Annotated in this window: 61 protein-coding genes (2 of these 61 only partly in view); 43 read left to right on the top strand and 18 right to left on the bottom strand. The window is 62.6% G+C overall.

Annotation, left to right across the window (positions count from 1 at the left end; all coding sequences use genetic code 11):
- Both XB14_RS10240 and XB14_RS10235 read left to right on the top strand, forming a co-directional pair.
- Nucleotides 1-328: the final stretch of a rhomboid family intramembrane serine protease gene (locus XB14_RS10240; RefSeq protein ID WP_077961468.1), read on the top strand. The gene continues 404 nt to the left of window position 1, outside the view; only the last 328 of its 732 coding nucleotides appear in the window; the start codon falls outside the window, past its left edge; it ends in the stop codon at nt 326-328.
- Nucleotides 329-589: 261 nt separating this feature from the next.
- The gene (locus XB14_RS10235) at nt 590-1,018 is read left to right on the top strand and encodes a CBS domain-containing protein (protein ID WP_077961467.1); all 429 of its coding nucleotides are present in this window, start codon (nt 590-592) and stop codon (nt 1,016-1,018) included.
- A gap of 218 nt (nt 1,019-1,236) precedes the next feature.
- On the opposite strand, the gene XB14_RS10230 is transcribed toward XB14_RS10235, so the two are convergent.
- From XB14_RS10230 to folE, 3 genes are all read right to left on the bottom strand, one after another.
- Nucleotides 1,237-2,196, bottom strand: a complete 960-nt coding sequence (locus XB14_RS10230) for a patatin-like phospholipase family protein (protein WP_077961466.1) — start codon at nt 2,194-2,196, stop codon at nt 1,237-1,239.
- Between the two features lie 398 nt (nt 2,197-2,594).
- Nucleotides 2,595-3,047, bottom strand: a complete 453-nt coding sequence (hisI, locus tag XB14_RS10225) for a phosphoribosyl-AMP cyclohydrolase (protein WP_077961465.1) — start codon at nt 3,045-3,047, stop codon at nt 2,595-2,597.
- Nucleotides 3,048-3,071: 24 nt separating this feature from the next.
- Nucleotides 3,072-3,689 carry a GTP cyclohydrolase I FolE gene (folE, locus tag XB14_RS10220; RefSeq protein WP_077961957.1) on the bottom strand — a complete coding sequence of 206 codons (618 nt, stop codon included), beginning with the start codon at nt 3,687-3,689 and terminating at the stop codon, nt 3,072-3,074.
- Between the two features lie 339 nt (nt 3,690-4,028).
- Here folE and XB14_RS10215 point away from each other — a divergent pair, with 339 nt between their 5' ends.
- The 6 genes from XB14_RS10215 (at nt 4,029) to XB14_RS10190 (ending at nt 8,950) form a co-directional block, all read left to right on the top strand.
- Nucleotides 4,029-4,475, top strand: coding sequence for an iron-sulfur cluster assembly scaffold protein (locus XB14_RS10215; protein ID WP_143348319.1), 447 nt, complete (start codon nt 4,029-4,031; stop codon nt 4,473-4,475).
- 1 nt (nt 4,476) lies between these two features.
- The gene (gene yidD, locus XB14_RS10210; protein WP_077961464.1) at nt 4,477-4,851 is read left to right on the top strand and encodes a membrane protein insertion efficiency factor YidD; all 375 of its coding nucleotides are present in this window, start codon (nt 4,477-4,479) and stop codon (nt 4,849-4,851) included.
- Complete coding sequence (locus XB14_RS10205) at nt 4,848-5,276, top strand: DUF2267 domain-containing protein (protein WP_077961463.1); 429 nt, start codon at nt 4,848-4,850, stop codon at nt 5,274-5,276. Before yidD ends, XB14_RS10205 begins: the two co-directional genes overlap by 4 nt.
- Before the next feature lie 12 nt (nt 5,277-5,288).
- Nucleotides 5,289-5,828, top strand: a complete 540-nt coding sequence (locus XB14_RS10200; RefSeq protein WP_077961462.1) for a DUF1697 domain-containing protein — start codon at nt 5,289-5,291, stop codon at nt 5,826-5,828.
- 220 nt (nt 5,829-6,048) lie between these two features.
- Nucleotides 6,049-8,031 carry a threonine--tRNA ligase gene (thrS, locus tag XB14_RS10195; protein ID WP_077961461.1) on the top strand — a complete coding sequence of 661 codons (1,983 nt, stop codon included), beginning with the start codon at nt 6,049-6,051 and terminating at the stop codon, nt 8,029-8,031.
- A gap of 79 nt (nt 8,032-8,110) precedes the next feature.
- Nucleotides 8,111-8,950, top strand: a complete 840-nt coding sequence (locus XB14_RS10190) for a lysophospholipid acyltransferase family protein (protein ID WP_077961460.1) — start codon at nt 8,111-8,113, stop codon at nt 8,948-8,950.
- Between the two features lie 30 nt (nt 8,951-8,980).
- On the opposite strand, the gene XB14_RS10185 is transcribed toward XB14_RS10190, so the two are convergent.
- Nucleotides 8,981-9,994, bottom strand: coding sequence for a hypothetical protein (locus XB14_RS10185; RefSeq protein WP_077961459.1), 1,014 nt, complete (start codon nt 9,992-9,994; stop codon nt 8,981-8,983).
- 100 nt (nt 9,995-10,094) lie between these two features.
- On the opposite strand from XB14_RS10185, the gene XB14_RS10180 reads away from it, so the two are divergent.
- Complete coding sequence (locus XB14_RS10180) at nt 10,095-10,679, top strand: nitroreductase family protein (protein WP_077961458.1); 585 nt, start codon at nt 10,095-10,097, stop codon at nt 10,677-10,679.
- Nucleotides 10,679-11,281 (top strand): flavin reductase family protein, encoded by a 603-nt coding sequence (locus tag XB14_RS10175; RefSeq protein WP_077961457.1) that lies wholly within the window; start codon nt 10,679-10,681, stop codon nt 11,279-11,281. The genes XB14_RS10180 and XB14_RS10175 overlap by 1 nt, the downstream gene beginning before the upstream one ends.
- Before the next feature lie 21 nt (nt 11,282-11,302).
- Here XB14_RS10175 and XB14_RS10170 read toward each other — a convergent pair whose 3' ends face one another.
- The gene (locus XB14_RS10170; protein WP_077961456.1) at nt 11,303-12,001 is read right to left on the bottom strand and encodes a hypothetical protein; all 699 of its coding nucleotides are present in this window, start codon (nt 11,999-12,001) and stop codon (nt 11,303-11,305) included.
- A 74-nt stretch (nt 12,002-12,075) separates the two neighbouring features.
- Here XB14_RS10170 and XB14_RS10165 point away from each other — a divergent pair, with 74 nt between their 5' ends.
- Entirely contained in the window at nt 12,076-13,212 is a 1,137-nt protein-coding gene (locus tag XB14_RS10165) for a DUF2336 domain-containing protein (protein ID WP_077961455.1), read from the top strand.
- Nucleotides 13,213-13,484: 272 nt separating this feature from the next.
- On the opposite strand, the gene XB14_RS10160 is transcribed toward XB14_RS10165, so the two are convergent.
- Nucleotides 13,485-13,898 carry a hypothetical protein gene (locus XB14_RS10160; RefSeq protein WP_077961454.1) on the bottom strand — a complete coding sequence of 138 codons (414 nt, stop codon included), beginning with the start codon at nt 13,896-13,898 and terminating at the stop codon, nt 13,485-13,487.
- A gap of 222 nt (nt 13,899-14,120) precedes the next feature.
- Between XB14_RS10160 and XB14_RS10155 the strand changes: the two genes are divergently transcribed.
- On the top strand, nt 14,121-14,591 hold the full coding sequence (locus XB14_RS10155) for a GNAT family N-acetyltransferase (RefSeq protein ID WP_077961453.1): 471 nt from the start codon (nt 14,121-14,123) through the stop codon (nt 14,589-14,591).
- 116 nt (nt 14,592-14,707) lie between these two features.
- Here XB14_RS10155 and parE read toward each other — a convergent pair whose 3' ends face one another.
- Nucleotides 14,708-16,768: a DNA topoisomerase IV subunit B gene (parE, locus tag XB14_RS10150; RefSeq protein WP_077961452.1), complete on the bottom strand. Its 2,061-nt coding sequence runs from the start codon at nt 16,766-16,768 to the stop codon at nt 14,708-14,710.
- A 248-nt stretch (nt 16,769-17,016) separates the two neighbouring features.
- Here parE and XB14_RS10145 point away from each other — a divergent pair, with 248 nt between their 5' ends.
- From XB14_RS10145 to XB14_RS10120, 6 genes are all read left to right on the top strand, one after another.
- Nucleotides 17,017-17,901: an alpha/beta hydrolase gene (locus XB14_RS10145; RefSeq protein ID WP_077961451.1), complete on the top strand. Its 885-nt coding sequence runs from the start codon at nt 17,017-17,019 to the stop codon at nt 17,899-17,901.
- A gap of 231 nt (nt 17,902-18,132) precedes the next feature.
- A complete protein-coding gene (locus tag XB14_RS10140; RefSeq protein WP_077961955.1) occupies nt 18,133-19,575 on the top strand; it encodes a UbiA family prenyltransferase in 1,443 nt (480 codons plus the stop codon).
- A complete protein-coding gene (locus XB14_RS10135; protein ID WP_077961450.1) occupies nt 19,572-20,894 on the top strand; it encodes an FAD-binding oxidoreductase in 1,323 nt (440 codons plus the stop codon). The genes XB14_RS10140 and XB14_RS10135 overlap by 4 nt, the downstream gene beginning before the upstream one ends.
- A gap of 93 nt (nt 20,895-20,987) precedes the next feature.
- Nucleotides 20,988-21,428, top strand: coding sequence for an EamA family transporter (locus XB14_RS10130; RefSeq protein WP_065776746.1), 441 nt, complete (start codon nt 20,988-20,990; stop codon nt 21,426-21,428).
- Complete coding sequence (locus XB14_RS10125) at nt 21,425-22,435, top strand: NAD-dependent epimerase/dehydratase family protein (protein WP_077961449.1); 1,011 nt, start codon at nt 21,425-21,427, stop codon at nt 22,433-22,435. The genes XB14_RS10130 and XB14_RS10125 overlap by 4 nt, the downstream gene beginning before the upstream one ends.
- A gap of 11 nt (nt 22,436-22,446) precedes the next feature.
- Entirely contained in the window at nt 22,447-23,898 is a 1,452-nt protein-coding gene (locus XB14_RS10120; protein ID WP_179119566.1) for an aspartate aminotransferase family protein, read from the top strand.
- A gap of 36 nt (nt 23,899-23,934) precedes the next feature.
- On the opposite strand, the gene XB14_RS10115 is transcribed toward XB14_RS10120, so the two are convergent.
- On the bottom strand, nt 23,935-24,534 hold the full coding sequence (locus tag XB14_RS10115) for a YceI family protein (protein ID WP_077961447.1): 600 nt from the start codon (nt 24,532-24,534) through the stop codon (nt 23,935-23,937).
- The gene (locus tag XB14_RS10110; protein ID WP_077961446.1) at nt 24,531-25,151 is read right to left on the bottom strand and encodes a cytochrome b; all 621 of its coding nucleotides are present in this window, start codon (nt 25,149-25,151) and stop codon (nt 24,531-24,533) included. Before XB14_RS10110 ends, XB14_RS10115 begins: the two co-directional genes overlap by 4 nt.
- A 194-nt stretch (nt 25,152-25,345) precedes the next feature.
- Here XB14_RS10110 and XB14_RS10105 point away from each other — a divergent pair, with 194 nt between their 5' ends.
- The 6 genes from XB14_RS10105 (at nt 25,346) to XB14_RS10080 (ending at nt 30,768) form a co-directional block, all read left to right on the top strand.
- On the top strand, nt 25,346-25,825 hold the full coding sequence (locus XB14_RS10105) for a hypothetical protein (RefSeq protein ID WP_143348318.1): 480 nt from the start codon (nt 25,346-25,348) through the stop codon (nt 25,823-25,825).
- Between the two features lie 183 nt (nt 25,826-26,008).
- Nucleotides 26,009-26,494 (top strand): GNAT family N-acetyltransferase, encoded by a 486-nt coding sequence (locus XB14_RS10100; RefSeq protein ID WP_077961444.1) that lies wholly within the window; start codon nt 26,009-26,011, stop codon nt 26,492-26,494.
- 65 nt (nt 26,495-26,559) lie between these two features.
- Nucleotides 26,560-27,453: a class I SAM-dependent methyltransferase gene (locus XB14_RS10095; RefSeq protein WP_077961443.1), complete on the top strand. Its 894-nt coding sequence runs from the start codon at nt 26,560-26,562 to the stop codon at nt 27,451-27,453.
- 145 nt (nt 27,454-27,598) lie between these two features.
- Entirely contained in the window at nt 27,599-28,369 is a 771-nt protein-coding gene (gene tpiA, locus XB14_RS10090; protein WP_077961442.1) for a triose-phosphate isomerase, read from the top strand.
- A 131-nt stretch (nt 28,370-28,500) separates the two neighbouring features.
- Complete coding sequence (gene secG / locus XB14_RS10085; RefSeq protein WP_077961441.1) at nt 28,501-28,992, top strand: preprotein translocase subunit SecG; 492 nt, start codon at nt 28,501-28,503, stop codon at nt 28,990-28,992.
- Nucleotides 28,993-29,130: 138 nt separating this feature from the next.
- Nucleotides 29,131-30,768: a CTP synthase gene (locus XB14_RS10080; RefSeq protein ID WP_077961440.1), complete on the top strand. Its 1,638-nt coding sequence runs from the start codon at nt 29,131-29,133 to the stop codon at nt 30,766-30,768.
- 99 nt (nt 30,769-30,867) lie between these two features.
- On the opposite strand, the gene XB14_RS10075 is transcribed toward XB14_RS10080, so the two are convergent.
- The 7 genes from XB14_RS10075 to XB14_RS10045 all read right to left on the bottom strand — a co-directional run bounded on the left by XB14_RS10075 (nt 30,868) and on the right by XB14_RS10045 (nt 35,976).
- Nucleotides 30,868-31,515 carry an SdpI family protein gene (locus XB14_RS10075; RefSeq protein WP_077961439.1) on the bottom strand — a complete coding sequence of 216 codons (648 nt, stop codon included), beginning with the start codon at nt 31,513-31,515 and terminating at the stop codon, nt 30,868-30,870.
- The gene (locus XB14_RS10070; protein WP_210190009.1) at nt 31,512-31,781 is read right to left on the bottom strand and encodes an autorepressor SdpR family transcription factor; all 270 of its coding nucleotides are present in this window, start codon (nt 31,779-31,781) and stop codon (nt 31,512-31,514) included. Before XB14_RS10070 ends, XB14_RS10075 begins: the two co-directional genes overlap by 4 nt.
- Nucleotides 31,782-31,925: 144 nt before the next feature.
- Nucleotides 31,926-33,113, bottom strand: a complete 1,188-nt coding sequence (locus tag XB14_RS10065) for a DUF418 domain-containing protein (protein WP_077961438.1) — start codon at nt 33,111-33,113, stop codon at nt 31,926-31,928.
- Between the two features lie 236 nt (nt 33,114-33,349).
- Entirely contained in the window at nt 33,350-34,006 is a 657-nt protein-coding gene (locus tag XB14_RS10060) for a CDP-alcohol phosphatidyltransferase family protein (protein ID WP_077961436.1), read from the bottom strand.
- On the bottom strand, nt 33,990-34,388 hold the full coding sequence (locus tag XB14_RS10055) for a hypothetical protein (RefSeq protein WP_077961434.1): 399 nt from the start codon (nt 34,386-34,388) through the stop codon (nt 33,990-33,992). The genes XB14_RS10060 and XB14_RS10055 overlap by 17 nt, the downstream gene beginning before the upstream one ends.
- Complete coding sequence (locus XB14_RS10050; RefSeq protein WP_077961433.1) at nt 34,385-35,335, bottom strand: phosphatidate cytidylyltransferase; 951 nt, start codon at nt 35,333-35,335, stop codon at nt 34,385-34,387. Before XB14_RS10050 ends, XB14_RS10055 begins: the two co-directional genes overlap by 4 nt.
- Nucleotides 35,332-35,976 carry a lysophospholipid acyltransferase family protein gene (locus tag XB14_RS10045; protein ID WP_077961953.1) on the bottom strand — a complete coding sequence of 215 codons (645 nt, stop codon included), beginning with the start codon at nt 35,974-35,976 and terminating at the stop codon, nt 35,332-35,334. The genes XB14_RS10050 and XB14_RS10045 overlap by 4 nt, the downstream gene beginning before the upstream one ends.
- A gap of 529 nt (nt 35,977-36,505) precedes the next feature.
- Here XB14_RS10045 and XB14_RS10040 point away from each other — a divergent pair.
- The 17 genes from XB14_RS10040 to XB14_RS09965 all read left to right on the top strand — a co-directional run bounded on the left by XB14_RS10040 (nt 36,506) and on the right by XB14_RS09965 (nt 51,330).
- Complete coding sequence (locus tag XB14_RS10040) at nt 36,506-37,318, top strand: class I SAM-dependent methyltransferase (RefSeq protein ID WP_077961432.1); 813 nt, start codon at nt 36,506-36,508, stop codon at nt 37,316-37,318.
- 207 nt (nt 37,319-37,525) lie between these two features.
- Entirely contained in the window at nt 37,526-37,696 is a 171-nt protein-coding gene (locus tag XB14_RS33170) for a hypothetical protein (RefSeq protein ID WP_156134117.1), read from the top strand.
- Between the two features lie 181 nt (nt 37,697-37,877).
- The gene (locus tag XB14_RS10035; RefSeq protein ID WP_077961431.1) at nt 37,878-38,768 is read left to right on the top strand and encodes a VOC family protein; all 891 of its coding nucleotides are present in this window, start codon (nt 37,878-37,880) and stop codon (nt 38,766-38,768) included.
- A complete protein-coding gene (gene kdsA, locus XB14_RS10030; RefSeq protein WP_179119565.1) occupies nt 38,768-39,610 on the top strand; it encodes a 3-deoxy-8-phosphooctulonate synthase in 843 nt (280 codons plus the stop codon). The genes XB14_RS10035 and kdsA overlap by 1 nt, the downstream gene beginning before the upstream one ends.
- Before the next feature lie 137 nt (nt 39,611-39,747).
- On the top strand, nt 39,748-41,022 hold the full coding sequence (gene eno / locus XB14_RS10025; protein WP_077961428.1) for a phosphopyruvate hydratase: 1,275 nt from the start codon (nt 39,748-39,750) through the stop codon (nt 41,020-41,022).
- Between the two features lie 179 nt (nt 41,023-41,201).
- Complete coding sequence (locus XB14_RS10020; RefSeq protein ID WP_034795840.1) at nt 41,202-41,522, top strand: FtsB family cell division protein; 321 nt, start codon at nt 41,202-41,204, stop codon at nt 41,520-41,522.
- A 136-nt stretch (nt 41,523-41,658) separates the two neighbouring features.
- Nucleotides 41,659-42,705 carry a pyruvate dehydrogenase (acetyl-transferring) E1 component subunit alpha gene (gene pdhA / locus XB14_RS10015; RefSeq protein ID WP_077961427.1) on the top strand — a complete coding sequence of 349 codons (1,047 nt, stop codon included), beginning with the start codon at nt 41,659-41,661 and terminating at the stop codon, nt 42,703-42,705.
- A 17-nt stretch (nt 42,706-42,722) separates the two neighbouring features.
- Nucleotides 42,723-44,093 (top strand): pyruvate dehydrogenase complex E1 component subunit beta, encoded by a 1,371-nt coding sequence (locus XB14_RS10010; RefSeq protein ID WP_060516909.1) that lies wholly within the window; start codon nt 42,723-42,725, stop codon nt 44,091-44,093.
- A gap of 15 nt (nt 44,094-44,108) precedes the next feature.
- A complete protein-coding gene (locus tag XB14_RS10005; protein ID WP_077961426.1) occupies nt 44,109-45,446 on the top strand; it encodes a pyruvate dehydrogenase complex dihydrolipoamide acetyltransferase in 1,338 nt (445 codons plus the stop codon).
- A gap of 66 nt (nt 45,447-45,512) precedes the next feature.
- Nucleotides 45,513-46,154 (top strand): SGNH/GDSL hydrolase family protein, encoded by a 642-nt coding sequence (locus XB14_RS10000; protein ID WP_077961425.1) that lies wholly within the window; start codon nt 45,513-45,515, stop codon nt 46,152-46,154.
- Between the two features lie 2 nt (nt 46,155-46,156).
- Nucleotides 46,157-46,738, top strand: a complete 582-nt coding sequence (locus XB14_RS09995) for a GNAT family N-acetyltransferase (RefSeq protein ID WP_077961424.1) — start codon at nt 46,157-46,159, stop codon at nt 46,736-46,738.
- An 18-nt stretch (nt 46,739-46,756) separates the two neighbouring features.
- Nucleotides 46,757-48,202 carry a dihydrolipoyl dehydrogenase gene (lpdA, locus tag XB14_RS09990; protein WP_077961423.1) on the top strand — a complete coding sequence of 482 codons (1,446 nt, stop codon included), beginning with the start codon at nt 46,757-46,759 and terminating at the stop codon, nt 48,200-48,202.
- A 74-nt stretch (nt 48,203-48,276) separates the two neighbouring features.
- Nucleotides 48,277-48,528, top strand: a complete 252-nt coding sequence (locus tag XB14_RS09985) for a GlsB/YeaQ/YmgE family stress response membrane protein (protein ID WP_077961422.1) — start codon at nt 48,277-48,279, stop codon at nt 48,526-48,528.
- A 131-nt stretch (nt 48,529-48,659) separates the two neighbouring features.
- Nucleotides 48,660-49,628: a lipoyl synthase gene (lipA, locus tag XB14_RS09980; protein ID WP_077961421.1), complete on the top strand. Its 969-nt coding sequence runs from the start codon at nt 48,660-48,662 to the stop codon at nt 49,626-49,628.
- A 152-nt stretch (nt 49,629-49,780) separates the two neighbouring features.
- Nucleotides 49,781-50,371 carry an AAA family ATPase gene (locus XB14_RS09975; protein ID WP_077961420.1) on the top strand — a complete coding sequence of 197 codons (591 nt, stop codon included), beginning with the start codon at nt 49,781-49,783 and terminating at the stop codon, nt 50,369-50,371.
- A gap of 9 nt (nt 50,372-50,380) precedes the next feature.
- On the top strand, nt 50,381-50,755 hold the full coding sequence (locus XB14_RS09970; RefSeq protein ID WP_143348315.1) for a SecDF P1 head subdomain-containing protein: 375 nt from the start codon (nt 50,381-50,383) through the stop codon (nt 50,753-50,755).
- A 125-nt stretch (nt 50,756-50,880) separates the two neighbouring features.
- Nucleotides 50,881-51,330, top strand: coding sequence for a type II toxin-antitoxin system RatA family toxin (locus XB14_RS09965; RefSeq protein ID WP_077961418.1), 450 nt, complete (start codon nt 50,881-50,883; stop codon nt 51,328-51,330).
- Here the strand turns inward: XB14_RS09965 and XB14_RS09960 are convergent.
- Nucleotides 51,318-51,815, bottom strand: a complete 498-nt coding sequence (locus tag XB14_RS09960; RefSeq protein WP_077961417.1) for a CinA family protein — start codon at nt 51,813-51,815, stop codon at nt 51,318-51,320. The genes XB14_RS09965 and XB14_RS09960 overlap by 13 nt on opposite strands.
- A complete protein-coding gene (locus XB14_RS09955; RefSeq protein WP_234804016.1) occupies nt 51,815-53,020 on the bottom strand; it encodes a bifunctional 2-C-methyl-D-erythritol 4-phosphate cytidylyltransferase/2-C-methyl-D-erythritol 2,4-cyclodiphosphate synthase in 1,206 nt (401 codons plus the stop codon). Before XB14_RS09955 ends, XB14_RS09960 begins: the two co-directional genes overlap by 1 nt.
- A gap of 148 nt (nt 53,021-53,168) precedes the next feature.
- Here XB14_RS09955 and dusB point away from each other — a divergent pair, with 148 nt between their 5' ends.
- Nucleotides 53,169-54,212 (top strand): tRNA dihydrouridine synthase DusB, encoded by a 1,044-nt coding sequence (dusB, locus tag XB14_RS09950; RefSeq protein ID WP_077961415.1) that lies wholly within the window; start codon nt 53,169-53,171, stop codon nt 54,210-54,212.
- Nucleotides 54,209-55,168: the 5' portion of a two-component system sensor histidine kinase NtrB gene (locus XB14_RS09945; protein ID WP_077961414.1), read on the top strand. Its footprint extends 192 nt past the window's final position; only the first 960 of its 1,152 coding nucleotides appear in the window; its start codon is at nt 54,209-54,211; the stop codon falls past the right edge of the window. Before dusB ends, XB14_RS09945 begins: the two co-directional genes overlap by 4 nt.

Below are 55,168 nucleotides of genomic sequence, written 5' to 3'. Positions count from 1 at the left end.
TACGGCGTTTCACTGGGGGGAGATGATCGTCGTCGTCGGCGCGTCCGGCGTTGTTTCCGGCTTCATGGGGGCTGCGGCGCGTTTCGTCTTTTCGCCAAGCGGGCGCATCAGCCGTCAGTTTGCCCACCTCAATCGCCGTCTTGACGTCGGTGAGGCGCTGGCCAACCGGTCCGTCGTCGTTTTCGCCGGCATCTGGTTCCTGACCAATTTCCTGATCGGCCTCGGCATGTTCACTCCGGGCGGGGCAGGCAGCGTCGCCTGGGAAGCGCATATCGGCGGGTTCCTCTTCGGCTTTCTGCTCTTCAGCCTCTTCGATCCGCGCGACTGACGGTGCGAAAGATCGGCGGACGGCGCTTGTGAGCGCTTGATTTCCCCAAGGCGCTGGCGCACCATTTGTTACGGTCGCCCGTGATCGAAAGACTGGGCGGCCCGTGTAGGCCGGGTATCGAATGCCATCAGCGTTTGAGGAGCACGCGGGAGGGCTTTCGCAAGCGGCCAGGGTACAGGTTCCATCGCTCGACCGTACCGCACGTGAGATGGCTGGACCTTTCCCTGCCGACCCGGTGTTGTCGCAACGGGAGACATGCGCATGTCAGTAAAAGCCATACTCGATGAAAAGGGCCGCAACGTGGTATCTGTCGGCCCTCAGATGACAGTCCAACAGGCTGCCATCCTCTTGCGTGACAATCATATCGGTGCGGTCGTCATCCTTGATGCGGACGATCAGATCGCAGGCATCCTCACCGAGCGCGACATCGTCGCAGCGATTGCCAAGCAGGGTGCGACCTGTCTCGAGCGTCCTGTCGCGGCCGTCATGTGGCAGAATGTCTACTGTTGCACCGAGGATATGTCGGTCCAGACCCTGATGGAGATGATGAGCAAGCTCAGGGCTCGTCACCTGCCGGTCGAAAGGGACGGCCAGCTTGCCGGCATCGTCTCGATCGGCGACGTGATCAAGCATCACATCCGCGCCATCGAGCACGAGACCGAGCAGATCAAGGCCTATATCGCCGGCTGACGGGAACGGGCGGCTTGATGCCGCCCTCTTGTTCTTGTGTCCGTGGCCGCGCGGCCGAAGGCGTCGCGGGCCAGTCTGGCTGAATGGTCGGGCCGCGAACATGCGTGCCGCCCAACCGCGATCCGGCGTCGCGACGTTTCACTGAATTGTTGGCAAAACACTGAGTTGGTTGGGAAGACAGGGTAAACCTTGTCCTCGGCAGAGGCACCGGCGCCGTGTCAGCGCACAAGCGCCTCCTGCATGCGTTGGATTTCCCCCAGCCTGGCCTTGGCTTCGAGATAACCGCGGTCGATGGCCTCGCCGGCGCGGTGAAACTCCGAAAGGCCGATGTCGTTGAGCTTCGGGTGCAGCGCCAGATCCGGCGGGTCGCCGGCAAGCCGCGCGCGCGAGATACGGTCCTGGATGATGTTGAACGCCTGGACCATGACACCAGTCATGCCGAGGCGAGAGTGGTGCGGCGGTTCTTTCGCCGGGGCGTCCATCGATTCTGCGCCGGCGCTGTGCTTGACGACGGCGGAGCGGCCGTAGAGATCGTAGTTGAGATTGACGGCGACAACGAGTTGCTGCTCATGGGCGCGGCAGACCGAGACCGGAACCGGATTGACGAGCGCGCCATCGATCAGCGTGCGTCCGTTCGCCTTGATCGGCTCGAAGATGCCGGGCAGGGCATAGGAGGCGCGGATGGCAGTGATCAGCGATCCCTTCTCGAGCCAGACTTCGTGGCCGCTGTGGACTTCGGTCGCCACGGCAATGAACGGCCTGTCGAGACCTTCGATGCTGAGACCCTCCAGGTGTTCCTGCATGCGCTTGGTCAGGCGCAGGCCGCCGAAAAGACCGCCGCCGCCGATGGCGAAATCGAGCAGGCCTGCGATCCGGCGCACAGTGAGAGAGCGGGCAAAGGCTTCGAGTTCGTCGAGCTTGCCGGCAAGATAGCAGCCACCGACCAGCGCGCCGATCGAGGTGCCGGCGATCATGCCCACTTCGATGCCTTCTTCGTCGAGAGCACGCAGCACGCCGATATGAGCCCAGCCACGAGCGGCACCGCCGCCAAGCGCGATTGCGATCTTCGGTTTTTGCGGGGTGTGTGCCGGTTCTGGCGGCGTTGTCGAAATCGATGTCCCGTCCGGTCCGGACAGATCCGTAATCTGGTTGCTACGCGTAAACGACCAATTCAACATCCGGCACCTCCAACACCGCCGAACACTCCGCAGCGCGACACGTCGATGACAATGCGCGAAGATCGCTGTGGCATTTCATCACTGACTAAACTTCCAGGTGTCGGGATTGATCCTGGAGAGACGCAATTCCTGCGCGCGTCCTGGGGAGGCTCCGCCAAGCCGGCGCCGGTGCCGGCCTTGTCCTGTTTCATCGTGAAAGACTGGCACCATTCTCTAAGGTATATCACCGATCCCGCCGACGATTGCGGCATGACCGATAAACATTGGATACAGTTTGCAATACGGTTGGGAACCACATCGTTCCGATTGCGCCGCATCCTTGTTTCAAGGATTAGGCGCCCGGTTGGTTTCCAAAGTATAAATATAGCATGTACCCGCGCCAAAAAGATGCGCGATGCTTAATTTTTATCGTAGATCTCGGCGGGGTCGAAATGCCTGTGGTCGTCGGTGATTTTGACGCCGGCCTTGCCGTCTTCGATGCCGACGGTGCGATAGAAACAGGAGCGGCGGCCGGTGTGACAGGTGGCGTCATGACCCGCGACCGAGACCTTCAGCCAGATCGCATCCTGATCGCAATCGGTTCGGATTTCCTTGACCGTCTGCAGGTTGCCCGAGCTTTCGCCCTTCTTCCACAGGCTCTTGCGCGAGCGGCTGTAGTAGTGGGCCACGCCGGTCTCGATCGTCAGCGCGAGAGCCTCCGCATTCATGTGGGCGACCATCAGCAGTTCGCCATCCCGCGCGTCGGTGACGACGGCGGTGATCAGCCCCTTTTCATCGAAACGTGGCGTGAAGGCCGGACCGGTTTCCAGTTCGGCCTTGTCTGAGGAGGGAGCGTCGAAGGTGAGCGTCATGGAAAGGCTCCGTCTGTCGGAGCCTTACTTGAAGCCCCTGATCATCGTCATGAACCGAGCCTGCTCGGCCGGTTCCGTCTGGAACGTACCCGTAAATGTGGTCGTCAGCGTTGTCGAGCCTTGCTTCTGCACGCCGCGCATCGCCATGCACATATGCTCGGCTTCGATCATCACGGCAACGCCGCGCGGGGCGAGAGACTCGTCTATCGCCTTGGCGATCTGCGCCGTCATCGATTCCTGGGTCTGCAGCCGGCGGCCGTAGATATCGACCACGCGGGCGATCTTCGACAGGCCAAGCACGCGCCCGTTCGGCAGATAGGCTACATGCGCCTTGCCGATGATCGGCACCATGTGGTGCTCGCAATGCGAATAGAACGGGATGTCCTTGACAAGCACCATGTCGTCGTAGCCGGCAACTTCCTCGAAGGTGCGGCCGAGCACGTCTTCCGGGGCAAGATCATAACCGCTGAAAAGCTCGCGATAGGATTTGGCCACGCGGGCAGGCGTGTCCTTCAGGCCTTCGCGTTCCGGATCTTCGCCGGCCCAGCGCAAAAGAACGCGCACGGCTTCCTCGGCTTCCTTCTGGGTCGGGCGGCCGCTCGCATCGTCGAGCACGGGAAAATTCTTCACTATGGCGTCCATAATGGCCTCTTTGAGCAATACGGGATTGCTTGACGTTTTATCTTTCGGACAACTCGCCACTGGCCATTCGCCTAACCCTGCAGGCTTGGGTTCCGTCGGCGGGCTCCGGGGCTTTCGGGTCCTGGCTTAACAGTGCACTGGACCTTCCGGCACGGTTTCCCAAACAACAGGCGACATTCGTCCCTTGCGGAACTGTCACCCCAACACGACATAGCATATAGTATGGTGCCACAGAGATGAAAGAGGCGGAGCGTGTTGCGTCGTGCTTTTTTCCCGTCTACCGGAGAAAATCATGCGTCGATCACTCAAAACCGCGAAAAATCAGTCGGATCGCGTCAAATGATGGATGACATCTACAATAGCCGAATTCTCGAATTTGCCGGCAATATTCCGCGTGTCGGGACGCTCGGCGATGCCGATGCAGACGCGACGGCGCATTCGAAGCTTTGCGGTTCCAAGGTGCATATCTGGCTGAAGATGGACGGTGGCGTGGTCACCGATTTCGCCCATGACGTGAAAGCCTGCGCGCTCGGCCAGGCGTCGTCCTCGATCATGGCTCGCCATGTCGTCGGCGCCGCCGCGGAAGAGATCCGCCAGGCCCGCGCAGACATGCTGGCCATGTTGAAGGCGGACGGCGAGGGGCCTTCGGGCCGTTTCGAGGACATGCGCTTCCTGCGTCCTGTGAAGGATTACAAGGCGCGCCACGCGTCGACTATGTTGACCTTCGATGCCGTCGTCGATGCCATCGAGCAGATCGAGGCGAAGCGACCGCTCGCGGCCGTCTGAAATGTGCGGCGAACCGAATTGCCGGCATGCGGAGCACGGGAAGGCAGCGCCGGCGGTCCGTGGCCGAAACTGGTCCGGCCCCTACAGCAAGACACCGGGGCGGCTTGCGGGCATGGCGCTGATCCGCGCCTATCAGTTGACGCTTTCGAGCTTTATCGGCAATTCGTGCCGGCATCTTCCGACCTGCTCGGAATATGGCTACGAGGCCATCGCCCGCCATGGCTTCTGGGCCGGAGGCTGGATGACGCTGTTTCGCGTGGCCCGCTGCGGACCGGGCGGAACGCATGGTTTCGATCCGGTGCCGGAGCGGCTCGAACCGCGCCTCGTCTGGTATGCGCCGTGGCGTTTTTGGCGACCGCGGCCGAAGGTTGGATGATCGCCATGCCCATGCCGATGGAATACCGCCAGGCTTCTGAAGACTTCGATCGCTTCATCCTCGATGTCTGCGAGCTTGCCGGGCTGCAGACAACGAACCAAGCCTATACGATGGTGCAGGCGGTGCTGCAGACGTTTCGCCGGCGACTGGATATCGAGGACGCCATCCTGTTTGCCGACGTCCTGCCCCCTGTCGTCAGGGCGATCTTCGTTGCCGAATGGGATCTTGAAGAGCCTAGACCTCCGTTTTCGGGGCGTATCGCCATGACCCGCGAAGTGCAGGCGCTCCGGCCGGACCACAACATCTCGCCCGACAGCGCCATCGCCGACGTGGCTGGCGCCTTGCGTCGCAACATCGACGAGGCGAAGCTCGACCGGGTTCTTGCCCGGCTGCCCGCAGGTGCAGCCGATTTCTGGCGCGCGTGAATGGGAGACGAGATGAACAGCTACGTCGCCTTGCTCTATAGCATCGTTCTCGGTGCCGGGCGGCGCGTCGTGATGGCCGATCTGCGAGGGATGGCCGATGGCCTCGGCTTTCGCGCACCGCGAACCCTGGTTGCGACAGGCAATCTCGTCTTTGAGACCGGACAAACGTCCGCCCGTGCCCTCGAAACGCCGCTCGAGAAGGCTTTCGCCGCGACATTTGGCCGGCATGTCGACATTATCGTCCGGTCCGGCGCCGGCTGGCTGACGCTTGCGGCCTCCAATCCATTTCACGACGAGGGCGAGGACGATGCGACGCGCGTCCACGTGCGGGTGATGCGCGATCCGCTCGACGAAGCCGCGCTCGACGGGCTGCGGCGCTACTGTAGCGCGGGCGAACGCCTTGCCGTCGTCGATGGTGATCTCTGGGTACATTTCGCCGGCCAGGCGAGCGAATCGAAACTGCTCGGCGCCATGACCACCAAGCGTCTCGGCATCGGAACGTTCCGCAACTGGAACACGGTGAAGGGGCTTGCCGAGATGTTGCGCAGCTAGTTTCCGTCGCAGCCTTCGCCTTTACTCACTTTCGAAAACCCTTTATCAGGCTACGGCGTGTTTCCCTGGGTCGCCTCCGGCTGAGGGACATGCAGCAATCCAAAGCACTACAGCGGCCCCTGCGCGTCTGACGGATGCGACGCTGTATCGTCAATTCACCGGTCATTTCCGGTCAACCATACCACCCGCATTCGTTGGCGGGACTGGATAGGAGATCATCATGTCGAATCCTGTTTCCCTTACATTTCCTGATGGCTCGGTGCGCGAATACCCGTTCGGCACGACCGGCCGTGACGTGGCAGAATCGATTTCGAAGTCGCTCGCCAAGAAGGCGGTCGCGATTGCGCTCGACGACGAGTTGCGCGATCTGTCTGATCCCGTGACCAATGGCCGGCTCGAGATCGTCGTTCGCGACGACAAGCGTTCGCTCGAACTGATCCGCCACGATGCCGCGCACGTGATGGCGGAAGCCGTGCAGGAACTGTGGCCGGGAACACAGGTGACCATCGGTCCGGTCATCGACAACGGCTTCTACTACGACTTTGCCAAGAACGAGCCCTTCACGCCGGACGACCTGCCGGTCATCGAAAAGCGGATGAAGGAGATCATCGCGCGCAACAAGCCCTTCACCAAGGAAGTCTGGTCGCGCGACAAGGCCCGCCAGGTGTTCGCCGACAAGGGTGAGACCTACAAGGTCGAACTCGTCGACGCGATCCCCGAGGGGCAGGATCTCAAGATCTACTACCAGGGCGACTGGTTCGACCTTTGCCGCGGCCCGCACATGGCCTCGACCGGCCAGATCGGCACGGCCTTCAAGCTGATGAAGGTGGCTGGCGCCTATTGGCGCGGCGACAGCAACAATGCGATGCTGACCCGCATCTACGGCACGGCCTGGCACACCCAGGAAGAGCTCGACCAGTACCTGCACGTGCTCGCCGAAGCCGAGAAGCGTGACCACCGTCGCCTTGGCCGCGAAATGGACCTGTTCCATTTCCAGGAAGAGGGCCCGGGCGTCGTCTTCTGGCACGGCAAGGGCTGGCGCATGTTCCAGACGCTGGTCGCCTATATGCGCCGCCGGCTCGCCAACACCTACCAGGAAGTCAACGCGCCGCAGGTGCTCGACAAGTCGCTCTGGGAAACATCGGGTCACTGGGGTTGGTACCGCGACAACATGTTCAAGGTGACGGTTGCCGGTGACGAGACCGACGACGAGCGCATCTTCGCGCTGAAGCCGATGAACTGCCCGGGCCACATCCAGATCTTCAAGCATGGCCTGAAGTCCTATCGCGAACTGCCGGTGCGTCTCGCCGAATTCGGTAACGTTCATCGCTACGAGCCGTCGGGCGCCCTGCATGGCCTGATGCGCGTGCGCGGCTTTACCCAGGACGACGCGCACGTGTTCTGCACCGACGAGCAGATGGCGGAAGAATGCCTGCGCATCAACGACCTGATCCTCTCGGTCTATGAGGACTTCGGCTTCAAGGAAGTGGTGGTCAAGCTCTCCACCCGTCCGGACAAGCGCGTCGGTTCCGACGAGCTCTGGGATCGCGCCGAAAGCGTGATGATGGACGTCTTGAAGACGATCGAGGCGCAGTCGGAAGGCCGCATCAAGACCGGCATTCTGCCGGGTGAGGGCGCGTTCTACGGTCCGAAGTTCGAGTACACGCTGAAGGACGCCATCGGCCGCGAATGGCAGTGCGGCACGACCCAGGTCGACTTCAACCTGCCGGAGCGTTTCGGTGCCTTCTACATCGACAAGGAATCGGAAAAGCGCCAGCCGGTGATGATCCATCGCGCCATCTGCGGTTCGATGGAGCGCTTCCTCGGCATCCTGATCGAGAACTTCGCCGGCCACATGCCGCTCTGGGTCTCGCCGCTGCAGGTGGTCGTCGCGACGATCACGTCCGAGGCCGACGACTACGGTCGCGAGGTTGCCGAACTGCTGCGTGACGCCGGCCTGACCGTCGAGACCGACTTCCGCAACGAGAAGATCAACTACAAGGTCCGCGAACATTCGGTGACCAAGGTTCCGGTCATCGTCGTCTGCGGCAAGCGCGAGGCCGAAGAGCGTTCGGTCAACATCCGTCGTCTGGGCTCGCAGGCGCAGACCGCCATGTCGCTCGACGAAGCGATCGCCTCGCTTTCGCTCGAAGCCATGGCGCCGGACCTCAAGCGCAAGTTGGAAAAGAAAGCCCGGGGTTGAGACCCCGGGCACTTGCTTTGTCAGCAAACTGTCATATTAGCGGAATATCCGGATAAGATCGTATCCCTCGGAGATTTCCGTGCAGTTCAAAGAGCTGTCCTACGCCAATGAGAACGACCGGCGCCTGAAGCGCTGGTTCATTCGCTCCATGGAAGGCCTGTCGGGCCGCAACCGCTATGCCAGGCTCTATACGCGCTGGCGGTCCGACATCGTCGGCAAAAGCGACCGGGTCTTCGGAGAGATGCTGCAGCTCATCGACGTGAAGCTGCAGACGAAGGGCGAGTGGCCGCCGCGGAATTTGCCTGATACGCCGATCGTCATCATCGCCAACCATCCCTTTGGCATCGGCGACGGCATTGCCGTCCTGGCGCTCGCCGAGCAACTCGGCTGCCCGTTCCGCGTTCTCATCAACAACGAATTGCTGAAGGTGCCGGAAATGGCGCCTTACTCCTTGCCGGTGTCCTTCGAGGAAACCAAGGAGGCACTGGCGGTCAACATGGCGACGCGCCATGAGGCGCTGCGTCTGCTGAAGGAAGGCGTGACGATCGTCATCTTCCCGGCCGGCGGTGTGGCGACGGCGCCGAAGGGCTTTGGCCGCGCCGAGGACCTGCCGTGGAAGATCTTCCCGGCAAAGCTGATCCAGGCGGCGCGGGCGAGCGTGATCCCGATCTACTTCGAAGGGCAGAACGGGCCGTTCTTCCACCTGGCGAGCAAGATTTCACTGACGCTGAGATTGTCGCTGCTGATCCGCGAGTTCCGTCGCCTGTCCGGAACGACGATCGCGGCGCGCATCGGCCGGGTACTGACGCCCGAGGATCTCGGTGCCTGTGGCGATCGCAAGGATCTGCTGGCGCGCATCTATGAGGCGGTCTTTTCCATGGCGCCGCCGCGTCGGCGTTTCATGCGGCGGGCAAGCTGACGTCAAGTCAGTAGCCTTCCGCTACGTGAACTAGTCCTGTGCTTCCGAGACGACGCTCGCATTGGCGTTCGCATTGTTGCCGCCACTGCTGAGCAGCACTTCCACGTCCATGTTGACCCCGGCCTTCACCGTGAAGTCGCGCTCGTAGATCTTGTCCTTGTAGCGCGCCACGGCGGAATAGCTGCCCTCAAGCAGAACCTGCGTCGGGAAGGCGCCGTTGGCTTCGCTCACCGTGTCGCCGGCGGAGGTGAGGATCGTCCAGGCGGTGTTGGCGATCGCTTCGCCGCCCGGCTCCGAGACCAGCTTGAGCGTGAGCTTGGCAGCGCGATGCTGCATGGTTGCTTCGGTCAGCTTGCCGGCTTCGACCTGGATGTCTGCAGCGGTCGAGGCGTTGGTCGTGCCGCCGTAGCTGGAGGTCACGTGATAGGTTCCGGCGCCCAGCCGGACCACCGTGTTCGGCTTGACGTCCTCGATGATGAGAGCCCGTTCGCCGTCGCTCTTGGTGTCAGCGGAATAGACGTCGAAGCTGAGTTCGGCCGGTGGGATGCGGACGTCGCTGCCAGAGACGGCATTGAGCTTCATGCCTCCGGCATCAAGCACCAGCACCTGCTTGTCGAGCGCGCCTTGCTCGGGCACGCGGATCTTGCGCGTTGCCGAGGCGCGTCCGAAGGAGACGTTGACGAAATAGTCGCCCGGCACGAGGTTGAACGCGGTGGAGCCGCCTTCCGACGTCGCAAGCAGCGGCAACTTGCCGTCGCTTCCGGGGATCGGGCTGAACACCCGCCAGGTGAGGCCGGCCTCGACCGGTCCGCCTTTTTCCGTGAGCAGCGCTTCGAGCTTGATGTCCTTCAGCGTGCCGTCGGCAAGCGGATCTGATGTCATCGGGCTGAAGCCCGTCAGCTTCGGCATCTTGCGCGGGCCGGCGATCGAGGGGAAACTTTCGAAGGCCTGGGTCGGATCCTCGGCGAACGCATTTCCCGTCACGGTGCCGGCGATAAGGATCGCAAGACCGGCCTTAAGGAAAATACGAGAGAACGCACGCATGAGAACAGTTGACTTCCTGACTGAGTGACTCCACTTGGGACGCCGATATGGCATTTTCGTGGCTGCCTGTGGGGCGGCAAATTAGTGGAATTCATCTGACATGAAAACCGAAATTAAGCTCGTCGACTACCTGACGTCCCGTCGCTCGATCCCCGCCTTCCAGATGGGAGCGCCTGGACCCGGCAAGGCCGAAGTCGAGGAAATGCTGAAGCTCGCCTCGCGCGTGCCGGATCACGGCAAGCTCGCGCCCTGGCGCTTCATCGTCTATCGCGGCGAGGAACGGGTGCGCATCAGCGCCAAGCTGAAGGCGATGGCGCTGGAGCTGAAGCCCGACCTGTCTGAAGAGATGATCAAGGTGGAGGAAACCCGGCTGTCGCGCGCGCCCGTCGTCGTCGCCGTCGTCAGCACCGCCGCGCCGCATTTCAAGATCCCCGAATGGGAGCAGGTTATGTCTGCCGGTGCGGTCTGCCTCAACCTCCTGATGGCCGCGAACGCGCTCGGCTACGCCTCCAACTGGCTGACCGAATGGTATGCCTTCGACGAGCGCGCCTATCCGTTGCTGGGTGTGAAGCCGGGTGAGAAAATTGCCGGCTTCATCCATATCGGCACTGCCATGGTGCCGCCGACGGAACGGCCACGGCCGGAGCTTGGCGAAATCGTCACCTGGGTCGGTGAGGAAGCCTGATGTTCTACGAGACCGCCTTAAACAGTCATGGCCTGCCGCATGACCCCTTCAAGGCGATCGTCTCCCCGCGGCCGATCGGTTGGATCGGTACGCGGTCGGCCGAGGGCGCCCTGAACCTCGCGCCCTATTCCTTCTTCAATGCCATCAGCGACCGGCCGAAGCTCGTTATGTTTTCCTCGAGCGGCTACAAGGATTCGGTCCGCAACATCGAGGCAACCGGCGAATTCACGGCGAGCTTCGCCAGCCGTGATCTCGCCGCCGCCGTGAACAAGACGTCGATCCCGGCGCCGCACGGCGAGAGCGAATTCGAGATCGCCGGACTGACGCCGGTCGATGGCGCGCTGGTTAACGCGCCCTTCGTCGCGGAAGCCTATGCCGCGCTCGAATGCCGGATGACCGAAATGTTCCAGCCGAAGGACCTGGATGGCGCGCAGTCCGACAACTACGTCGTCATCGGCCAGGTCGTCGGCATCCATATCCGCGAGGAAGCGATCCGCGACGGCCGTTTTGACATGGCGACGGTCAAGCCGCTCGCTCGCCTCGGCTACATGGATTATTGCGACGGCGGCGACGTCTTCCAGATGACCCGTCCGACGCGCTGACTGGAGCGGGCAGGTTGAGCGTCATTCGCTGCCGGCGATGATTGCCTGTTCGAGCGACCGACAGACGACCGAGGCGAATCCATCATTCCTGCTTTGCGAAAGCGCCCAGCGCGTGGCAGCCGCGTCGGCGGTGGCCGGCAGTACTTCAAAAGCGGGTACGCCCGCCTCATGCGCCCTCAGCACCACATTTGCGCGGGCGACGAGCACGGGCGCCGCAACGCCCTGATGCGGGGCGCTCGCGGGCTCCTTGCAACCGACCGCCCTTGCCAGTGCCGAGCCGTCGAAGATCAGCCCTTCCAGCCGTTGTGACGCTTCCGTCAGCCGGTGCGGTGACAGCAAGCCCTCGGGCGCGCCGCCGTATTCGGCGTAGATCCTGATGCGATCGGCGGCAATGCTGGTTCTTGCTTCGGCAACCCGCAACATCACGTCGAGCTTCTGTATGTCCGCGCGACCGCGGCATCCGGAAAGCACGACGCCATCGATGCCCGCGGCAAGCAACCGGCACAATTCGTCCTCACCGGATAGCTCGGCCGGCTCCACGCGCGCAAGTATCGCGAAATCGCGTTCTTGCAGGCGGGTGAGGCTGAAAAGTTTTTCGTCGCTACAGCCAGCATCAAGGATGAGCCCGGCCAGGGTGTTGAGAACGGTCACGTCCAGGCTGAGCGCGGTGCCGTCGTCAAGGAGCAGCGGCCTTATGGTTTGGAGGCGGTTAACAGACATGGTGAACCAATCTTAAACCTTTGCGCGCTAGGCTCTGAACATCGGTGGCAGTGGCGTGGTCTAGTGGGGCGTAGGTGATCATACAAGCATTTCTTCGCTGGGTGGAAACGGCGAGAACAGGCGAACGCATGCGCGCCGCCAGCGCGCTCGCCCGCGCCTATGTCGACGCGCAGCTGAACGGCCTTGATCGTCGCGCCGCCGAAATGGCCATGACATTCCTGCTGGACGACCCGTCGCCGAAGGTTCGCCATGCATTGGCCGAGGCGCTTTGCAGTTGTTCGTCCGTGCCGCGGGCCATCATTCTTGGTCTCGCCGCGGACCAGCCCGAAATCGCCTATCTCGTCGTCTCGCATTCGCCTGTGCTCACCGACGGCGACCTGGTCGATCTCGCTGCGCGAGGAACACTCGAGACCCGCGCACTGATCGCCGCGCGCAGCTTCGTTTCGCGTGCGGTCGCCGCCGCGATCGCCGAAATCGGCGACGAAGACGAGATGCTGATCCTCTTGGAAAATCCCGGTGCTCATCTGTCACGCCGCTCGCTGAAGCGCATTGCCGAGCGGCTTGGCCATTCCGCGGCGGTCCGCGACCTGCTTCTTGCGCGCAACGACCTGCCGAGCGAAGCCCGCCATGCGCTTGTCGAAGAGGTCGGCGCGGCGCTTGCCGCCTTCGGCCTCGTGCAGGTGACGATTGGAGAGGCTCGCGTGCAGCGCGTCACCCGTGAAGCCTGCGATATCGCCGCCTTGGGCATGGTCGGAACAATGGCGGTCGAGGACCTGCCGGGCCTCGTCACGCATCTGCGCGAGACCGGCCGGCTGACACCCGCCTTCCTGCTGCATGCGCTCGTGACCGGCCGCGCCGAGTTTTTCTCGGCCGTGATCGTCGATCTCTCCGGCGTCAATGAAAAGCGCGTGCGCTCAATCCTGTCCGGGGGGCGCATTCACTCCATCCGGGCATTGTTCGAAAGCGCCGGGCTCGGCCGCGACGTCAGCGAGACCTTCGCGACGGCCGTGCTCTTGTGGCGCCAGGATAGGCCGGATGCAATCGACGATCACGCGACGGTCTCGGCCGAACTGCTCGCACGGCTACGACGCGGCCGGGCAACGTCGCCGACCGACGCCGCCATGATCGATCTGCTCGAGCGCCTGGCATTTGCCGAGGAGCGTCAGTCGGCCCGCGATTACGCGGAACTTGCCGCACGCCAGGCCGCCTGAACAGAGACGACCTGATCTGGCTCGCGCGCGACGGCACCACGCGCGTGCTCAAAGGCCCCCGTTCGGCCGGCGAGACCGCGTTTTCCTCACGTCTTGCTGCGCCCTTCGATGCCGGTCTGCGCCTCATCGTGCGCGAACTGGGGCATGCTCGCGCAGTTCCAACGAAAAGGCGCGCCGCGTGCTCGGTGGCAGCAGCGCTCCGCCGAGAGGCCGTCGTGGCCTCGGCGAACAGCCTGATTGCGGCTGGCCCCGCCTGCGGCATGCGGGCGGCCTCAGTCGGTAAAGCGGCGCGCGACCCAGGAATAGCCATCCTCGACGTAGCGTACCGGCTTCGTGACGATGGTCTTGAGCTTTTCCCGATCGGGGATCGCGCCTGACAGGAAAGCCAGCGTGCGCTTCGGCAATCCTTGCTCGGGTTCCGGCTCCGTCGTCTGAACGGGCGGCGTCTCGTTCTGCTGGGAGCCCGGTGGCGGCGCGGGGATTTCGGCGACGCTTGGTGCGGAGCTCTCGCAAACCGCGACGACAACCGGATAGTTCGCATTCGAGAACTTCGGCAATTGTGCGTTCGATGCCGTGTCGCATTGCGCGATCGATGGCCAGGTGCCGTTGACCGTCGAGATGTACTGGCATTGGCTGACGTCGTGGTCGCAGCCGAGAATGGTCATGACTATCAGCGCCGCTTGCATCGCGTTCCCATCGTCTTTGTAGGTTGTGGTGGATCAACCTATGCCTGCATGATTCTCCCCGAAATAGGGCGATGTTGCCGGCGACGCGGAACAAATTATTTCAGCCTGTTAGGCGGATTGATGGGGAGGCATGAGAGCCTGCGTCATTTGACGTATTGGTCCAGCCGTGATCCGACGGTAGTTTTGAGGCAAAGCCATGCCTGAATGAAAAGGACGAACCGATTGCCTGCCGTAACCATCGCCCTGGAGACGCCGCGCCAAGCTGAAGTTCTGCGCCTGCTGGAACTCTCCGACGCCTACGCCGCCTCGCTCTATCCCCCCGAGAGCAACCACATGGTCGACCTGTCGAGCCTGGAAAAGCCGGAGGTGTCGTTCTTCGTCGCAAGGCGTGACGGCGATATCGTCGGCTGCTGCGCGCTGGTGGATGCGGGTGACGGGACGGCGGAAATCAAGCGCATGTTCGTCGATCCCGAAGCGCGAGGACTGCGGGTCGGAAAGCTGCTGTTGCAGGCGCTGGAGGCGCGCGCGGCGCAACTCGGATTGGCGGCAATCCGCCTCGAAACCGGTATCTACCAGCCCGAAGCGATCGGCCTTTACAAGGCGGCGGGATATGCCGAACGCCCGCCGTTCGCCGACTATCAGCCGGATCCGCTCAGCCTCTTCATGGAGAAGTCCGTTCGCGCGGCGGCATGAGCTCGGCTTGCCAGTAAGCTTTTTAAACGGAAACGGCGGCCTTTGGGCCGCCGCTTTCGTTCGAAAGATCGTAAGCGTGATGGCGGGCGGAAAGCCGCCCAGCACGTCGCTCAGGCTCAGATGTCCAGATTTTCCGCAAAGACGGCGCGTTCCTGGATGAAGCGGAAGCGGGCATCCGCCTTCGTGCCCATCAGGTTGTCCACCGCCTCGCGCGTGCCCTCGAAATCGACATCGTCGATCTCGACCTTCAGCAGTGTGCGGAACTTCGGATCCATCGTCGTTTCCTTGAGCTGCGCCGGCAGCATCTCGCCGAGGCCCTTGAACCGGCCGATCTCGACCTTGCCGCGACCCGCAAATTCGGTCCGCATCAGTTCCTCGCGGTGCGCGTCGTCGCGGGCATAGAGCGTTTTCGAGCCCTGGCTGATGCGATAGAGCGGCGGCACGGCGAGATAGAGGTGACCGCCACGGATCAGTTCGGGCATCTCCTGATAGAAGAAGGTGATCAGCAGCGAGGCGATATGCGCGCCATCGACGTCGGCGTCGGTCATGACGACGATGCGCTCATAGCGCAGGTCCTCTTCGCGGTACTTGCTGCGGGTGCCGCAACCAAGCGCCTGGATGAGGTCGGCGATCTGCTGGTTCGCGCCGAGCTTTTCTCGGCCCGCACTCGCGACGTTGAGGATCTTGCCGCGCAGGGGAAGGATCGCCTGGTTGGCGCGGTTGCGCGCCTGTTTTGCCGAGCCGCCTGCGGAGTCGCCTTCGACGATGAAGAGTTCGGCGCCCTCTGCTGTGTTCTGCGAGCAGTCGGCAAGCTTGCCGGGCAGCCGCAGCTTGCGCACGGCCGTCTTGCGGTTGACTTCCTTTTCCTTGCGCCGGCGCACGCGCTCTTCGGCGCGCTCGACCACCCAATCCAAGAGCTTGTCGGCCTCTACCGGGTTATCGGTGAGGTAGTGGTCGAAGGGGTCGCGCAGCGCGTTTTCGACGATGCGCTGAGCCTCGACCGTCGCGAGCTTGTCCTTGGTCTGACCAACGAATTCGGGCTCGCGGATGAAGACCGAGAGCATGCCGGCTGCCGAGATCATCACGTCGTCGGTGGTGATGATCGCCGCGCGCTTGTTCTGCTTCAGTTCGGCATAGTTCTTCAAGCCCTTGGTCAGCGCAATGCGGAAGCCCGCCTCGTGCGTGCCGCCCTCGGGCGTCGGAATGGTGTTGCAGTAGGAATGAACCTGCTGGTCGCCGCCGTACCAGGTGACCGCCCATTCGAGCGAGCCGTGACCGTTGGCCTTCTCCGACTTGCCGGCGAAGATCTCGCGGGTGACGGTGAATTCCTTGCCGAGGGTGGCCGCCAGATAGTCCTTCAGGCCGCCCGGAAAATGGAAGACGGCCTTGTCCGGGATTTCCGAGCCTTCCTGCAAAAGCGACGGATCGCAGGACCAGCGGATTTCGACGCCGCCGAAGAGATAGGCCTTCGAGCGCGCCATGCGGAACAGCCGGCCGGGCTCGAAATGCGCGTGCGGTCCAAAAATGTCCGGATCGGGATGGAAGCGAACGCGCGTGCCGCGGCGGTTGTGCACGTCGCCGAGCTCTTCGAGCCCGCCCTGCGGAATGCCGCGGGAGAAGCGCTGGCGGTAGAGCTTGCGATTGCGGGCGACCTCGACTTCGAGCGCATCGGAAAGGGCGTTGACGACGGAGACGCCGACGCCGTGCAGGCCTCCCGAGGTCTCATAGGCCTTGCCGTCGAACTTGCCGCCGGCGTGGAGCACGGTCATGACGACTTCGAGCGTCGACTTGCCGGGGAATTTCGGATGGTTCTCGACCGGGATGCCGCGGCCGTTGTCGGTGACGGTCAGGAAGCCCTCGGCATCGAGATTGACCTCGATAAAGTTCGCATGGCCGGCGACGGCTTCGTCCATCGAGTTGTCGATGACTTCGGCAAAGAGATGGTGCAGCGCCTTTTCGTCGGTGCCGCCGATATACATGCCCGGGCGACGACGAACCGGCTCAAGGCCTTCGAGCACCTCGATCGCCGAGGCGTCGTAGTCGCTACCGTCGCTACCTTTCGGGGCAGGGCGCGGTTCTTCGCGCGCGACGGGCGCCACAGGCACGGCCGGCTTGGCGCTCGGCTGTACGGGCTTCGGTTGCTCGGGCATTGAGAAGAGGTCGCTGTTGTCGTCCATGGGGCCGTTCGGATCGTTCCTGTCGTTCGGGAATGCCAGAGGCCATAGCAAGCCCCAGGCTTTGCCGCCATCCCTCGGCGGTCGAATCACCTGAATTCTGCCAGACTCTCACAGGATACGCGAACAAAAGGAGAATTTCTGGTACGGACCGCCGGCTTTCCTTCGCCTTGGCGACCGTGTTGCGGGCCGAGTGTTGCTTTGAGGAACGGCCAATGGCAAGGCTTGCAGGATAAGAGGGAGCCCGTCATTTGGCCGTGTCCACAGTTGTTTTTCCGTTTCGCGCCGGCCTGTTCGCCCTGGCCTTGGCAATCGCCGCTTCGCCGGCGCAGGCTCAGGTGCTGAAGCCCTACAAGGACGAGCTTTTCTCCTACGCGAAGGTGCTGCGCGAGCAGGATGGTGGAGACGACCTGACGGTCGATTATCAGGAGCTGCGCGATATCAACGAGCGCGACGAAATCCCCGAACGCCGCGTGAAGCGCGCTTATGTTTCGCTCGGCGTGAAGAGCGAACAGGTCAATGAAACGCTCGATATCGGCGGTCGCGCGCTTGACGTGACGCGCGTCGGCCCTGATCGCGGCGCCGGCTTTTCGGTCATCTTTATCCATGGTCGCGGCGGCGACCGCCGGCTCGGCGTCAACGATTTTTCCTTCGGCGGAAACTTCAACCGGCTGAAGAACCTCGCCGTCGCCAATGGCGGCACCTATTATGCGCCGAGCGTCCGGTCCTTCGATACGGCAGGCGCGGCCGATATCGCCGGACTGGTCAGATACGCCTCCGAACGCTCCGGCGGCCGTCCGGTCGTGCTCGCCTGCGCCTCGATGGGAAGCTTCATCTGCTGGGGCGTTTCCCGCGACGCGTCCGCGGTTGCAGCGCTCAGCGGCATGATGGTGATGGGGGGCGCGAGCGACCCGGATTTCACGAAAAGCGCCGCCTACAAGGCAAAGCTCCCCATGTTCTTTAGCCATGGCAGCCGCGACACCGTCTATCCCGCCGAAGGTCAAAAGGCGCTCTACCGTGCGCTGAAGGCCAAGGGCTACCCCACGCGTTTCATACTCTTCGAAACCGGCTCGCATGGAACGCCGGTGCGCATGACCGACTGGCGCGATGCGCTGAACTGGATCGGCAGCCGCTAACGCATGTCGCGCAAAAAGTGTGCAGCGGTTTTGCGGCAGCGACATGCATCAAAACAAGAGCTTAAGGCCTGGCGTGTGAATCTTCGTTCACGCGACAGGCGATAGGCGTCGCCTTGTTGCTGCGGATTTGTTAACCAGCCCGCCAATTTGCCAGCGAAACAGCGGGCCGCGTTTCCACTCTGGAAAGTTGAAGTCGTGATGATACCGGCAACTATGGCTGGGATGGACTTCATGGACGCGCGCACCGAGACACGGCACATTCCGCTGTGTGTGGATCTGGACGGCACTTTGCTGGCTGCCGACACCCTGTGGGAAGGGGCGGCGATCATCCTGCTGCGCAATCCGCTGATGCTGTTTCCCATGCTGTTCTGGCTGACAAAAGGCAAGGCACGGCTGAAGCATGAAGTGGCGCTGCGGTCCGGCCGCCGGGCGGAAGACTGGCCCTACCGGCAGGCCGTCATCGACCGGCTCGCGCAGGAGAAGAAGACGGGGCGCGAGCTGGTGCTGGTCACCGGTGCCGCGCCATCCGTCGCAAAAGACATTGCCGAGCATGTGGGCGTCTTTTCGTCGGTGATGCATTCGACGGACGAGCTCAACCTGACGAGCAGCCGCAAGCGCCAGGCGCTGGTCGAACGGTTCGGCGACGGCGCCTTCGACTATATGGGCAACAGCCGCGACGATATCGCCGTCTTCGAGGTGGCGCGCCGCGCGATCGTGGTCTCGCCCGATGCGGCCGCGGAAAAATGGCGCCGCAACCATGACGCCGAGCGGCTCGACACGGGCAAGGTGAGCGCGCTTGCGCCGCTGAAGTCGATCCGGGTACATCAATGGGCGAAGAACGTGCTCATCGGCGTGCCGATGATCCTCAATCACGAAGTGCTGCACTTCGATGCGATCGTCAGCGTCATCATCGCCTTCTTCGCCTTCAGTTTCCTCGCTTCCGCCGTCTACGTCATCAACGATCTTTCGGATCTCGCCAACGATCGCCGCCACGCGAAGAAACGCTACAGGCCGCTCGCCAGCGGCCAGATGTCCGTGCCGACGGCGCTGGTGCTGGCCGGGTGCCTCATCCTCGCCTCCATGGCGCTGACCCTTCTCTTGCCCTGGAAGTTTGCCGGGGTGCTCGCCTTCTACGCCTGCGCCACGACGGCCTATACCTTCGTGCTGAAACGCAAGCTGCTCGTCGACGTGTTCACGCTCGCCGGCCTCTACACCATGCGCATCGTCGCCGGCGCGGCGGCGACGGGCACCGAACTCTCCTTCTGGCTGGTGTCCTTTGCGATCTTCTTCTTCCTCAGTTTGGCTCTGGTGAAGCGTTACGTCGAGTTGCACGAATTCGAGGACAAGGACGGCGGCAATGTACCCGGGCGCGGCTATCTTGCCGTCGACTTCGAAATGGTCGGGCAGGCGGGCGTGGCGTCAGCCTTTACCTCGGCCCTGGTTCTGGCGCTCTACGTGCACAGCAAGGAGCTGCAGGAGATGTACACCACGCCCTGGGCGTTGTGGCCTCTCTGCCCGCTGGTGCTCTATATGTTGCTGCGCATCTGGATGCTCGCACGCCGCGGCATGCTGCATGAAGATCCTGTTGTCTTCATCATGCGCGACTGGCGCAGCCAATTGACCATGCTGGTTGGCGCGCTGCTCATCCTCTTTGGAGCCATCGGGCCGCAATGACATTTGAAGACCATGAAAGCTGGGGCCGCCTCGACAATCGGGCGCGGCCGGCCATTTTGCCTGACGACTATGAAGACCGCCTCGGGAACCTGGAGGCCGGAGGATTCTTGCCCTTCGGCAACGGCCGCAGTTATGGCGACAGCTGCCATAATGATCAGGGCCTGCTGATCGAGAGCCGCAGACACGCGCGCATCCTCGCGTTTGATCCCGGTACCGGCATGATGACCTGCGAAGCGGGCGTGACGCTGCGTGAGGTACTGGAGCGCGCGATCGAGCATCGCTTCTTCCTGCCGGTGACGCCCGGTACGGCCTTCGTGACCGTCGGCGGCGCGGTCGCCAATGACGTGCATGGCAAGAACCACCACGCGCGCGGCACCTTCGGCAATCACGTGACGGCGTTCACGCTGCTGCGCTCGACCGGCGAACGGCTGACCTGCTCGCCGGTCGAAAACCCGGAACTCTTCGCCGCGACCATCGGCGGCATGGGTCTGACCGGACTGATTCTCACCGTGGATATCCGGTTGATGAAGGTGCCTTCGCCGCATGTTCAGCAGCACGCGATCCGCTTCGAAAACCTGGACCGATACTTTGCGCTCGTCGACGGCGTCGATGCCGAGCACGAATATTCCGTCGCCTGGATCGATCAGCTTGCCACGGGATCCCGCATGGGGCGGGGCGTGCTTCTTGCCGGCGACCATGCCGATGGTTCATGCGAGTTGCCCGACGTTCCCAAGGGCCTGAAACTCTCGGTGCCGTTTTCCCCTCCGTTCAATCTGCTGAACCGGGCAACTTTGAAGGGCTTCAACGAGTATTATTTCCGCAAGGTGAAGCCGGGCGAAACCGTAACGACGGTTCCCTGGACGTCCTATTTCTACCCTTTGGACGCGATCGGCGCGTGGAACCGGCTCTATGGTCCGCGCGGGCTCTACCAGCATCAGAGCGTCTATCCCGCGGAGAACGCTCCGGAGATCACGGCCAAACTCATGGAAACCGCCCGTCAGGCCGGCCATGCCTCGTTCCTGACGATCTTGAAGCGGTTCGGCGACATCGGCTCCCGAGGCATCCTCTCCTTCCCGCGTCCCGGTTTTACTTTGACGCTGGACTTCGCCAATCAAGGTGAACGGACAGTAAAGCTGCTCGACGCGCTCGATCGCATCGTGATCGAGGCCGGCGGCGCGGTCAATCCTTACAAGGATGCCCGTATGAACCCGCAAGTATTTGAAAAATCATTCCCTTTATGGAGAAAGGTCGAAGCGCTGCGCGATCCGGCGCTCGTTTCGAACTTCTGGAAACGCACGGCTCTGGCTTTGCCAGAATGAGAATGCAAACAATTTTATTCAATTAAATGCGCAAACTTCACGGAATATCCGTCTCTTGCCCGTAAGTAGATTTTCGGGACTGGGAGTAAAACTATGAAATATATTCCATTCATTCTCTTTACGGTGCTCACCAACGCCGCTGCCCAGCTGATGCTGAAGCAGGGCATGATGACGCTCGGACCGATTTCGATGACCGCTGAGACGGCAATTGTCCGGCTGTTTCAGATCGTCTTCAACCCTTGGGTCTTCGCCGGTCTTGCGACCTTCGTCATCTCGATGGCGTCGCATCTCTACGTGCTGTCGAAGGTCGAGCTTTCCTTTGCCTATCCGTTCCTGAGCCTCGCTTACGTCGCCGTCGCGGTCTTTGCTTATTTCGTCTTTCGCGAAGACCTCAACGCCTGGCGCATCGCCGGCATCGCGCTGATCTGCGCCGGAACCGTTCTTATCGCCCAATCGGGCATTTCATCCCATGCCGACGACAAGCCGGCCGATGCCGCCGGGGTGAGCACCGCAGAATTCGGGAGCAAGTCATGAAACACATCATCTTTGGTGGCGACGGCTTCGTGGGCCGTCACCTGGCGGAACGTCTCGTCAAGGAAGGCGAGGACGTCGTTGTCGCCGATATCGTCAAGTCCGACCTGCCGCACTACGGCCGCGTGCGCTTCGTTCATTGCGACGTCACCGATCTGGAAGCCGTCCAGAAGGTCGGCATCGGTCCTGACGACATGATCTACAACATGGCGGCCAAGATGCTGTCGCCGCTGCAGGTCCGCGCGAAGCGCTGGGAGTTTTTCTGGCCGGTCAACTATTACGGTGCCGAGAACATCATGAAGGCCATGGACGCCGCCGGCGCATCGCGCCTCGTGCAGTTCACCACCGACATGATCTACGGCCATACGGTGCAATCGCCGCAAACCGAAGACCATCCGGCAAAGCCGCTCGGCGAATACGGCAAGTCGAAATGGGCGACCGAGCAACTGGCCATGCAATGGCGCAAGCAGGGCATGAACATTTCGATCTTCCGCCCGCGCCTGATCATCGGTCCCGGCCGTCTTGGCATTCTCGAAAAACTGTTCAAGCTGATCGACCTGAACCTGCCGGTGCCGATGATCGGCTCGGGCAAGGTGCCCTACCAGTTCATCTCCGTGTTCGATTGCGCCGAAGCCGCTCGCCTTGCCTGGAAGGGTGGCGTGCCGAACGAAGCTTACAATCTCGGCTCCGACAATCCGCCTTCGGTGCGCGAACTGCTCGGCAAGCTGATCAAACATGCGGGATCGAAGTCCTTCCTGCTGCCGACGCCCGCCTTCGCGGTCAAGCAGACGCTCGCCTTCTTTGACCTGGTCAACAAGCCGATCATGGATCCGGAACAGTATCTGATTGCCGACGAGATGTGCGTGCGTGAGACCGGCAAGCTGAAGCGCGAGCTCGGCTGGCGTGCGGAATTCAACGATGGCGACATGCTGATCGCCGCCTATGACGAATATCGGGCCAAGAAGATGGGCGCCGCAGCTCCTGAAGCTGTCGCCGTACCGGCCGAATGAGGGGAGACACCATGCTGGACAGACCGAACCGTATCGCCGTTGCCGCCCCTTCGCTCGACGGCGGCGTTGCCAGGCCCGATCTCATCACGGTCGAACAGGCCAAGGCCATGTCGATCGGCGACATCACCACCGCGTTCAAGGAACACCTGAACCCGGGCCAGCTCCACTTCATGAAGCTTCTCGGCTTTCACAAGGTGAAGATCGAGAGCGCTGAAGGCATGTTCTATACCGACCAGAACGACCGCAAGATCCTCGATTTCTTCGGTGGTTTCGGCTCGCTCGCCTTCGGCCACAACCATCCGCGCATTCTCGACGCCCGCCAGAAGTTCCAGGACGAAAAGCGCCACGAGATCGCCATCGCCTTCATGTCGCAATATGCGGCGGCTCTGGCGAAGAACATCGCCGCCTGCTCGCCCGGCGATCTCGATATGGTCTTCCTCGGTTCCTCCGGCTCGGAAGCGATGGAGGCCGCGGTCAAGCTCGCCGAGCGCGCCGCCGGCCCGAAGCGGCCGAAGGTCGTCTATGCCGAGAATTCCTTCCACGGCAAGACCAAGGGCGTGCTCGCCATCACCGACGGCCAGCTCTACCGTGCCGACTTTAAGATCACAGACAACACCGTGCGCGTGCCCTTCGCCGATATCGACGCGGTGGAGAATGCCTTCAAGTCCGATCCGGAAATCGGCGTCATCGTGCTCGAAACCATCCAGGGCGGCGGCGGCATCATCCAGGCGCCGGCGGAATACTGGCAGAAGCTGCGCGCGCTCTGCGACAAGTACGGCGTGCTCTGGGTCGCCGACGAAGTGCAGTGCGGCTATGGCCGCTCCGGCCGCTTCTATGCCTTCGAGCATTACGGCGTCGTGCCTGACGTGACGGCGCTCGCCAAGTCGCTTGGCGCCGGCAAGGCCGCCGTCGGCGCGATGATTGCCCGCCGCGAAGTCTACATGAAGGCCTATGGCACGCCGAAAACGGCGATGATCCACGCGATGGCGACCTTCGGCGGCATGGGCGAGGCCTGCGTGACGGCGATCGAAGGCATCAACGTGCTCTATGACGAGCACCTGATCGACCGCGCCGCCGACAGCGGCAGCTATCTGCTCGACCGCCTGCAGGCACTCAAGGAGAAGTATCCGAAGATCATCAAGGACGTCCGCGGTCAGGGGCTGATGGTCGGTCTGGAATTCCAGGACTTCAGCCAGACGCTGCCGATGGTGCTGCGCCCCGTCGTCTCGATGCTCGACGACAAGCTCAAGGGTTCGCTCTCCGGTTTCATCGGCGCGCTGCTCCTGCGTGACTACGATGTGCTCGTGGCTTTCACCGAGTACAATCGCAACGTCATCCGCCTCGAGCCGCCGCTGATCTGCGAGCGCGCCCATGTCGACCAGTTCATCGCAGCCCTCGACGACCTGCTCGGTCGCGGCATCGTGCGCATCGTCAAGGATTTCGTCGGAAGCCAGATCGGCTGACCGACGGACCTATCGCTTTCCAAGGGGCAGGGGCATTCAGCGCCTCTGCCCTTTGATGTTCATGTCGAACTGGACAACGTTGGAATAGATCGGCGTGCCAACATCCATGCCATAGGGCGAGCGATGAATGTTGCCGCGGATGTTGAAGGCGATCGAACCACGGCTCCAGTCAAGCAGCGTCACCAAAAAGCGTTCCTTCCGCGAGGTTCCGCGCGCCGTAAGCGTACCTTCGACCGCCGCCGTATCGGGGCCGGTCTGCTTCACATTCGTCGAGCGGAAAGTGACGGTGTTGTAGTTCGCGGTGTCGAAGACGGCGCTCGACTTCAGGAAATCCTCAATCCGCTTTTCTCCCGTCTTCACGCTTTCCGGATAAAGCGTGAACTCGACCGTCGAGTGGCCGACATCATTTCGGTCGATGCGGAAATTGCCGGAAAACTTGGCGAAATCGCCGACAATGCCGCCGCCACCCGCCTGGGCAACCGTAAAGTGGATGCGGGAAGCCGACGTGATGCCGTAGTTGCCGGCGGCATCGGCGAGGTCCGGTGCGGCGGCAGTGGCGGACGATGGAACGCTCCCCAGAGCCAGCAGCAGCGTGAAAGCAATGGTCTTCGTTGGTGATTGCGAGCGCAGTGTCATGGTTTCTTCCTTCCGGCGATAACCGGATCCGATCCTGCCGCCTGGGAGGACGCGCGTTGGCGAGAGCCGGTCTGAAGCATGCGGACGAGGACGTCGTCGCGGCGTGCGAAGTGGTGGTAGAGGGCGGCGAGAGCGTGAAGCGCGACGAAGCTGAGCAGGAGATAGGCGAGCGTCATATGGACGAGCGTCCAGAAGTTTTCGGCAGCTTCCGACTTCGCCATCGGCAGATGGGGAATGACGATCCAGTTGAAGTAGAAGCTCGGAATGTTCAGCGTCGATGTCGATGCTACCGCCCAACCGGCAAGCGGAACGGCAAGCGCGAGCACGATGAGCACGACATGGGTAGTGCTGGCCGCGTGGCGCTCGAGCATGTTGAGGCCTGCGGGCGGACGCGGGCGAACCTCGACCAGGTGCCACAGGGCACGGATCGTTGCCAGCCCGAGTGCGGTGAAGCCGAGCGACTTGTGCCATTGATAAAGCGAAAACTGCAGCGCCGGATCGACGGGTGTTCGCCGCATGACGAAGCCGAGGCCGAGCAGGGCTAGGATCAGCGCCGCAATCGCCCAGTGGAGGACGATGGTGATCCATCCAAATCCGGCTTTGTCGTTGCGCAGCATGCCCGACCTCGTGGCCGTTCGCCCGGCCGCTATTGGCTCGGCGACTGCGGTATGACTCATGAGTTCGTGCTTTTATTCGCCTGTAATACCATAAAATTGCACTGAGATCCTTGTTGATTTCGGCAAGCTATGGTCCATTTGCCAATGGAGGGGACACGGAGGGGTTGTTCCCGGGAGCATGTGGACTGGCGTACATGACAAAGAAGAAAACGACACCAATGAACCCGCATGAACGGGAAGCCTACGAGCACGCTCGTGCGGGCATTCGGCTTGGAACCGAAGGCGAATATGGCAAGGCGGTCGATGCCTGGCGTCTGGCATCCGACATAGCCGATGCCCACCTCGCTTTCACGGACATGTACTACTGGGTCAAGAGCGGCTACGGCGCCGCACTTTGCGATGCGGGGCACCATCGGGAGAGTATTGCCGTCTCTCTGCTTGCCCGTGAGTGGACACTCGCACGGCGCCAGCCGCTTTCGTCGCTTTCGATCGCGCGCGCTCATCTGGCGCTTGGCGAAGGCGAGGCGGCAGCACCCTATCTTCGCGAGGTTCACGCCCTGATCGGAGATGCGATCTTCGAGCAGTTCGACGAGGATCTCGAAGGCGACGTTCACGCGGCGATCGCCGGTTTGGAGAACGGCGACGACCGGCCGACGGCCGGTCGCTCCAAGTGAAGGCGGGCGCATAGCCATGACATAGCGGTGCCGGAATCTGGCGGGATACCGGCAATTCAGAGGTGGCGTTTTCTCGCCATGATTTCATTCTATCCGCCGATTGCCCCTTTAGCGGGTGATTCGAGGCTGGCCGTTCTGGTTCCGGCCCTTTTTTAACATTTTGATTTTTCTAAGGAGTTTCCCATGAGTGAAACCGTATTGCCGGCTGATGCCGAAATTACCCTTCGGCGCATATCAGCCCTGACCGTCTGCGACGTCTGCGAACTCAGCGAAACGCTGAGCGACGAACAGCGCAACATGGTGGCGGACAACGGCACCTCGATCGCCGAGGCGCATTTTTCCGAGAATGCCTGGTTCCGTGCGGTCTATGCCGACGAAACGCTCATCGGCTTCATCATGCTGCACGAAGGATCCGACTGGGACGACGGCATCGATTGCCCGGGTGTCTATCTCTGGCGCTTCATGATTGCCCGGCCTTTCCAGGGCAAAGGTTACGGCAAGCAGGCCATCGCCCTTGTCGTGCGCGATCTGAAGGCGCGCGGCCTTCACGAGCTCTACACGAGCTACGGACAGGGCCCCGGCAGTCCCGAGGGGTTTTACCACGGCCTCGGCTTCAAGCCGACGGGCGAGTACTATGACGACGAGCTTGAGGCCGTTCTGAAGTTCTAAAAACGTGGCGCGGGCACTGAGCAGCATGTTCCGTGCCCGGCGCCGGGATTTTCGTGAGTAGAAAAATGAGTATAGATCTGCACGAGGCCAACCGCCTCTCCTGGAACGCCGCGACCGTCGCGCACAATAGCCACAAGGGCGACCAGGCCGCCTTCTTCCGCGCCGGCGGCTCCACGCTCTATCCGGAGGAGATCGAATTGCTCGGTGATCTCGCCGGGCTCGACCTCCTCCATCTGCAGTGCAATTCCGGTCAGGACAGCCTGAGCCTTGCGCGGCGCGGCGCGAATGTGACGGGCGTCGATATCTCGGACGAGGCGATCGCCTTTGCCACACGCCTTTCGACGGAAAGTGGCGTCGCCGCTGCCTTCGAACGGTCGGACTTGTTCCAGTGGTTCGACGACGCCCGCAAGGCCGGCCGCCGGTTCGATCGCGTATTTGCTTCCTATGGTACCATTTGCTGGCTATCGGACCTCGGTGTCTGGGCGCGTGGCATCGCCGATGTGCTGAAGCCTGGCGGGCGTTTCGCGTTCATCGAGTTCCATCCCTTTGCGATGGTCTTCGATCAGAGCTGGAAGCCCCACTACGACTACGCCCCCAGGGAGCCGGTGGCAGAAGCGGGCGTCGGCGACTATGTCGCCGACTCGGGCGCAGGCCTTGCGCACGGCGGCTACCGGGAGGGCGTCGTGGGCTTCACCAATCCACACCCCTCCTTCGAGTTCAATTGGGGTATCGCCGATGTCGTGCAGGCCCTGATCGACGCCGGGCTCGGGATCGAATGCCTGAAGGAGTATCCCTATGCCAATGGCTGGGTGGGCTTCGAAGGCATGCGCGACCTTGGCGGCGGGCGCATGGCGCCGCCTTCGACGATGCCGAGCCTGCCGCTGATGTATGCGATTGCGGCCGCAAAGGCCGGGTCGACGCGGGAAGTTGGCCAGCAGATCGGGCGCCCTTCGCCGTGATCTGCCTGACGCGTCGCGCCTGAAAATGCTTGCGGCGGGGCAGGGCAGCCGGTCCCGCCGCCCATGAATAATCGCCGGCGGTGCTTTTATTTGCCGGCTGCATTTGCTAGGCCGCTTCCGGAGAAAAGCATCCGGAGGAAACTGCATGACGCCCGATATCCGCCCGCTCGTCGCCGGCAACTGGAAGATGAACGGAACCCGCGCCTCGCTCGATCAGATCAAGGCGATGGCCGAAGGGGTCAAGGGCGAACTCTCCGCCAAGGTCGAAACGCTGATCTGCCCGCCGGCAACGCTGCTTTACGTGGCGACGGCGCTTTGCGACGACAGCCCGCTTTTGATCGGCGCGCAGGACTGCCACCAGAAGCAGTCGGGCGCGCACACCGGCGACCTCTCGGCCGAAATGATTGCTGATTGCTTCGGCACCCACGTCATCGTTGGCCACTCCGAGCGCCGTACCGATCACGCCGAAAGCGATGCCCTGGTGCGTGCCAAGACGGAAGCGGCGCATGCCGCGGAACTCGTGGCGATCGTCTGCATCGGCGAGACCGGCGACGAGCGCAAGTCCGGCAAGACGCTCGACGTCCTGAAGCGCCAGCTCGCCGAAAGCCTGCCGGATGCCACGACGGCCGAAAACACCGTGATTGCCTACGAGCCCGTCTGGGCGATCGGCACCGGGCTGACGCCGACGGCGGCCGATGTCGAGGAGGCCCATGCCTTCATGCGCAAGGAACTGGTCGCACGCTTTGCCGACGCCGGCGCCAAGATGCGCATCCTCTATGGTGGGTCGGTCAAGCCGTCGAACGCTAGGGAATTGATGGGTGTTGCCAATGTCGATGGCGCCCTCATCGGTGGCGCGAGCTTGAAAGCCGAAGACTTCCTCGCCATCTACCGGGCTTATGAAGAATTGACGGCCTGATCGCCCGGAGCGCCGGGCAGGGGCTTTTAATGGCGCACGGCATGGTATAAAGAGGCGCGAAAATTGCGCCCGGCCATGCCGAGTTTGCGCATGGTTTGATTCGTGTGCCCCAAGGGCAGGACTGGAAGCTGATGCAGACCGTACTACTCGTCATCTATCTCATGGTCGTCGTCGCCCTGATCGGCGTCGTTCTCATTCAGCGTTCCGAAGGCGGGGGCCTTGGCATCGGAGGCGGCTCGGGCTTCATGTCCGCGCGCGGTACGGCCAATGCGCTGACCCGCACGACCGCGATCCTTGCCGCACTCTTCTTCGTCCTGGCGCTCGGCATGGGCATCCTTGCGCGTTACCAGCCGCAGGCGACCGACATCCTCGACCGTATCCCGGGCACCAGCTCGAACGGTGGTGGCGTCCTCAATTCGCTCGGTGGCGGCGCTCCGGCTCCGGCTGGCGGCGCGACTGAACAGCAGCCGGCGACCGGCAATGCTGCTCCGGCTGGCAATGGCGTCCCCTCGACGACCGCACCGGCAACGACGGGCGAAGCCCCGGCCGGCGGTGCAACGACCCCGGCACCGGCTGGTGGTGCCAACAACAACTCGGGATCGCAAGTTCCCAGCGGCCAATAAGGTCGCAATTCTGAAGAACCCGCCGGCGGATGTTTCATCCGCCGGTTTTGTTTTGTGTGAAATCTGCCTCCATCCCAAGACGAAAAGTTCTGGAATATGAATTTTTCGGTGGCGGAATCATTTGTGAAAAGGTATCCGGTGACTCCCATGGCGCGATATGTATTCATCACTGGCGGCGTGGTTTCCTCCCTCGGAAAAGGCATCGCTGCGGCAGCTCTCGGAGCACTGCTGCAGGCGCGTGGCTACCGGGTGAGACTGCGCAAGCTCGACCCCTATCTCAACGTTGACCCGGGCACCATGAGCCCGACCCAGCACGGTGAGGTTTTCGTAACCGACGATGGCGCGGAGACCGATCTCGATCTCGGCCACTATGAACGCTTCACGGGGCGTTCGGCGACGAAGACCGACAACATCACCACTGGCCGGATCTACAAGAACATCATCGACAAGGAACGGCGCGGCGACTATCTCGGCGCAACCGTTCAGGTGATCCCGCACGTTACCAACGAAATCAAGAACTTCGTCACCGAAGGGAACGACGACTACGACTTCGTTCTCTGTGAAATCGGCGGCACCGTCGGCGACATCGAGGCGATGCCGTTCATGGAGGCGATCCGCCAGCTCGGCAACGACCTGCCGCGCGGCACCGCTGTCTACGTCCACCTGACGCTGATGCCCTATATCCCGGCTGCCGGCGAACTGAAGACCAAGCCGACGCAGCATTCCGTCAAGGAACTGCAGGCGCTCGGCATCCACCCTGATATCCTGCTCGTTCGCGCCGACCGCGAAATTCCGGAAGCCGAGCGCCGCAAGCTCTCGCTGTTCTGCAACGTTCGCCAGTCGGCCGTGATCCAGGCGCTTGACGTTGCCTCGATCTACGACGTTCCGATCGCCTACCACAAGGAAGGCCTCGACAACGAAGTGCTCGCCGCATTCGGCATCGAGCCGGCACCGAAGCCGCGCATGGACGCCTGGGAACGGGTTGCCGATCGCATCCGCACGCCGGAAGGCGAAGTCACGATCGCGATCGTCGGCAAGTACACCGGCCTCAAGGACGCCTACAAGTCACTGATCGAAGCGCTTTACCACGGCGGCATCGCCAACCGGGTGAAGGTGAAGCTCGAGTGGATTGAGTCGGAAGTCTTCGAGAAGGAAGACGCCGCACCCTACCTCGAAAAGGTGCATGGCATCCTCGTTCCCGGCGGCTTCGGCGAGCGCGGTTCCGAGGGCAAGATCAACGCGGCGCGCTTCGCCCGCGAGCGCAAGGTGCCCTATTTCGGCATCTGCTTCGGCATGCAGATGGCGGTCGTCGAGGCGGCCCGCAATCTCGCCGGCATCGAGAAGGCGTCGTCCACCGAGTTCGGCCCGACCAAGGAGCCGGTCGTTGGCCTCATGACCGAGTGGGTGAAGGGCAACGAGCTCGAGAAGCGTTCCGCTTCCGGCGATCTCGGCGGCACGATGCGCCTCGGCGCCTATCGCGCGGCACTCAAGGGCAACACCAAGATTGCCGAAATCTACGGTTCGACCGAGATTTCCGAGCGTCACCGTCACCGCTACGAGGTCAACGTCGACTACAAGGATCGCCTTGAGTCCTGCGGCCTGGTCTTCTCCGGCATGTCGCCTGATGGCATCCTGCCGGAAACTGTCGAATATCCTGATCATCCGTGGTTCATCGGCGTTCAGTACCATCCGGAACTGAAGTCGCGCCCGCTCGATCCGCACCCGCTGTTTGCAAGCTTCATCGAAGCTGCACTTGAGCAGTCCCGCCTCGTCTGAGGCGACATCGGGTAAAACATAAAAGGCCGGTCGCAAGACCGGCCTTTTGCATTTGTGCTGGCGCGTTACGCCGCGGCTGAACTGCGACGCCCGGAGCCACTAATTCCGGCGGGTGAGGCGGTAGCTGTAGAGCGTGGCGATTGCGACCGGCAGCAGCATCGCGGCGATTGTGGCTGCGGCAAGCGCGGGACCGGTGCTCATGGCGAGGGCCAGCAGCGCCAAGGTGATCCCTGCGCAGACCATCAGCAGCCCCGCAAGCCGGTGCGTCGCTCGCCAGTTGGCGGCGTCGGAGAGCGTCCATGGCAGTCGGATGCCGGCAAGGCCGTTCGGCTGCGATTTCGGCAGGACGTTGCCGACGACGATCGACAGAAGCCCGAGGCTGAACGCGATCACGCGCGTCATCGGGAGATCGATGCCGAGCCCGATCAGCACGATCACCGCCTGAATGGCGGCAAAGAGCGCGAGGATGCCGGGGAGGGTGACTTGGGCGATATGCCGGCCTGCCTGAAGCTCGGCCTGTGGTGCAAATCGAGCGACGGCAAGTGAGAGTGCGGCAAGCACGGCAACCGCCACGGGCGCCAGCGCCAGCGCCCGGTCACGCGGCCAGAAGGCGTCGGCGGTGCCATCGACGCCCCAATGGATCGGAAGCGAAGCCTCGGCGGGGATTGCGAGGTAGCCGACGAGCGTGGCGGAAAGCAGAATGCCGCCTGATACCAGCGCGATCGGGGAGCGCAAAAGCGAGGTCATGGTGTTTGATCCCTTGTGCCGAGGAGACCGCCGAGCGCCTCTTCGAGGATGGACATGTTGAGGTGGTAGATGAGGCTGGTGCCGCGCCGCTCGATGGCGACGAGTTCCGCCTCCCGCAGCTTGTTGAAATGCACTGACAGCGTCGGCTTGGTCAGGTCGAAATGCTCGGCGAGTTCGCCCGCGCTCATCGGTCCGGCCTTCAGCAGTGTCAAAATCTGCCGTCGTACCGGATGAGAAAGTGCCTCGAAAACCCTGTTGATCCGCATCGCCTCGTTCGCCTTGTCGAGTTCATATTTAGAAAAATATCTAATTAGAGTAAATACGAAATATGATGCCCTTGAGGGGGGGCGGAAATGAAAATGCCCGGCGTCCAAAGTGCCGGGCATTGGTGATTGCAAACCTGATTTCTTTTAGCGTGCCGGCGCCGCTTTTCGCCATTGCGGCGCGCGCCAGATAGTGATGAAGCGCAGTACCCATTCGAGCGGCCCATAGGCGAAACGGGTCATCCACCAGCGGCTAGTGAAAAGCTGGACCATGAAGATGGCAAGAGCGATCAGGACTGTCGTCAGTGGCGACACCTGGCCGATGAGGCCAAGGCCGTAGCCGTGGAAGACCAGCGCCAGAAGCAGCGACTGCATCAGATAGTTGGAAAGCGCCATGCGCCCGGCCGGCGCCAGCAGATCGCGCAGGCGTTGGCCGGCCTTGGACCCGAAAAACAGCATCATGACGCCAACATAAGCGCCGGTGAGAAACGGGCCGCTGATAAGCCCGATCGAAAGCCCGATGATCGCGATTGGCGAATCAAGCTTTATGATGCTGGCATAGGCGTAGATGGCGGCGCCGGGCAGGCCGATCCAGAGACCAGAACGAACGAGGCGCTGGAACAATGCCTTGTTCTCCTCCGGCCGCGCTAAGGTCTTGCGACGCCCGGCGATCAGGCCGAGCAGGAACATCGCCAGCGCGCATGGCGCTTGCAGCAGCGCGAGGATGATCCAGACCGAGTTGAGCTCCGTCAGGTGCTGGCCGATGACGGCTTGCCAGTCGCCGCGGAAGGCAAGCTCGGCCGCCTCCGCGGCGGAAAGAATGGCAGACCGATCGAGCGGCATCGGATCCAGAGCGATGAGGATGCCGAGCGTGCCCCAGATGATGGCGAGGATAAGGACCAGCCATTTCGCCAGGCGGAAGAGGGCCGCATCGCTGCGGTTTCTGAGCGTCAGGAGGACGATGCCAAGCACCGCGTAGGTGGTGAGAATATCGCCATGGAAAAGCAGGATCGCATGGGCAAGCCCGATCAGCCAGAGGCCCATCTGGCGGCGCAAGAGCCTGGGCACGAAGGCCTCGCCGGATTTTTCCGCCGAACGCATCTGCAGGGTGAAGCTGTAGCCGAACAGGAACGAGAAGAGCAGGTAGAATTTCATCTCGAAGAACAAGGCGATCACGAAATGCACGCTGCGATCGAGGATGCCGCCGAAGGCGGGGTCCGAGAGTTCCAGGCCGTAGAAGGCCGAGGCAAAGGCCATGCTGTTGACGAGAAGAATGCCGAGCAGTGCAAAACCGCGCAAGGCGTCGACATCGTCGATGCGATCGGGGGTGGACATCGGTGGTCTCCGTTGCGGCAGGCGCAGGAGGATCGCGCCATAACCTATTGAAAAATTTACTCTCGACGCGATGACGCTACTTCGGCGGCCGCCGAGGCGGGAGGCCTATGGCGCCGGGGCAGGTTCATGACACCAGAGTCATTTAATAAATAGACTAGTCAATCTAATAAGGAACAAACGTCAAGGGGCGGCGGAACATATTCCGTCGGCCGTGTCGGACGTTTGTGAAGATGCGGTTAGCGCTTGTCGGTCTCGCCGTGCCGAAGCCAGGAAATCTGCCGGCGGGCTCGCAGCAGCGCCGTCAACGCCGCGCCGGCTGCGACCAGCAACAGGGCAATCCAGAGGACTTCGCCATCGCCGAGCCAGAGACCTTCAAAGGCGGACAGCACGGCAGCGGCCGTCATCGTCGCCATGCGGTGCTGTTTGGCCATCGGGCCGGAGAAGTCGCTTGGCGCGCCATTGGCCCGGCCGAGCTCGCGCACATAGGCCGTCAGCACGGCGAAGGCGGCTGCCGCGTAACCGAGGGCCGGGACGCCGATCCCGTATCCGGCGCCGATGAAGATGAGGATGTCGGCGACCCGGTCGGGGAATTCGTTCCAGAACGGGCCGTCGGCCTCGCCCTTGCCGCCCTCGACGGCCACCATGCCGTCGAAGAGATTGCAGAGCAGGCGCATTTGGCAAAAGAGAGCGGCAGCAATGTACAGCGCCGCTCGCGAACCATCTTCCGTTTCGCCGGCAAGCCAGAAGGAAAGGCCGCCCAGTGCCGCTGCCAGCATGCTCGCCTGCGAGATCCGGTTCGGCGTGATGCTCATCGATGCCAAGCGGCGTGCGATGGCCTGCGCCCAGCGGGTGTTGCGGCTTGCGAGCGGCCTGCGGTCACCGGTTTCGGTCATGTGCGCCTCGGCTGATGGAGTAGTTGTAGAGGGCGGCATAAGTAGTCGATACCGTGAGCGGCAGCGCAATCGTCTTGAGGATCTCTGGCGTGCCGCTGGCGGCGTGGATCACCACGAGCGCTGCAGATGAACCAAGGCAAGCGACGAGCGGAGGCAGGATCAAGCGGCCCGCACCGCTGAACCGCCTCGAAAGCGCATCGACCGCTGTCTTGAGGTAGAGCGTCAAAAGCGCCGAAAGCGTACCTTGGACGACGCCGGCAACGAGCGGCTTGGGCACCGGGTGATGGCGGTTGGCAAAAAGCGCCCAGCCGCCCATGGCGACAAAGGCAAATGCCACGTGCACGACGCCGCTCGATGCCAATCCCTTCAGTTTGGCGATCATGTCAGCGACCACCAGTAACGCGTCAGATGGAAGAAGATCGGCGCCGAGAACACGACGGAATCCAGCCTGTCGATCAGGCCGCCATGGCCCTCGATCAGGTGTCCCCAGTCCTTCACGCCGCGGTCCCGCTTGATTGCCGACATCACAAGCCCGCCGAAGAAGCCCATCAGAGTGATGATGAGCGACATCAGCGCCGCCTGCACGGGCGTGAACGGGGTGATCCACCAGAGCGACGCGCCGATCAGGGTTGCGCTCGCAACCCCGCCTACAAAGCCCTCGACCGTCTTCGAGGGCGAAAGGGTGGGCGCGATCTTGGTTTTGCCGAAGAGCTTGCCCCAGACATACTGCAGCACGTCGCTCGACTGCACGACGATGACGAGGAAGGCGATGAGAAGCACGTTGCGCCCCTCGTATCCCGGGATCTGCAGGGTCAGCAGCGCCGGGACGTGCGAGGCGCAGAAGACGCAGATCATCAGCGCCCACTGTACCTCGGAGATCCTGAGCAGGAAGTCGCGCGTGTCGCCGCGCATCACCGCGATGATCGGCATCAACAGGAAGGCATAGACCGGCACGAAGATCGAATAGATGCCATACTCTTCCGCCCAGAGCAGGAAGTAGTTGATCGGCAGCACGACGAAGAAGGCGGCGGCGATCGCCCAGTGATCGGCGCGCCGCGTGTTGATGAGCGTGATGAATTCGCGCAGCGCCGCAAACGAGCAGAAGGCAAAGAGCAGGAGCACGCCGACCCTGCCGGCGACGAAGGCGATCGCGATCAGAATGACCATCGCCCACCAGGCCTTGATGCGGGCGTTGAGGTTTTCTATCGCGCCGTTCGTACCGTCGGGTGACAGCCTCTGCTTGAGCACGTAACCGATGCTCGACGCCAGAACGAGAATACCGCCGACGCCTGAGAGCAGTTTGAGCATGTCCAGACTTGCCGTGCTCATGCATTGTCTTCCGTCGAAGTGGGGGAAAGCGCGAGCAGGGCGGCCTCGGCGCGTGCGATGAATTCTTCCTTCGTCTCCTGCGCCTTGAGGCGCATCGGTTCGCCGAAGGTTACGGTACAGATCAGCGGGATCGGCACGAACTCTCCCTTGGGCATGACGCGGTTGAGATTGTTGATCCAGACGGGAACCAGCGCCACGTCCGGCCGCTTGCAGGCAAGGTGGTAGAGCCCACTCTTGAAGGGCAGCAAACGCGCCTCGGTCTGGTTGCGGGTCCCCTCGGGAAAGAGGATGAGCGATGAGCCGTCGTTGAGCACGGTCGTCATCTGCTCGACCGGATCCTGGGTGCGCGCCTCCGGGTCTCGCTCGATCAGCACGGCGTCGAAGACGTCGCGGCCGATGAAGGCGGAGAGTTTCGATTTCAGCCAGTACTCCGCGCCTGCGACCGGCCGTGCGCGTTCCCTGAGCCAAGGCGGCAAGACCGCCCAGACCAGCACGAAATCGCCGTGGCTGGAGTGGTTGGCGAAATAGACGCTCTGCTTCGGCGGCAGGCCGGTCTCATGCCAGATGGCGCGGGCCGCCGTCAGTGCGCGCGCAAACATCATGATGGCGATGGAAGCCAGCTTGGCCGTCAGATCGCGGATCATGCGGTTTCAAATCCGGTCGGAACCGACGGGTCGACGCGCCTTGCAGAGCGTATCGACCTAGCCCGGATGCGTTTCAACAATAGGATCAAGCGCTGCCCCTCAGCCTGCGCCTGGCGTAACCCCAGGCTGCAATCGACCAACTTTACGCGATTGCGCCCGCTTCTCAAGCGGTTGAAATCACACGCAGTGGGATAACGTGCCGGACACTCCGGATATTCGCTCGTGCTTGAGAAGGGTTCGAACGCGATGCGACGCCGCGCCACAGTCGGCGCGCCCAAAGCCATCGTCACCGGCATTGACCGTCAGCCGCCCGCCCGATAGCTTGCGGTCGCAAACAGAGGAGCGTCGTCCAATGCGCCAGTAATGCCCGGTGAAAACCGAATCGCCTCAACTTCGCTTGCGAAGAGGATGGACGATGGCATTGCTGCGATCCGCATCGACGGACGAACGCCGAGGCATTTCTGCCTGCGATCTCCATTCGCCTTCGTGAGCGGTCACATCAGGACAAAGTTTCCAGGGACCGAACATGCAAGATATTTCCTCCTTCAATCTCGATATCATCGATCACAATCGCCAGGCGTGGGACAGGCAGGTAAGCCAGGGCTGCGAATGGTCGCGTCCGGTACCACCGGAGATGATCGCCGACGCCCGCAAAGGGCAGTGGCAGGCGCGGCTGACGCCCGGCGATCTGCCGAAGGGCTGGCTGCCTGACGTCAGGGGCAAGAAAATCCTGTGCCTGGCGTCCGCCGGCGGCCAGCAGGCTCCGATCCTGGCTGCGGCTGGCGCCGAGGTCACGGTCTTCGACATCTCCGAGGGGCAACTCGATCAGGACCGGCGCGTCGCCGAACGCGAGGGGCTGTCGCTTTCGGCCGTGCAGGGCGACATGCGAGATCTCTCAGTGTTTGCGGATGAGACCTTCGATATCGTCTTTCATCCGATCTCGAATCTCTATGTTCCGGATATCCAGCCGGTCTGGCAGGAATGCCACCGGGTTCTGAAGACCGGCGGCCGACTGCTTTCGAGCTTCTACAATCCGATCGTTTTCGTCGGCGACCGGGATTCGGGTCATGCGGAAAAGGGCCTCATCCGGCCGGCTTACCGGCTCCCCTTTGCCGAGGCGGAGCATTTCGCTCCCGATGTCGTACAGGCCAAGATCGATCGGGGCGAAGCCCTGGTGTTCGGGCATAGCCTGTCCGCGCAGATCGAGGGGCAATTGCAGGCCGGTTTCCTGTTGGCCGGCTTCCACGAGGATTGGCAGCCGTCGGCTCGTTTCCTGATCGACAGGTTCGTGCCGACCTTCATCGCCACCTTTGCCATCAAGAGCGATCTCGGCCTTTGAAGTAATCGTTTGAGGAACGCGCGCCTTCTGGTGCGCGCCACCCACAGAGCAATCGCGGGCGCCTGCGATAACCCGCGGTTGCTTTTCAGGGCAATGCTGCTCGTCGATCATCGTGTCGTGTTACGCAGCGTTACTGTTACGTACTCGCCAAGGCACCGGTTTCGTACTTTTCTGTTCGGCAGCGAAACTGGAAAGGGGTCCATCCGTATGCGCTTCATCGCTTTGTTGTTCGTGCCTTTGGCGGTCGCCGTGCTGGGGCTTTCGGGTTGTGCCTCGACGTCCTCGACCAATACGTCCTACACGCAGCCTCAGACGTTCGCCCCCGGTCTCGGTGCGGGGAACACGGCCAACGCCACGACGGCGCCGGGCTACTACTGACCTTCCGGCGGTTCGTCTCCCGCTGACAAGCATGATCCGCGGCGGCCGCGGCCGGCCGCGGGCCGTTCGTGTTTGCGGCAACGCCTCGAACCCGGACCGCTGATCCGTTCCCTGGTCGCGACCCGGCTTGCATTCGCCGGCCAAAAGTTGCAAACAGCGGCGAACCATCAGGGAACACGCCATGAGCCTCTCCAAGCGCACCACCCGCCCGCTCGATCACCTCGTGCTGCCGGTGGATACGCTTACCCAGGCGCGGCGTCGGCTTTCCAATCTCGGCTTCACCGTCGCCGACGATGCCCGCCATCCCTTCGGCACCGAAAATGCCTGCGTCTTCTTTGCCGACGGCACCTATCTCGAACCGCTAGCCATAGCGTCCCGCGAGGAGTGCGAAGCCGCTGCACTCGACGGCAATGCCTTTGTGGCGCGTGATCAGGCGTTTCGTTTCCGCCAGGGACCGGAAGGCCTCTCGGCGCTGGTCTTCGGCACCGAGGATGCGGCGAGCGACCACATCCGCTTTCGCGCCCGCGGCATCTCCGGCGGCGATATGCTGGAGTTTTCCCGGCCGATGAAGCTGCCGGATGGCCGCGAAGGTCTGGGATCGTTCCGCCTTGCCTTTGCCGCCGACCTGCGCGCGCCGGATCTCTTCCTCTTCAACTGTCAGCGCATCCGGGCGCTCCCCACCGATCGGGCGGCGCTGGAGCAGCACGGCAACGGCGTGATCGGGATAAGCGAAGTGGTTCTGTCGGAAACCAATCCGACCGATTTCCAGTACCTGCTGCAGGAAGCGGTCGACGAGCGCGAGGTCACGGCGCATTCCTTCGGCATGGATGTCGCGACCACCAATGCCAAGGTCTCGGTGCTGAACGCCGCCGGCATGGAAGCCTTCTTCGGCCGCTCGGTGCGCGACGCCGAGCGGGGCCTGCGCGGGCGGGCGGTTGTTTTCCGCGTCGCCGATCTCGAGGCAACGCGGGCGCTCTTTGCCGAGAACGATATCGAATTTGCAGAAATGGGCGGGCGCCTCATTGTCCCCGAAATGCCGGGGCAAGGGGTGATCTTCGCGTTTGGAGTTTGATGATGAAAACCAATGTCAGAGTCGTTGTCGGTGAGGGCGCCCGTCAGGTCGTCTTCGCACAGACCGAGAAGTTGTCGCTGATCGCCGGCCCCTGCCAGATGGAGAGCCGTGAACACGCCTTCATGATGGCGGGCGCGCTCTCCGAACTCTGCAACAAGCTCGGCCTCGGCCTCGTCTACAAGTCCTCCTTCGACAAGGCCAACCGCACGTCGCTTTCGGGCAAGCGTGGCATCGGTCTCGACAAGGCGATGGAAATCTTCGCCGACCTGAAGAAGGAATTCGGCTTTCCGGTTCTGACCGACATCCACACCGAAGAGCAATGCGCTTTGGTCGCCCCGACGGTCGACATCCTGCAGATCCCGGCCTTCCTGTCGCGCCAAACCGACCTTCTCGTCGCCGCCGCCAAGACCGGCCGCGCGATCAACGTCAAGAAGGGCCAGTTCCTGGCGCCCTGGGACATGAAGAACGTGCTGGCGAAGTTCACCGAGAGCGGCAACCCCAATGTCATGCTCTGCGAGCGCGGCGCCTCCTTCGGCTACAACACGCTGGTCTCCGATATGCGCTCGCTGCCGATCATGGCCTCGCTCGGCGCGCCCGTCGTCTTCGACGCCACCCACTCGGTGCAGCAGCCGGGCGGGCAGGGCGGCTCCTCCGGCGGCCAGCGTGAATTCGTCGAGACCCTCGCGCGCGCCGCTGTCGCCGTCGGGGTCGCAGGTGTGTTCGTCGAGACGCACGAAGACCCGGACAATGCACCGTCGGACGGCCCGAATATGGTGCATCTGAAGGACATGCCGCGGCTGCTCGAAAAGCTGCTCGCCTTCGACGCGATCGCCAAGAGCTGAGCCATCAGCGGCGTTCCGTGAAATTTTCATGAACCGCAATGGCGCGGTTGTTTTTGCATCTTGCGCGCCATTGTAATTTCGAGGCCTTGGCGTATGACAGGCCCCGACCACCCACCGTCCTCAACAGGGAAGAGATCATGACTGCAATCATCGACATCATCGGCCGAGAAATTCTGGACAGCCGCGGCAACCCGACCGTCGAGGTCGACGTGTACCTGGAAGACGGAAGCTTCGGCCGTGCGGCGGTTCCCTCGGGCGCCTCGACGGGTGCGCATGAGGCTGTCGAACTGCGCGATGGTGGTACGCGTTACCTCGGCAAGGGCGTCGAGCGCGCCGTCGAAGCCGTCAACGGCGAGATCTTCGAAGCGATCGGCGGTCTCGATGCCGAGAACCAGATCCAGATCGACAAGACCATGATCGAGCTCGATGGCACGTCGAACAAGTCGCGCCTCGGCGCCAACGCCATCCTCGGCGTTTCGCTCGCCGTTTCGAAGGCTGCCGCTGAAGCTGCCGGCCTGCCGCTCTACCGTTACGTCGGTGGCCCGAACGCCCACGTGCTCCCGGTGCCGATGATGAACATCATCAACGGCGGCGCCCACGCCGACAACCCGATCGATTTCCAGGAGTTCATGATCGTTCCGGTAGGCGCCGACACGATGCGCGATGCCGTTCGCATGGGCTCGGAAGTGTTCCACACCCTGAAGAAGCAGCTCGCAGCCGATGGCCACAACACCAATGTCGGCGACGAAGGCGGTTTCGCGCCGGGTCTCGCCTCTGCCCCGGCAGCGCTCGACTTCATCATGAAGTCGATCGAGAAGGCTGGCTACAAGCCGGGCGAAGACATGTTCATCGCGCTCGATTGCGCCGCGACCGAATTCTTCAAGGACGGCAAGTACGTGCTCGAAGGCGAAGGCCGCACGCTCGAGCCGGGCGCCATGGCTGAATATCTGGCAGAACTCGCCGCCAAGTACCCGATCTTCTCGATCGAAGACGGCATGGCTGAAGACGACTGGGACGGCTGGAAGGCCGTGACCGATCTCATCGGCAACAAGTGCCAGCTCGTCGGCGACGACCTGTTCGTCACCAATTCGGCGCGCCTGCGCGACGGTATCAAGATGGGCGTCGCCAACTCGATCCTCGTCAAGGTGAACCAGATCGGCTCGCTGTCGGAGACGCTCGACGCCGTCGAGACCGCGCATAAGGCGCGCTACACCGCCGTCATGTCGCACCGTTCGGGCGAGACCGAGGACGCGACGATCGCCGATCTCGCGGTTGCCACCAACTGCGGCCAGATCAAGACCGGCTCGCTTGCCCGTTCGGACCGGCTCGCAAAGTACAACCAGCTGATCCGCATCGAAGAGCAGCTCGGCGTGCAGGCGAAGTACGCCGGCCGCTCGATCCTGCGCGGCTGATCCTCTAGCACCCGCGCGCCTTGTCCGGTGCGCGAAGGTCGCTCTGCAGCGCTAACGAAAAGAAGCCCGTCCACATCGCAATGTGGGCGGGTTTCTATTTTCCTGCCGTTCATGGTCAACGGTCGGTTAATCAATCGCCGCTAATCTGATGTCCGTACTGCGTATCAGGGCGTGAATGCATGTGGACACGGCATCATAAGAAACGGAAACTGGGTCGGCTGGTGATGCCGCTGATCGCGGTCGCCTTTCTCTCCTACTTCGGCTATCATTCCATTCACGGCGGCTACGGCCTCAAGGCGACCGAGCAATTCGATCGCCAGATCGTCGAGCGGCAGGCGCGGCTGGATAAGCTCACGAAGCAGCGAATGATCCTCGAAAAGGAGGTTCAGCTGATGAGTGATGGGTCGCTGGAACGGGACATGCTGGATGAAAAGGCTCGCCTCGCGCTCAACATGTCGCGAAGTGACGAGATCGTCATTTTTCACCGCGCTGCGAATTAACCTGAATTCAGTTAATCGAAATTTGTAGAGAAAAATCAACTATTTGCATGGAATGTGAGCCATGCAAATATGGCATTGCTGTGTCCGCTTTCTTTCCCTATGGTAACCGCAAAAGGCTAACCATTGGGAGGAACGAATGGCTCCGCGAAAATCCGCGTCCGTTTCCAGCCGCAAGAGTGCCGCAAAGCCGGCGAAGAAAGACTTCAACGGCGGCACGTTCGCCGAATTCTCCAAGGAAGAAGACCTGAGCGCCTACCGCGAAATGCTGTTGATCCGGCGTTTCGAGGAGAAGGCCGGCCAGCTCTATGGCATGGGCTTCATCGGTGGCTTCTGTCACCTCTACATCGGCCAGGAAGCTGTCGTCGTCGGCATGCAGATGGCGCTTAAAGAGGGCGATCAGGTTATCACCGCCTACCGTGATCATGGCCACATGCTGGCCTGCGGCATGAGCGCCCGCGGCGTCATGGCCGAACTCACCGGTCGTCGCAGCGGTCTTTCCAAGGGGAAGGGCGGCTCGATGCACATGTTCTCCAAGGAAAAGCATTTCTACGGTGGTCACGGCATCGTCGGCGCCCAGGTGTCGCTCGGCACCGGTCTTGCCTTCGCCAACCGCTATCGCGGCAACGACAATGTTTCCGTTGCCTATTTCGGTGACGGTGCGGCCAACCAGGGCCAGGTCTACGAAAGCTTCAACATGGCGCAGCTCTGGAAGCTGCCGGTGATCTACGTGATCGAGAACAACCGCTACGCCATGGGTACCTCCGTTTCGCGGGCTTCGGCACAGACCGACTTCTCGCAGCGCGGCGTCTCCTTCAACATCCCGGGCTTCCAGGTCGACGGCATGGACGTACGTGCGGTCAAGGCCGCCGGCGACGAGGCCGTTGAGCACTGCCGCTCGGGCAAGGGTCCGATCATCCTTGAGATGCAGACCTATCGCTATCGCGGCCACTCGATGTCCGACCCGGCGAAGTATCGCTCGAAGGACGAAGTGCAGAAGATGCGGTCGGAACACGACCCGATCGAGCAGGTGAAAGCACGTCTGACCGAAAAGGGCTGGGCGAACGAGGACGAACTGAAGCAGATCGACAAGGACGTCCGCGACATCGTTGCCGACAGCGCCGATTTTGCCCAGGCCGATCCGGAGCCGGATGCATCCGAGCTCTACACCGACATCCTGCTTTGATCCGGGGAGGGACAAACATGCCAGTAGAAATTCTTATGCCCGCCCTTTCCCCGACGATGGAGGAAGGCACGCTCTCGAAATGGCTGAAGAACGAGGGCGACAAGGTGTCCTCGGGCGACGTGATTGCCGAGATCGAGACCGACAAGGCCACGATGGAAGTCGAAGCCGTCGATGAAGGCACGATCGGCAAGCTGCTGATCGCCGCCGGCACCGAAGGCGTCAAGGTCAACACCCCGATCGCCGTGCTCTTGCAGGATGGCGAAGGCGCCGGCGATATCGCAGCACCTAAGGCCGAGGCTCCGAAGGCAGCCGCTGCCGAAGCGCCGGCTGCATCCGCGCCGGCACCGGTCGCTGCCCAGCCGAAGGTCGAAGTTGCCGCCGATCCTGCAATCCCGGCCGGCACCGAGATGGTGACGATGACCGTTCGCGAAGCGCTTCGCGACGCCATGGCCGAAGAAATGCGCGCCAGCGACGACGTCTTCGTCATGGGCGAAGAAGTCGCCGAATACCAGGGCGCCTACAAGATCACGCAAGGCCTGCTGCAGGAGTTCGGCGCCCGTCGTGTCATCGACACCCCGATCACCGAGCACGGCTTTGCCGGCGTCGGCGTCGGCGCTGCCATGACCGGTCTTCGCCCGATCGTCGAGTTCATGACCTTCAATTTCGCCATGCAGGCGATCGACCAGATCATCAACTCCGCCGCCAAGACGCTCTACATGTCCGGTGGCCAGATGGGCGCGCCGATCGTCTTCCGTGGCCCGAGCGGCGCTGCTGCCCGCGTGGCCGCCCAGCACTCGCAGTGCTACGCCGCCTGGTACAGCCACATCCCCGGCCTCAAGGTCGTCATGCCCTACACGGCAGCCGACGCCAAGGGTCTGCTCAAGGCCGCGATCCGCGACCCGAACCCGGTCATCTTCCTCGAAAACGAAATCCTCTACGGTCACTCCTTCGAAGTGCCGAAGCTTGACGATTTCGTGCTTCCGATCGGCAAGGCCCGCATCCACAAGGTCGGCAAGGACGCGACCATCGTCTCCTTCGGTATCGGCATGACCTACGCCGTGAAGGCAGTTGCCGAACTCGAAGCGCAAGGCATCGACGTGGAACTGATCGACCTTCGCACCATCCGTCCGATGGATCTGCCGACGGTCATCGAATCGGTCAAGAAGACCGGCCGCCTCGTCACCGTCGAAGAAGGCTACCCGCAGTCGTCCGTCGGCACCGAGATCGCAACTCGCGTCATGCAGCAGGCCTTCGACTATCTTGATGCCCCGATCCTGACGATCGCCGGCAAGGATGTGCCGATGCCTTACGCAGCGAACCTCGAGAAGCTCGCGCTTCCGAACGTCGCAGAGGTTGTCGATGCGGTGAAAGCCGTTTGCTACAAATAAGGGGAGGGCTTTCCGATGCCTATCAACATCACAATGCCGGCCCTCTCTCCGACGATGGAAGAAGGCAATCTGGCCAAGTGGCTGGTCAAGGAAGGCGACAAGGTCAAGTCCGGTGACGTGATTGCCGAGATCGAGACCGACAAGGCGACGATGGAAGTCGAAGCCGTCGACGAAGGCACCGTTGCCAAGCTCGTCGTTCCCGCCGGCACCGAAGGCGTCAAGGTCAATGCGCTGATCGCCGTTCTCGCCGCCGATGGTGAGGATGTCGCCGCTGCCGCCAAGGGCGGCAATGGTGCTGCCGCACCGGCTCCGGCCGCCAAGGCCGAAGCGCCTGCACCGGCAGCGCCGAGCGCTCCGGCTGCGGCTCCTGCCGCTGCACCGGCTGCAGCCCAGCCGGCCAAGGCTGAGGGCGGCGCACGCGTCTTCTCCTCGCCGCTTGCCCGTCGCCTCGCAAAGGACGCCGGCATCGACCTGTCGGCAATATCAGGCACCGGTCCGCATGGCCGCGTCGTCAAGAAGGACGTCGAATCCGCCGTTGCCGGTGGCACGGCCAAGCCCGCCGCACCTCCTGCTGCCGGCGTTGCGGCTCCTGCCGCCGCACCGCTTGCCAAGGGCATGTCGGAAGACGCCGTTCTCAAGCTGTTCGAGCCCGGCTCCTACGAGCTCGTGCCGCATGACGGCATGCGCAAGACGATTGCCAAGCGCCTCGTCGAATCCAAGCAGACGATCCCGCACTTCTACGTGTCGGTCGATTGCGAACTCGACGCGCTGCTGGCTCTTCGTGCCCAGCTTAATACCGCTGCCCCCGAGAAGGACGGCAAGCCGGTCTACAAGCTCTCCGTCAACGACATGGTCATCAAGGCCCTGGCACTGGCGCTGCGCGACGTTCCGAACGCGAACGTCTCCTGGACCGAGAGCAACATGGTCAAGCACAAGCACGCCGACGTCGGCGTTGCCGTGTCGATCCCGGGCGGCCTGATCACCCCGATCATCCGCCAGGCGGAACTGAAGAGCCTGTCGGCCATCTCCAACGAGATGAAGGACCTCGGCCAGCGCGCCAAGGACCGCAAGCTGAAGCCCGAGGAATACCAGGGCGGCACCACGGCGGTCTCCAACATGGGCATGATGGGCGTCAAGAACTTCGCCGCCGTCGTCAACCCGCCGCACGCAACGATCCTCGCGGTCGGTGCCGGCGAGGAACGCGTCGTCGTCAAGAACAAGCAGATGGTCATCGCCAATGTCATGACCGTCACGCTCTCGACCGACCACCGCTGCGTCGATGGTGCGCTCGGCGCCGAACTGCTCGGTGCCTTCAAGCGCTACATCGAAAACCCGATGGGCATGCTGGTCTGAGTTGGATAGGGACCGGCCTTCGGGCCGGTCCGTTCCTTTTCGCGCAGTCGAAGGCGGGCCCGGACGATGAAAACAGTTCTCTGCTATGGCGACAGTCTGACCTGGGGCTACGATGCCACCGATGGCGGTCGCCACGCCCTGGCCGATCGCTGGCCAAGCGTCCTGCAAAAGGCGCTCGGTTCTGATGTTCAGGTGATCGCCGAAGGACTGAACGGCCGCACCACCGCCTATGACGACCACCTTGCCGATTGCGATCGCAACGGCGCGAAGGTGCTGCCGACCGTTCTGCATAGCCACGCGCCACTCGACCTGATCATCCTGCTGCTCGGCTCCAACGACATGAAGCCGGTGATCCACGGGACCGCTTTCGGCGCCGTGAAGGGCATCCAGCGTCTCGTCACTCTCGTTCGCCGCCACGATTGGCCGGTCGATAGCGAGGATGGCCCGGAAATTCTGATCGTCGCGCCGCCGACGCTCTGTGAAACCGCCGATGCCGGGTTTGCGGCAATGTTTGCCGGCGGCATCGAGCAGTCGGCGATGCTGGCGCCGCTCTACCGCGATCTGGCGGATGAGCTCGATTGTGGCTTCTTCGATGCCGGATCGGTGGCTCAGACGACGCCGCTCGATGGCGTGCATCTCGATGCGGAAAACACGCGTGCGATCGGCCGGGGCCTGGAACCGGTCGTGCGGATGATGCTCGGGGTCTGAGAATGGCCGGCGGCGTCACCATACGTCCGGCGGAACGATGCGAGGCGGCCGAGCTCGCCATTCTCGTCGATATCGCAGCACATGGTTTTGCCTCCTGGGTCTGGTTCGGCGCGGTCCAGCATGGGGTGGCGGATACGGCCTTCGAGCGCGGCCGCAACAAGCTGCGCGAAGAGCAGGGCCCGGGAAACTGGCGGGATGCCCTGGTCGCCGAGGTCGATGATGAAGTCGCCGGGCTGTCGGTCGGTTATGCGGTCGGCCCGGACGTTCTGGATATTGCGGCGAAGCATCCGGTTCTTGAACCACTGCTGGCGCTGCAAAAACAGATTGTCGGCCACTGGTTCGTCGAGAGCCTCGGCGTCTATCGCCATCAGCGCGGCCGTGGGATCGGCAGAGCGCTCCTGGCAAAGGAATTCGTGCGCGCCGCATCGGCGCCGGTGAGCCTGATCACTGAAAGCCACAATGACAGGGCGCAGGCATTATACAGGGCAAACGGTTTCGGCGAGGCAGCGCGCGCCGAGGCGGTTCCGCTCTTTGAGGAAAGCAAGAAACACGACTGGGTGCTGTTCACCCGCAAGGTCGCTTGAGACAAAGGCAGGAAACACATGGCTGAGAATTACGACGTCATCGTCATCGGTTCGGGTCCGGGGGGCTATATCGCCGCCATTCGTGCGGCACAGTTGGGTCTCAAGACCGCCGTCGTCGAGCGCGAGCACCTGGCCGGCATCTGCTCCAACTGGGGCTGCATCCCGACCAAGGCGCTGCTGCGCTCCGCCGAAGTGCTGCACTATGCCCAGCATCCGGGCGCCTATGGCATCAAGATCGAAGGCGCGGTGACGCCGGACCTGAAGGCGATCGTTGCCCGTTCGCGCGGCATTGCCGAGCGCATGAACGGCGGCGTCGGCTTCCTGATGAAGAAGAACAAGGTCGACGTGATCTGGGGCGAAGCCAAGCTGACGAAGCCCGGCGAGATCGTCGTCGGCAAGGCGACGAAGCCGGTCGTCCAGCCGCAGGCGCCGTTGCCGAAGAACACCAAGGGCGAGGGCACCTACACCGCCAAGCACATCATCATCGCGACCGGCGCCCGCCCACGCGCGCTGCCGGGCATCGAGCCCGATGGCAAGCTGATCTGGACCTACTTCGAGGCGATGAAGCCCGAGGAGATGCCGAAGTCGCTGCTGGTCATGGGCTCGGGCGCGATCGGCATCGAGTTCGCCTCGTTCTACCGCACCATGGGTGTGGACGTGACGGTCGTCGAAGTGATGCCGAACGTGATGCCTGTGGAAGACGCTGAAATCTCTGCTATCGCCAAGAAGCAGTTCGAAAAGCAGGGCATGAAGATCCATCTCCAGGCCAAGGTGACGAAGGTCGAGAAGGCTGCCAATTCGATCACCGCCCACGTCGAGATGAAGGACGGCAAGGTCGAGAAGATCACCGCCGACCGCATGATCTCGGCCGTCGGCGTCCAGGGCAACATCGAGAACCTCGGCCTCGAAACGCTCGGGGTCAAGACCGACCGCGGCTGCATCGTCATCGACGGCTACGGCAAGACCAATGTTCCCGGCGTCTACGCGATCGGCGACGTTGCCGGCCCGCCGATGCTCGCCCACAAGGCCGAGCATGAGGCCGTCATCTGCGTCGAAAAGATCGCAGGCCTGCCAAACGTCCACCCGATGGACAAGCTGAAGATCCCGGGCTGCACCTATTGCCATCCGCAGGTTGCTTCCGTTGGCCTCACCGAAGCCAAGGCCAAGGAACTCGGCCGCGACATCCGCGTCGGCCGTTTCCCCTTCGTTGCCAACGGCAAGGCGATCGCGCTCGGCGAGGACCAGGGCATGGTCAAGACGATCTTCGACAAGAAGACCGGCGAACTGCTCGGCGCCCACATGGTCGGCGCAGAAGTGACCGAACTGATCCAGGGCTTTGTCGTCGCGATGAACCTCGAGACGACGGAAGAAGACCTGATGCACACGATCTTCCCGCATCCGACGATCTCGGAGACGATGAAGGAAAGCGTGCTCGACGCCTACGGCCGCGCACTCAACGCCTGATGGTTTCGGCGCCGCCGCTTTTGGTGTAGCTTTGGCATTGATAATGGGCGCATTTTCAATGCACGGAGACCAAAATGAGCGTGAACGGCGTCGGTATTCTGGCTGCGATCATCATCGGTGGGTTGGCCGGGTGGCTCGCGGAAAAGTTCATGAGCAGCAATATGGGTCTGTTCATGAACATATTGCTCGGCATCATCGGTGCGGTGGTGCTGAATTTCGTCCTGGCGGCCTTCGGCATGACCTTTGCCGGCTGGGTCGCCTATCTGGTCATCGGCTTTATCGGCGCCTGCCTGCTGATTGCCGTTGGCCGGATGGTGAAACGTTAGTCTGCCGGGCCATCTGCGCTTCCGTCGGGCACCAACTTAAGACGGCCTGACATTTCCGGTCGGGCCGTCTATATAGAGCGAAAATGGGTCAACCGGCCTGATGCCGGTCCCGCCGCGACGAGGAAGACAGTATGGTAACGGTATTCGATGCCGTCTCTGACCGGGCGCAACGCGTCCGCCATCCGGAAAAGGCCCACAAGCCTGACACGGAAGTGATGCGCAAGCCGGAATGGATTCGCGTCAAGGCGCCGATGTCCAAGGGCTACCAGGAGACGCGCGAGTTGGTGCGTTCGCACAAGCTGGTGACGGTGTGCGAGGAAGCCGGTTGCCCGAACATCGGCGAATGCTGGGACAAGAAGCACGCCACCTTCATGATCATGGGCGAGATTTGTACCCGCGCCTGCGCCTTCTGCAATGTCGCGACCGGCAAGCCGAAGGCGCTCGACATGGAAGAGCCGGACAACATCGCCAAGGCCGTCAAGCAGATGGGGCTTAGCCATGTCGTCATCACCTCGGTCGACCGTGACGATCTGGAAGACGGCGGGGCCGAACACTTCGAGAAGGTCATCTGGGCGATCCGCGAGGCTTCGCCGACGACCACCATCGAGATCCTGACGCCGGACTTCCTGAAGAAGCCGGGCGCTCTGGAACGCGTCGTCGCCGCCAAGCCCGACGTCTTCAACCACAACATGGAAACCGTTCCGGGCAACTACCTGACGGTCCGCCCCGGTGCGCGCTACTTCCACTCCGTCCGCCTGCTGCAACGGGTGAAGGAACTGGACCCGACCATGTTCACCAAGTCCGGCATCATGGTCGGCCTTGGCGAAGAGCGCAACGAAGTGCTGCAGCTGATGGACGACCTCAGGACCGCCGACGTCGACTTCCTGACGATCGGACAGTACCTGCAGCCGACGCGCAAGCACCATAAGGTCGAGGCGTTCGTCACGCCCGAGGAGTTCAAGTCCTACGAGACCGTCGCCTACACCAAGGGCTTCCTGATGGTGTCGTCGAGCCCGCTGACGCGCTCGTCGCACCATGCCGGCGACGACTTTGCCCGCCTCAGGGCAGCGCGCGAAAAGAAGCTGGCGGCCGCCGAGTAAGGCGGAAACAGGCTCTCGAGAACGATTGGCTCCGGCGCTTGCGCCGGAGCTTTTGTTTTGGCGAAGCGCATCGGAGCGGCGACCGGCGCGCTCGCGCAAAGCTTGCGTCCTTCAGGCGGATCGCCTAACGGCTGTTCCTGGGAGGGGCGCCGATGCCGCGATACATCAGCAATGGAGAAGAGGCGGCGTTGCATCTCAAGAGCGCGCAACGCATCCTGGTGGTCGGCTGTTCCGGCAGCGGCAAGAGCACGCTTTCCCGTCAACTCTCCGAACGGTTCGGCCTGCCGCATCTGCCGATGGACCGGGAGTTCTTTTGGCTGCCTGGATGGCGACTGCGCCCGCGCCTGGAAATGCTGGCGTTGATCTCGAAGGCGGCCGCCGGCGAGCGTTGGATCATGGATGGTACGAGCCCGAAGACGCTGCCGCTCCGCCTGCCGCGCACCGACGTGGTGATCTGGATGCGGCTCCCGCGCTGGGTGTCGTTGCGTGGCGTGTTGCTGCGTTGGTTCGCCTATTGGAGAAAGACCCGCCCGGACATGGCTGACGATTGCCCGGAGAAGGTCGACCTCGATTTTCTGCGCTACATTTGGAACTTCGAACGCCGGGATGCCGTCGAGATCGACACCCAACTCGCCTCTTACGCGAACCTGCCGGTGCTGGTGTTGAAATCGCACGCGGAAACGGCATTGTTGCTCAACGCATGCTCGACCGGAGCTCGGTCGCAGATCTTCCGTGTCGATTAGAGGCTATTGATGCACAGGACCTTTGCCGTCGCCATTCTCTTGAATGCGCTTGCGTTGATGTCTCCGGCCGCGGCCGAAACCATCAGGCTTCACGTAGAAAGTGGTGCCATCGTCGGTATCAAGGATCGGCATAGCGGAAGGCTGGAGGTCTATCTGACCGAGCAAAGCGCGCAAGACCTTTGGGTGTTTACGGGGCGCCACGTCGGAAAGACGGTCGAGATCCTGGTCGATGGTGAGGTGATAGCCTCGCCTATCATCCGCGACGCTATTATGGGACCGAGTATGCCGATTCCGAATTCCAAGACCGATGCGGAGAGGCGAGAGACGATTGCGCGTCTAACGGAAGGCTCCATGGCGCTGGAACTTCGCCTGAGCGCCGAATAGTGACCCCCGCCGGAACCAGCTGGCCCGCGCACCGTGAGCGGCCGATTGCCGCCCGTTGGGTGAAATCGCGAGACCAAGCCCACTCGCACCTTGATCTTCTCTGTCCGCCCACTTAACTCGAAACCATGCCGCATTTCGAAACCAACCATGTCGTCAAGCACACCGCAGACCAGATGTTCGACCTCGTTGCCGACGTCGAACACTATCCGCAGTTCCTGCCGCTCTGCGAAGCGCTGACGGTGCGCTCTCGCAAGGAGCGCGATGGCAAGGTTCTGCTGCTTGCCGATATGACCGTCGGCTACAAGGCGATCCGCGAGACCTTCACGACACAGGTGCTGTTGAACAAGGCCGAGCGTGCAATCGACGTCAAATACATCGACGGGCCGTTCAAATATCTCGACAATCGCTGGAAGTTCGATCCGGCAGGCGAGGACCAGTCAGCCGTGCATTTCTACATCGACTACGAGTTCAAGAGCCGCATTCTCGGCGCGCTGATGGGTTCGATGTTCGATCGGGCCTTCCGCATGTTCTCGGACGCCTTCGAAAAGCGCGCCGACAGCATTTATGCGGCCTGAGCGATCTGCGTGAGCAGATCGAGTGCGGTGCGGATGGTCGCAAGCCTTATTTTGCCGCGGCCGATATCGCCATAACGCATCTCCCGATGCAGCATCGCACCGTTTCGCCCTGCGGCGGCGAGGTGCACGAGCCCGACAGGCTTTTCAACCGAACCACCGCTCGGCCCGGCAATGCCGGTGACGGCCACGGCGAAGTCAGCCGCCGAATGCGAGACTGCACCGCGGGCCATCTCGATCGCCGTCTGCCGCGAGACGGCGCCATGGGCGACGAGCGTCGTCGTCTCGACGCCGAGCATCGCGACTTTCGCCTCGTTGGAATAGGTGACGAAGCCGCGGTCGACGACCGCGGACGAGCCTGAGACCTCGGTCAGCGCCCCGGCGATCAGGCCGCCGGTGCAGGATTCGGCCGTTGCCACCTTGAGGCCATGTGCCGTGAACTGAGCGATGATCTCACCGGCTTTGACTTCGATATCGGCCGGCCACATCACGAAAGGTTCCCGTAGACGACCGTGGCGGTGGCGATGGCGGCAATGCCTTCATCGCGTCCGACAAAGCCGAGACGCTCGTTGGTCGTTGCCTTCACCGAGCAGCGGTCAAGCGAAATCCCCAGCATGTCTGCAAGGTTCTCGCGCATCGTCAGGCGATGCGGGCCGACCTTCGGTGCCTCGGCAATCAGCGAGACATCGGCATTGGTGATGATGCCGCCGCGCTCGCGCACGATCCGCGCCGCATGCTCCAGGAAGATGCGCGACGGCGCGCCCTTCCATTGCGGGTCGGACGGCGGGAAATGGTCGCCGATGTCACCGGCGCCGCAGGTTGCAAGCAGCGCGTCCGTCAGCGCATGCAGCGCCACGTCGGCGTCCGAGTGGCCGGAGAGCTTCTTGGTGTGCGCAATGAAGACGCCGCAGAGCGTCACGCCATCGCCCTCGACGAGCTGGTGCACGTCGTAGCCGTTGCCCGTGCGCACATCGGGCAGGGCGGTGCGCTTGAGTTTTTCGTCGGCCATGGCGATATCCCTTTTCAATGTCAGCTTGACGTTGTCGACAGCGCCTTCGACGAGTACGACCTTGAGGCCGGCCCATTCGGCAATCGACGCGTCGTCGGTAAAATCCGTGCGACCACTTCTGGCCGCGTCCCGATGCGCTGCAAGAATGGCCTGGAGATCGAAGGTCTGCGGCGTCTGCGCGCCGTAGAGGCCTTCGCGCGCCACGGTTTCCGTGACAATGCCATCCTTGCCCGCACGCTTCAGCGTATCCGCGACCGCGACCGCCGGTAACACGGCCTTCGTCTCGTCGTTGAGCGCAGCGGCACAACGGGACAGCAACGCGTGATCGGCAAAGGGGCGGACCGCGTCTTGGATCATCACACGGCGCGCGCCGATGTCGGCCAGGGCTTCGAGGCCCGCGAGCACCGATATCTGCCGGGTCGCGCCGCCGTGGACCACGATCACATCCTCGGCCACCGAGCGTTTGCGTGCGGCGTTGAACAGCGCCTCGTCGTCCGGATGGATGACGACGACGATCGGACCAGCGTCCGGCCATGTCGCGAAAGTGTCAAGCGTATGGGCGATAACGGGGCGGTCGCCGATGGTTCGGTATTGCTTCGGACCCTCGGCGGATTGCCCGGCGCGCTCGCCGCGCCCCGCCGCAACGATAACCACGCCGCACTTGAGCTGTTCTTGAGGCTGCATTTTCTGTATGAGGTCCCGCATTCGCCGATCTTCGCCGTGATGTACCGCGAAGGGTCGTGCTTTGCCAGCCGAGCTTAGAATTTTGCGCGCCGCGCCGAAATCGCTTGGCAAGTCCGAGAACAATGTCTAAAAATAGTGCAGGAACAACATGTGCCTGAAAGATATGCATTTGCCAATTCCGGCTCTTTCGTCTCCGCTTCGCATCGGACCCATCGAAATCCGCAACCGGGTTGCGCTCGCGCCCATGTCCGGCGTCACCGATCTCCCATTCCGGCGGCTTGCCTGGCGCTTCGGCGCGGGTTTCGTCGTGACCGAAATGGTTGCGAGCCGTGAACTGGTCGGCAATGCCCAGGAATCCTGGGCGCGACTGAAGAACTCCGGGATCAAGCCGCACATCGTCCAGTTGGCAGGCCGCGAGGCGCACTGGATGGCGGAAGCGGCGAAGATCGCCGCCGACAATGGCGCCGATATCATCGACATCAACATGGGGTGCCCGGCGAAGAAGGTGACGGGCGGCTATTCCGGCTCGGCCCTGATGCGCGATCCCGATCACGCGCTGTCGCTGGTCGAGGCAACCGTCAACGCCGTCGACCTGCCGGTGACGCTGAAGATGCGGCTCGGCTGGGACGAAACCTCGATCAACGCTCCGCTGATTGCCAGGCGTGCCGAAGACGCGGGCGTCAAGGCGATCACCGTGCACGGCCGCACCCGCATGCAATTCTACAACGGCAAGGCGGATTGGGATGCCATTCGCCCGGTTCGGGAGGTCATTTCCGTGCCGCTGGTTGCCAACGGCGATGTCGAGACGGTCGCCGACGCCGAAGAGATTCTCCGCCGCTCGGGCGCCGACGCCGTCATGGCCGGCCGCTCTTCGCAGGGACGCCCATGGCACGTCGGTTTTCTTGCCGGGGCCGTCAAGCATCCGTCGCCGGTGGAGGTCGCCGATATCTTTGCGGAGCACTACGAGATGATGCTCGAATTCTATGGTGTCGAGATTGGCCTCCGTCATGCCCGCAAGCATGTCGCCTGGTACCTCGATCATGCCGCCCCCGACATGGCGGGAACGGAAAAGGCAGCGATCCTGACGTCGACCGATGTCCGCTTCGTCCGCGACAGGGCGCGTGCAGCGATGCTCGACGCAGCGCCGGGCAAGCCGGAAGGCGAGGCGGTCGCAGAAGGAATTGCGGCATGACCGAGAAACCGAGCTTGCCCGACGCGGTCGCCAACGGTCTGTCGATGGCCGTTCTCAATGCCATCCAGAACCCGGTGATCATGGTCGATGCCAAGGGCCTCGTCGCCTTCGCCAACTGGGAGGCCGAATCGTTTTTCGGGGCCAGCGCCAACCACCTGGCGCGCCATGACATCAGCGCCTTCATTCCCTTTGGTAGCCCGCTTCTGACCCTGATCGAGCAGGTGCGCGAGCGCAAGGCGCCGGTCAACGAGTATCGTGTCGACCTCAGTTCGCCGCGCCTCGGCGCCGACAAGCTCGTCGATCTCTACGTTGCGCCCGTTCTTTCCGAGCCGGGCGCGGTCGTCGTCGTCTTCCAGGAGCGGTCGATGGCCGACAAGATCGACCGGCAGTTGACGCACCGCGGTGCGGCCCGTTCGGTGACCGGTCTGGCCTCGATGCTGGCGCACGAAATCAAGAACCCGCTCTCGGGCATCCGCGGTGCGGCGCAATTGCTGGAGACCTCCGCCAACGACGAGGATCGGGCGCTGACGCGTCTGATCTGCGACGAGACCGACCGCATCGTTTCGCTGGTCGATCGCATGGAGGTGTTTTCCGACGAGCGTCCCGTCGATCGCGTGCCGCTCAATATCCATTCGGTGCTCGACCACGTGAAGGCAATCGCCAAGGCCGGCTTCGCCCGCCACATCAAATTCGCGGAGCACTACGATCCGTCGCTGCCGCCCGTCTATGCCAATCGCGATCAACTGGTTCAGGTGTTCCTGAACCTTATCAAGAATGCGGCCGAAGCGATCGGCGATCGCGGCGACGGCGAAATCCTGCTGACGACGGCCTACCGGCCGGGCATCCGTCTGTCGGTCGCCGGGACGCGCGAGAAGATCTCTCTGCCGCTGGAATTCTGCGTGCACGACAATGGGCCGGGCGTGCCCTCCGACCTGCTGCCGCTGCTCTTTGATCCC

The organism is Ensifer adhaerens (assembly GCF_002007205.1).
Taxonomy (GTDB): domain Bacteria; phylum Pseudomonadota; class Alphaproteobacteria; order Rhizobiales; family Rhizobiaceae; genus Ensifer; species Ensifer adhaerens_D.
Note: the sequence above shows the minus strand (reverse complement) of the source record. Positions and strands in the feature narration are given on the sequence as shown.

Coding starts and splice junctions, on each gene's coding strand:
- XB14_RS10235 (WP_077961467.1), top strand. CDS start 590: ATGTCAGTAAAAGCCATACTCGATGAAAAGGGCCGCAACGTGGTATCT.
- XB14_RS10230 (WP_077961466.1), bottom strand. CDS start 2,196: ATGTTGAATTGGTCGTTTACGCGTAGCAACCAGATTACGGATCTGTCC.
- hisI (WP_077961465.1), bottom strand. CDS start 3,047: ATGACGCTCACCTTCGACGCTCCCTCCTCAGACAAGGCCGAACTGGAA.
- folE (WP_077961957.1), bottom strand. CDS start 3,689: ATGGACGCCATAGTGAAGAATTTTCCCGTGCTCGACGATGCGAGCGGC.
- XB14_RS10215 (WP_143348319.1), top strand. CDS start 4,029: ATGATGGATGACATCTACAATAGCCGAATTCTCGAATTTGCCGGCAAT.
- yidD (WP_077961464.1), top strand. CDS start 4,477: ATGTGCGGCGAACCGAATTGCCGGCATGCGGAGCACGGGAAGGCAGCG.
- XB14_RS10205 (WP_077961463.1), top strand. CDS start 4,848: ATGATCGCCATGCCCATGCCGATGGAATACCGCCAGGCTTCTGAAGAC.
- XB14_RS10200 (WP_077961462.1), top strand. CDS start 5,289: ATGAACAGCTACGTCGCCTTGCTCTATAGCATCGTTCTCGGTGCCGGG.
- thrS (WP_077961461.1), top strand. CDS start 6,049: ATGTCGAATCCTGTTTCCCTTACATTTCCTGATGGCTCGGTGCGCGAA.
- XB14_RS10185 (WP_077961459.1), bottom strand. CDS start 9,994: ATGCGTGCGTTCTCTCGTATTTTCCTTAAGGCCGGTCTTGCGATCCTT.
- XB14_RS10180 (WP_077961458.1), top strand. CDS start 10,095: ATGAAAACCGAAATTAAGCTCGTCGACTACCTGACGTCCCGTCGCTCG.
- XB14_RS10175 (WP_077961457.1), top strand. CDS start 10,679: ATGTTCTACGAGACCGCCTTAAACAGTCATGGCCTGCCGCATGACCCC.
- XB14_RS10170 (WP_077961456.1), bottom strand. CDS start 12,001: ATGTCTGTTAACCGCCTCCAAACCATAAGGCCGCTGCTCCTTGACGAC.
- XB14_RS10160 (WP_077961454.1), bottom strand. CDS start 13,898: ATGCAAGCGGCGCTGATAGTCATGACCATTCTCGGCTGCGACCACGAC.
- parE (WP_077961452.1), bottom strand. CDS start 16,768: ATGGACGACAACAGCGACCTCTTCTCAATGCCCGAGCAACCGAAGCCC.
- XB14_RS10140 (WP_077961955.1), top strand. CDS start 18,133: ATGGACGCGCGCACCGAGACACGGCACATTCCGCTGTGTGTGGATCTG.
- XB14_RS10135 (WP_077961450.1), top strand. CDS start 19,572: ATGACATTTGAAGACCATGAAAGCTGGGGCCGCCTCGACAATCGGGCG.
- XB14_RS10130 (WP_065776746.1), top strand. CDS start 20,988: ATGAAATATATTCCATTCATTCTCTTTACGGTGCTCACCAACGCCGCT.
- XB14_RS10125 (WP_077961449.1), top strand. CDS start 21,425: ATGAAACACATCATCTTTGGTGGCGACGGCTTCGTGGGCCGTCACCTG.
- XB14_RS10120 (WP_179119566.1), top strand. CDS start 22,447: ATGCTGGACAGACCGAACCGTATCGCCGTTGCCGCCCCTTCGCTCGAC.
- XB14_RS10115 (WP_077961447.1), bottom strand. CDS start 24,534: ATGACACTGCGCTCGCAATCACCAACGAAGACCATTGCTTTCACGCTG.
- XB14_RS10110 (WP_077961446.1), bottom strand. CDS start 25,151: ATGCTGCGCAACGACAAAGCCGGATTTGGATGGATCACCATCGTCCTC.
- XB14_RS10105 (WP_143348318.1), top strand. CDS start 25,346: ATGACAAAGAAGAAAACGACACCAATGAACCCGCATGAACGGGAAGCC.
- XB14_RS10100 (WP_077961444.1), top strand. CDS start 26,009: ATGAGTGAAACCGTATTGCCGGCTGATGCCGAAATTACCCTTCGGCGC.
- XB14_RS10095 (WP_077961443.1), top strand. CDS start 26,560: ATGAGTATAGATCTGCACGAGGCCAACCGCCTCTCCTGGAACGCCGCG.
- tpiA (WP_077961442.1), top strand. CDS start 27,599: ATGACGCCCGATATCCGCCCGCTCGTCGCCGGCAACTGGAAGATGAAC.
- secG (WP_077961441.1), top strand. CDS start 28,501: ATGCAGACCGTACTACTCGTCATCTATCTCATGGTCGTCGTCGCCCTG.
- XB14_RS10075 (WP_077961439.1), bottom strand. CDS start 31,515: ATGACCTCGCTTTTGCGCTCCCCGATCGCGCTGGTATCAGGCGGCATT.
- XB14_RS10070 (WP_210190009.1), bottom strand. CDS start 31,781: ATGCGGATCAACAGGGTTTTCGAGGCACTTTCTCATCCGGTACGACGG.
- XB14_RS10065 (WP_077961438.1), bottom strand. CDS start 33,113: ATGTCCACCCCCGATCGCATCGACGATGTCGACGCCTTGCGCGGTTTT.
- XB14_RS10060 (WP_077961436.1), bottom strand. CDS start 34,006: ATGACCGAAACCGGTGACCGCAGGCCGCTCGCAAGCCGCAACACCCGC.
- XB14_RS10055 (WP_077961434.1), bottom strand. CDS start 34,388: ATGATCGCCAAACTGAAGGGATTGGCATCGAGCGGCGTCGTGCACGTG.
- XB14_RS10050 (WP_077961433.1), bottom strand. CDS start 35,335: ATGAGCACGGCAAGTCTGGACATGCTCAAACTGCTCTCAGGCGTCGGC.
- XB14_RS10040 (WP_077961432.1), top strand. CDS start 36,506: ATGCAAGATATTTCCTCCTTCAATCTCGATATCATCGATCACAATCGC.
- XB14_RS33170 (WP_156134117.1), top strand. CDS start 37,526: ATGCGCTTCATCGCTTTGTTGTTCGTGCCTTTGGCGGTCGCCGTGCTG.
- XB14_RS10035 (WP_077961431.1), top strand. CDS start 37,878: ATGAGCCTCTCCAAGCGCACCACCCGCCCGCTCGATCACCTCGTGCTG.
- kdsA (WP_179119565.1), top strand. CDS start 38,768: ATGATGAAAACCAATGTCAGAGTCGTTGTCGGTGAGGGCGCCCGTCAG.
- eno (WP_077961428.1), top strand. CDS start 39,748: ATGACTGCAATCATCGACATCATCGGCCGAGAAATTCTGGACAGCCGC.
- XB14_RS10020 (WP_034795840.1), top strand. CDS start 41,202: ATGTGGACACGGCATCATAAGAAACGGAAACTGGGTCGGCTGGTGATG.
- pdhA (WP_077961427.1), top strand. CDS start 41,659: ATGGCTCCGCGAAAATCCGCGTCCGTTTCCAGCCGCAAGAGTGCCGCA.
- XB14_RS10010 (WP_060516909.1), top strand. CDS start 42,723: ATGCCAGTAGAAATTCTTATGCCCGCCCTTTCCCCGACGATGGAGGAA.
- XB14_RS10005 (WP_077961426.1), top strand. CDS start 44,109: ATGCCTATCAACATCACAATGCCGGCCCTCTCTCCGACGATGGAAGAA.
- XB14_RS10000 (WP_077961425.1), top strand. CDS start 45,513: ATGAAAACAGTTCTCTGCTATGGCGACAGTCTGACCTGGGGCTACGAT.
- XB14_RS09995 (WP_077961424.1), top strand. CDS start 46,157: ATGGCCGGCGGCGTCACCATACGTCCGGCGGAACGATGCGAGGCGGCC.
- lpdA (WP_077961423.1), top strand. CDS start 46,757: ATGGCTGAGAATTACGACGTCATCGTCATCGGTTCGGGTCCGGGGGGC.
- XB14_RS09985 (WP_077961422.1), top strand. CDS start 48,277: ATGAGCGTGAACGGCGTCGGTATTCTGGCTGCGATCATCATCGGTGGG.
- lipA (WP_077961421.1), top strand. CDS start 48,660: ATGGTAACGGTATTCGATGCCGTCTCTGACCGGGCGCAACGCGTCCGC.
- XB14_RS09975 (WP_077961420.1), top strand. CDS start 49,781: ATGCCGCGATACATCAGCAATGGAGAAGAGGCGGCGTTGCATCTCAAG.
- XB14_RS09970 (WP_143348315.1), top strand. CDS start 50,381: ATGCACAGGACCTTTGCCGTCGCCATTCTCTTGAATGCGCTTGCGTTG.
- XB14_RS09965 (WP_077961418.1), top strand. CDS start 50,881: ATGCCGCATTTCGAAACCAACCATGTCGTCAAGCACACCGCAGACCAG.
- XB14_RS09960 (WP_077961417.1), bottom strand. CDS start 51,815: ATGTGGCCGGCCGATATCGAAGTCAAAGCCGGTGAGATCATCGCTCAG.
- XB14_RS09955 (WP_234804016.1), bottom strand. CDS start 53,020: ATGCAGCCTCAAGAACAGCTCAAGTGCGGCGTGGTTATCGTTGCGGCG.
- dusB (WP_077961415.1), top strand. CDS start 53,169: ATGTGCCTGAAAGATATGCATTTGCCAATTCCGGCTCTTTCGTCTCCG.